50 protein-coding genes, 2 tRNA genes and 1 pseudogene (1 of these 53 cut by a window edge) are annotated in these 57671 nt (G+C 53.0%); 33 read left to right on the top strand and 20 right to left on the bottom strand.

Annotated elements, in window-relative coordinates:
- Window positions 1–2: 2 nt before the first annotated feature.
- The 6 genes from AXF13_RS15400 (at window position 3) to AXF13_RS15385 (ending at window position 6250) form a co-directional block, all read left to right on the top strand.
- Complete coding sequence (locus AXF13_RS15400; protein ID WP_223299941.1) at window positions 3–1169, top strand: tyrosine-type recombinase/integrase; 1167 nt, start codon at window positions 3–5, stop codon at window positions 1167–1169.
- A gap of 1 nt (window position 1170) precedes the next feature.
- Window positions 1171–2187, top strand: coding sequence for a hypothetical protein (locus tag AXF13_RS16950; RefSeq protein ID WP_150116205.1), 1017 nt, complete (start codon window positions 1171–1173; stop codon window positions 2185–2187).
- 362 nt (window positions 2188–2549) lie between these two features.
- Window positions 2550–2756, top strand: coding sequence for a helix-turn-helix transcriptional regulator (locus tag AXF13_RS16295; RefSeq protein WP_083522136.1), 207 nt, complete (start codon window positions 2550–2552; stop codon window positions 2754–2756).
- A 92-nt stretch (window positions 2757–2848) separates the two neighbouring features.
- Window positions 2849–3304, top strand: a complete 456-nt coding sequence (locus tag AXF13_RS15395; protein ID WP_150116204.1) for a hypothetical protein — start codon at window positions 2849–2851, stop codon at window positions 3302–3304.
- Window positions 3305–3368: 64 nt separating this feature from the next.
- Window positions 3369–5294: a DUF3987 domain-containing protein gene (locus AXF13_RS15390; RefSeq protein WP_083522135.1), complete on the top strand. Its 1926-nt coding sequence runs from the start codon at window positions 3369–3371 to the stop codon at window positions 5292–5294.
- Window positions 5295–5656: 362 nt separating this feature from the next.
- Entirely contained in the window at window positions 5657–6250 is a 594-nt protein-coding gene (locus tag AXF13_RS15385; protein ID WP_062254551.1) for a YagK/YfjJ domain-containing protein, read from the top strand.
- Window positions 6251–6861: 611 nt separating this feature from the next.
- On the opposite strand, the gene AXF13_RS15380 is transcribed toward AXF13_RS15385, so the two are convergent.
- Together AXF13_RS15380 and AXF13_RS15375 are read right to left on the bottom strand one after the other, a co-directional pair.
- Window positions 6862–8100 carry a type II toxin-antitoxin system HipA family toxin gene (locus AXF13_RS15380; RefSeq protein WP_062254549.1) on the bottom strand — a complete coding sequence of 413 codons (1239 nt, stop codon included), beginning with the start codon at window positions 8098–8100 and terminating at the stop codon, window positions 6862–6864.
- A 10-nt stretch (window positions 8101–8110) separates the two neighbouring features.
- Window positions 8111–8440 carry a helix-turn-helix domain-containing protein gene (locus AXF13_RS15375; RefSeq protein WP_150116203.1) on the bottom strand — a complete coding sequence of 110 codons (330 nt, stop codon included), beginning with the start codon at window positions 8438–8440 and terminating at the stop codon, window positions 8111–8113.
- A gap of 280 nt (window positions 8441–8720) precedes the next feature.
- On the opposite strand from AXF13_RS15375, the gene AXF13_RS15370 reads away from it, so the two are divergent.
- From AXF13_RS15370 to AXF13_RS15355, 4 genes are read left to right on the top strand one after another with little or no spacing between them, the layout of a single operon-like run.
- Window positions 8721–11180: a type I restriction-modification system subunit M gene (locus AXF13_RS15370; RefSeq protein WP_062254546.1), complete on the top strand. Its 2460-nt coding sequence runs from the start codon at window positions 8721–8723 to the stop codon at window positions 11178–11180.
- Window positions 11174–12433: a restriction endonuclease subunit S gene (locus AXF13_RS17310; RefSeq protein ID WP_083522134.1), complete on the top strand. Its 1260-nt coding sequence runs from the start codon at window positions 11174–11176 to the stop codon at window positions 12431–12433. Before AXF13_RS15370 ends, AXF13_RS17310 begins: the two co-directional genes overlap by 7 nt.
- Window positions 12430–15498, top strand: coding sequence for a type I restriction endonuclease subunit R (locus tag AXF13_RS15360; protein ID WP_062254542.1), 3069 nt, complete (start codon window positions 12430–12432; stop codon window positions 15496–15498). The genes AXF13_RS17310 and AXF13_RS15360 overlap by 4 nt, the downstream gene beginning before the upstream one ends.
- On the top strand, window positions 15498–16241 hold the full coding sequence (locus AXF13_RS15355) for a M48 family metallopeptidase (RefSeq protein ID WP_062254540.1): 744 nt from the start codon (window positions 15498–15500) through the stop codon (window positions 16239–16241). Before AXF13_RS15360 ends, AXF13_RS15355 begins: the two co-directional genes overlap by 1 nt.
- Window positions 16242–16265: 24 nt before the next feature.
- Here the strand turns inward: AXF13_RS15355 and AXF13_RS15350 are convergent, their stop codons facing one another.
- The 7 genes from AXF13_RS15350 to AXF13_RS16945 form a co-directional block, all read right to left on the bottom strand.
- Window positions 16266–17312: a glycosyltransferase family 2 protein gene (locus tag AXF13_RS15350; protein ID WP_150116202.1), complete on the bottom strand. Its 1047-nt coding sequence runs from the start codon at window positions 17310–17312 to the stop codon at window positions 16266–16268.
- Window positions 17313–17720: 408 nt separating this feature from the next.
- Window positions 17721–19322, bottom strand: a complete 1602-nt coding sequence (locus tag AXF13_RS15345; protein ID WP_062254538.1) for a hypothetical protein — start codon at window positions 19320–19322, stop codon at window positions 17721–17723.
- 17 nt (window positions 19323–19339) lie between these two features.
- The gene (locus tag AXF13_RS15340) at window positions 19340–20353 is read right to left on the bottom strand and encodes a hypothetical protein (RefSeq protein WP_062254536.1); all 1014 of its coding nucleotides are present in this window, start codon (window positions 20351–20353) and stop codon (window positions 19340–19342) included.
- A 3-nt stretch (window positions 20354–20356) separates the two neighbouring features.
- A complete protein-coding gene (locus tag AXF13_RS15335) occupies window positions 20357–20743 on the bottom strand; it encodes a tellurite resistance TerB family protein (protein WP_062254534.1) in 387 nt (128 codons plus the stop codon).
- 284 nt (window positions 20744–21027) lie between these two features.
- Window positions 21028–21201: a hypothetical protein gene (locus tag AXF13_RS17180; protein ID WP_190276361.1), complete on the bottom strand. Its 174-nt coding sequence runs from the start codon at window positions 21199–21201 to the stop codon at window positions 21028–21030.
- Window positions 21202–21398: 197 nt separating this feature from the next.
- On the bottom strand, window positions 21399–22349 hold the full coding sequence (locus AXF13_RS15330; protein ID WP_062254533.1) for a helix-turn-helix transcriptional regulator: 951 nt from the start codon (window positions 22347–22349) through the stop codon (window positions 21399–21401).
- Window positions 22350–22407: 58 nt separating this feature from the next.
- Window positions 22408–22602, bottom strand: a complete 195-nt coding sequence (locus AXF13_RS16945) for a hypothetical protein (protein WP_150116201.1) — start codon at window positions 22600–22602, stop codon at window positions 22408–22410.
- Between the two features lie 292 nt (window positions 22603–22894).
- Here AXF13_RS16945 and AXF13_RS15320 point away from each other — a divergent pair, with 292 nt between their 5' ends.
- The 20 genes and pseudogenes from AXF13_RS15320 (at window position 22895) to AXF13_RS15235 (ending at window position 45033) form a co-directional block, all read left to right on the top strand.
- Window positions 22895–23239: a helix-turn-helix domain-containing protein gene (locus AXF13_RS15320; RefSeq protein ID WP_062254529.1), complete on the top strand. Its 345-nt coding sequence runs from the start codon at window positions 22895–22897 to the stop codon at window positions 23237–23239.
- A gap of 562 nt (window positions 23240–23801) precedes the next feature.
- Window positions 23802–23951 (top strand): hypothetical protein, encoded by a 150-nt coding sequence (locus tag AXF13_RS17480; protein WP_223299940.1) that lies wholly within the window; start codon window positions 23802–23804, stop codon window positions 23949–23951.
- Window positions 23952–24009: 58 nt separating this feature from the next.
- Window positions 24010–24330: a hypothetical protein gene (locus AXF13_RS17300; RefSeq protein ID WP_150116200.1), complete on the top strand. Its 321-nt coding sequence runs from the start codon at window positions 24010–24012 to the stop codon at window positions 24328–24330.
- A gap of 370 nt (window positions 24331–24700) precedes the next feature.
- Entirely contained in the window at window positions 24701–25708 is a 1008-nt protein-coding gene (locus AXF13_RS15315; protein WP_062254527.1) for a FecCD family ABC transporter permease, read from the top strand.
- Window positions 25708–26505 (top strand): ABC transporter ATP-binding protein, encoded by a 798-nt coding sequence (locus AXF13_RS15310; protein ID WP_083522133.1) that lies wholly within the window; start codon window positions 25708–25710, stop codon window positions 26503–26505. Before AXF13_RS15315 ends, AXF13_RS15310 begins: the two co-directional genes overlap by 1 nt.
- Window positions 26506–26621: 116 nt before the next feature.
- Entirely contained in the window at window positions 26622–28595 is a 1974-nt protein-coding gene (locus AXF13_RS15305) for a TonB-dependent receptor plug domain-containing protein (RefSeq protein ID WP_062252366.1), read from the top strand.
- A gap of 41 nt (window positions 28596–28636) precedes the next feature.
- Entirely contained in the window at window positions 28637–32542 is a 3906-nt protein-coding gene (gene cobN, locus AXF13_RS15300) for a cobaltochelatase subunit CobN (protein ID WP_062252368.1), read from the top strand.
- Window positions 32539–33546 (top strand): magnesium chelatase ATPase subunit I, encoded by a 1008-nt coding sequence (locus AXF13_RS15295; RefSeq protein ID WP_062252369.1) that lies wholly within the window; start codon window positions 32539–32541, stop codon window positions 33544–33546. Before cobN ends, AXF13_RS15295 begins: the two co-directional genes overlap by 4 nt.
- Window positions 33543–35567 carry a magnesium chelatase subunit D family protein gene (locus tag AXF13_RS15290; protein WP_062254525.1) on the top strand — a complete coding sequence of 675 codons (2025 nt, stop codon included), beginning with the start codon at window positions 33543–33545 and terminating at the stop codon, window positions 35565–35567. Before AXF13_RS15295 ends, AXF13_RS15290 begins: the two co-directional genes overlap by 4 nt.
- Window positions 35564–36526, top strand: coding sequence for an ABC transporter substrate-binding protein (locus AXF13_RS15285; protein WP_062254523.1), 963 nt, complete (start codon window positions 35564–35566; stop codon window positions 36524–36526). The genes AXF13_RS15290 and AXF13_RS15285 overlap by 4 nt, the downstream gene beginning before the upstream one ends.
- Before the next feature lie 145 nt (window positions 36527–36671).
- Window positions 36672–37349 carry an energy transducer TonB gene (locus tag AXF13_RS15280; protein ID WP_190276360.1) on the top strand — a complete coding sequence of 226 codons (678 nt, stop codon included), beginning with the start codon at window positions 36672–36674 and terminating at the stop codon, window positions 37347–37349.
- A 146-nt stretch (window positions 37350–37495) separates the two neighbouring features.
- Window positions 37496–38200, top strand: a complete 705-nt coding sequence (locus AXF13_RS15275; protein WP_062254518.1) for an ERF family protein — start codon at window positions 37496–37498, stop codon at window positions 38198–38200.
- A gap of 85 nt (window positions 38201–38285) precedes the next feature.
- Window positions 38286–38528 (top strand): hypothetical protein, encoded by a 243-nt coding sequence (locus AXF13_RS15270; protein WP_062254516.1) that lies wholly within the window; start codon window positions 38286–38288, stop codon window positions 38526–38528.
- Window positions 38529–38537: 9 nt separating this feature from the next.
- Window positions 38538–39701, top strand: coding sequence for a hypothetical protein (locus tag AXF13_RS15265; protein WP_062254514.1), 1164 nt, complete (start codon window positions 38538–38540; stop codon window positions 39699–39701).
- 13 nt (window positions 39702–39714) lie between these two features.
- Entirely contained in the window at window positions 39715–40086 is a 372-nt protein-coding gene (locus AXF13_RS15260; protein ID WP_062254513.1) for a hypothetical protein, read from the top strand.
- 72 nt (window positions 40087–40158) lie between these two features.
- On the top strand, window positions 40159–40341 hold the full coding sequence (locus AXF13_RS15255; RefSeq protein WP_062254511.1) for a hypothetical protein: 183 nt from the start codon (window positions 40159–40161) through the stop codon (window positions 40339–40341).
- Between the two features lie 3 nt (window positions 40342–40344).
- Window positions 40345–40818 carry an ATPase gene (locus AXF13_RS15250; RefSeq protein ID WP_083522131.1) on the top strand — a complete coding sequence of 158 codons (474 nt, stop codon included), beginning with the start codon at window positions 40345–40347 and terminating at the stop codon, window positions 40816–40818.
- Window positions 40819–40889: 71 nt separating this feature from the next.
- Window positions 40890–41861: pseudogene (locus AXF13_RS15245) on the top strand (AAA family ATPase); the annotation flags it as partial.
- A 362-nt stretch (window positions 41862–42223) separates the two neighbouring features.
- Window positions 42224–43267 carry a DUF3150 domain-containing protein gene (locus AXF13_RS15240; RefSeq protein WP_150116199.1) on the top strand — a complete coding sequence of 348 codons (1044 nt, stop codon included), beginning with the start codon at window positions 42224–42226 and terminating at the stop codon, window positions 43265–43267.
- Between the two features lie 5 nt (window positions 43268–43272).
- Window positions 43273–45033 carry a cobaltochelatase CobT-related protein gene (locus tag AXF13_RS15235; RefSeq protein ID WP_150116198.1) on the top strand — a complete coding sequence of 587 codons (1761 nt, stop codon included), beginning with the start codon at window positions 43273–43275 and terminating at the stop codon, window positions 45031–45033.
- A 681-nt stretch (window positions 45034–45714) separates the two neighbouring features.
- Here AXF13_RS15235 and AXF13_RS15230 read toward each other — a convergent pair.
- The 3 genes from AXF13_RS15230 to AXF13_RS15220 all read right to left on the bottom strand — a co-directional run bounded on the left by AXF13_RS15230 (window position 45715) and on the right by AXF13_RS15220 (window position 48885).
- Window positions 45715–45790 (bottom strand) — tRNA-Lys (locus AXF13_RS15230).
- 103 nt (window positions 45791–45893) lie between these two features.
- Window positions 45894–47600 carry a glutamine--tRNA ligase/YqeY domain fusion protein gene (locus AXF13_RS15225; RefSeq protein WP_062254953.1) on the bottom strand — a complete coding sequence of 569 codons (1707 nt, stop codon included), beginning with the start codon at window positions 47598–47600 and terminating at the stop codon, window positions 45894–45896.
- 187 nt (window positions 47601–47787) lie between these two features.
- Window positions 47788–48885 (bottom strand): ISAs1 family transposase, encoded by a 1098-nt coding sequence (locus AXF13_RS15220; protein ID WP_083521988.1) that lies wholly within the window; start codon window positions 48883–48885, stop codon window positions 47788–47790.
- A 127-nt stretch (window positions 48886–49012) separates the two neighbouring features.
- On the opposite strand from AXF13_RS15220, the gene AXF13_RS15215 reads away from it, so the two are divergent.
- Window positions 49013–49107, top strand: a tRNA-Ser gene (locus AXF13_RS15215).
- Between the two features lie 172 nt (window positions 49108–49279).
- On the opposite strand, the gene AXF13_RS16290 is transcribed toward AXF13_RS15215, so the two are convergent.
- The 6 genes from AXF13_RS16290 to AXF13_RS15190 form a co-directional block, all read right to left on the bottom strand.
- Window positions 49280–50809: an FtsK/SpoIIIE domain-containing protein gene (locus AXF13_RS16290; RefSeq protein WP_190276359.1), complete on the bottom strand. Its 1530-nt coding sequence runs from the start codon at window positions 50807–50809 to the stop codon at window positions 49280–49282.
- A 12-nt stretch (window positions 50810–50821) separates the two neighbouring features.
- Window positions 50822–52879 carry a DNA sulfur modification protein DndD gene (gene dndD, locus AXF13_RS15210; protein ID WP_062254505.1) on the bottom strand — a complete coding sequence of 686 codons (2058 nt, stop codon included), beginning with the start codon at window positions 52877–52879 and terminating at the stop codon, window positions 50822–50824.
- 17 nt (window positions 52880–52896) lie between these two features.
- Complete coding sequence (locus AXF13_RS15205) at window positions 52897–53097, bottom strand: DNA modification system-associated small protein (protein WP_062254503.1); 201 nt, start codon at window positions 53095–53097, stop codon at window positions 52897–52899.
- Window positions 53090–54223 (bottom strand): DNA phosphorothioation system sulfurtransferase DndC, encoded by a 1134-nt coding sequence (gene dndC / locus AXF13_RS15200; protein ID WP_062254501.1) that lies wholly within the window; start codon window positions 54221–54223, stop codon window positions 53090–53092. The genes AXF13_RS15205 and dndC overlap by 8 nt, the downstream gene beginning before the upstream one ends.
- A 628-nt stretch (window positions 54224–54851) precedes the next feature.
- Window positions 54852–55736: a GIY-YIG nuclease family protein gene (locus AXF13_RS15195; RefSeq protein WP_062254499.1), complete on the bottom strand. Its 885-nt coding sequence runs from the start codon at window positions 55734–55736 to the stop codon at window positions 54852–54854.
- Window positions 55737–55919: 183 nt separating this feature from the next.
- A complete protein-coding gene (locus AXF13_RS15190) occupies window positions 55920–56216 on the bottom strand; it encodes a helix-turn-helix domain-containing protein (protein WP_062254497.1) in 297 nt (98 codons plus the stop codon).
- Window positions 56217–56349: 133 nt separating this feature from the next.
- Between AXF13_RS15190 and AXF13_RS15185 the strand changes: the two genes are divergently transcribed.
- Window positions 56350–56583 carry a helix-turn-helix domain-containing protein gene (locus AXF13_RS15185; RefSeq protein ID WP_236887150.1) on the top strand — a complete coding sequence of 78 codons (234 nt, stop codon included), beginning with the start codon at window positions 56350–56352 and terminating at the stop codon, window positions 56581–56583.
- A 98-nt stretch (window positions 56584–56681) separates the two neighbouring features.
- On the opposite strand, the gene AXF13_RS15180 is transcribed toward AXF13_RS15185, so the two are convergent.
- Entirely contained in the window at window positions 56682–56978 is a 297-nt protein-coding gene (locus AXF13_RS15180; RefSeq protein WP_062254492.1) for a helix-turn-helix domain-containing protein, read from the bottom strand.
- A 97-nt stretch (window positions 56979–57075) separates the two neighbouring features.
- Here AXF13_RS15180 and AXF13_RS15175 point away from each other — a divergent pair, with 97 nt between their 5' ends.
- Window positions 57076–57339, top strand: coding sequence for a helix-turn-helix domain-containing protein (locus AXF13_RS15175; RefSeq protein WP_062254490.1), 264 nt, complete (start codon window positions 57076–57078; stop codon window positions 57337–57339).
- 23 nt (window positions 57340–57362) lie between these two features.
- Here the strand turns inward: AXF13_RS15175 and AXF13_RS15170 are convergent, their stop codons facing one another.
- A protein-coding gene (locus AXF13_RS15170) for a helix-turn-helix domain-containing protein (RefSeq protein ID WP_062254489.1) crosses the window boundary here: on the bottom strand, window positions 57363–57671 show its 3' portion. Its footprint extends 39 nt past the window's final position; only the last 309 of its 348 coding nucleotides appear in the window; its start codon lies beyond the right edge, outside the window; its stop codon occupies window positions 57363–57365.

Below are 57671 nucleotides of genomic sequence, written 5' to 3'. Positions count from 1 at the left end.
AGTTGGAAAAATTTGGAGGTCGGAAAGTGGGGACACCTCAACGAATTAAGACGAAATACCCTGGAGTCTTTTATCGCCTTGTCAAAAGGCTTGGCAAGGCCAATGCCGACGAACAGGTTTTTTATATAGTTTTCAAAAAAGATGGCAAGGTTATTGAGGAAAAGGTCGGCAGACAATACGCAGACGCAATGACTGCGGCGAAAGCTTCCGGCATTCGAGCCGAAAGGATTGAAGGCAAACGATTGTCACGGAAGGAACTCAGGCAGCAGCAAGAAACGGAAAAGAAGGCGAAAGCTGCCTGTATGCCAATTGAACAGCTATGGAGGCTTTATCAAGAGGCCTTACCGAACAGAAATTGGCAAACTGACATTTCGCTCTACAAGCTATACCTTGAGAAGGATTTTGCCCAAAAACTGCCGAAAGAAATTTTCACTCTTGAGGTCGATGCCGTTAGCCAACGAATGAACAAAGCTAACAAATCTCCGCAGACAATCAAACATGCCATTGGGCTGTTGCGAAGAATTATACGGTTTGGAGTCAAAAAAGGACTTTGCCCTACTATTGATTCTTCCAAACTATACTTTGAAATGCCGGTTGTTGATAATGAAAAAACAGAATGTCTCACACAGGACCAGCTTAAAAAATATCTAGAAGCTCTTGATAAGGAAGCTGACCAGAACGCCGCAGCCTTCCTTCGGTTAGCACTGGCAACAGGGATGAGAAAGGGCGCATTGATGGCTCTCCGGTGGGATGATATTGATTTTGAAAGAGGTTTTATCACGTTACGCGGTGATGCCGCCAAGAAGGGCAAAACAGAGCGAATACCTCTGACGCCAGCAACAAAAATAATTTTTGAGCGGATACAGAGGACGGTCAGTCCCTATGTATTTCCAGGAAGGGATGGAGGACAACGAAAATTTTTTTCTCGCACTGCGCGAAGAGTTCGTGACGCTGCGGGCCTTCCTCCCAATTTTCGCCCTCTCCACGGATTGCGCCATGCCTATGCGTCGTTTCTTGCTTCCAGCGGTAAGGTCGATTTATACACGTTGCAGAAGCTGTTGACACATTCCAGCCCGCAAATGACCCAGCGCTACGCGCACTTGGCCGATGAAGCGATGCAGCGAGCAGCCAGCATTGCAGATGAAATCTTTGACATGGAGAAAAAGTGAGATGGCAGACTCCGCTCTTGACCAGACGACTTTGGAAGAATCTTTCTTTTTTTGTGAATATGCAAAACGTAGATTTGAAATGTCATGCTATAATAATGGAGATATAGAAAAAGGAATTGAAACTATTGGGTGTATACTAAATGACCATTTTCAAATGCGTTATAACATTCCATACGCAATGCAATTAGATTTTTTTTCTGATGTCATGACGTTATGTGAGCTTATAGTTATTGATGAATTAAATAAACAATTTAATTGTGATATTTTTGAAACTAGACGTTTCACGTTTAAAAATTTTAAAGAACAAATTATAAAAGCATTTAATGAAATTAAAAATATTAAAAATATTTTAGATATACAATCTAAATTTATGATTCCAGCATCCTTTCTTCCATTCCCATATAACATTGAAGAGATAATATTAAATTTTAGATCAGGAATAGAGCTCCCTAAAGCATTTCCAATTGTTAAACTTGCAGAAAGAAAATGCCTCGTCCGAGATTGTAATAATTATATTCTGTTTCTTATAAATAAAAATCTTACAGTTAAAGAAACAATAAAAGAGCTTACAAAACAAGCAACACTTTTTAAATCTGATGGAGATTATGAACATAGCAGCGTTCAAGAAATATTGGGAGATATTCATAAGGAATTAAAATCAGGAAAGCATAGGCAATCGTTAAATAACGTATTTTATAAGTCTACCGGGCTTCTGCTTTATGATATATATATTTCCAGTAATTGTAATCTAGATTTTGTTATTGATAAATACAAAAAATATGATGCAAAAATAAAGTGTGATCCAAGTAAAAAGTCTACAGCAGAAAATTGTAACGACTGCAAACAATTTTCAGTATGTACAAATTCATGGAGAAAACAATTCAACTCTGCTGTTAAAAAAATCAGCGGGGAACAATCTTCCGAAGATTGGTTGCGCCATGTGAAAGAAACATCCACGGCTAAGCAAATGCTTACGAGACGATCTGTAAAATTTTTTGAATATAACTTTGCATTGTAAAACAATACATTCCAGGCATAAGTAGCAAGGCAGTGGCGGCTCTTGTTTTGTGCCGATCATCGCGACCATTCAAGTTCATTTATATCCTTCTGCTCTCCGCTCGACCATATCCGTATGGCTGTCATTCTCAATTGAGTACAGGCATCCATAACTCAATAATTCGCGACTAACCGCGCGAAGGCTTCTACGGATTTTTTAAAGTTCCGTCAGAAACGTCCTACTCACTCGTCTCAGTGCACTTATCACTATCTATTCCTATTAGTAGATTTAAGCGAATCCTCTCCCCAAAATTCTCGCTCAAAGATTCCCCTCCCCTGTAAGAGGAGAGCCGGAGCTCCAAAAAAAAAAACGGGAGGCAGCTAATGCCTACTGCAGAGACCTCGTGTCGTTGCCTGTCTGAGCAGGAGGTGGCGGATCGGACTGGTCTAAGCCTTTCCACCCTCCGTGCGAACCGTTTCAAGCGAAGGGGGATACCATATGTCAAGCTGGGACGTTCCGTCCGCTACCGCCTTTGTGACCTAGAGGCATACTTGGCAGAGCATCGTATTGATCCGTCTGAGGCTCGTTAGGCATTTTGGCCTCAGGATTCTGAATTTGTTGATATAGAAAAATTTTGCTCTTCCAGCAGCTGATGCTGCTGGAAGAGCAAAAGGAGGACATCATGAGCGACGCCTCTCAGTCCACACCTCTCTTGGCGAGCGCCGAAACAGGCATGACTCACGGAGTGGACGACGCAAAAACATTTTCGTCAACCATTCGAAAATCCCGTAAGCGCCTTTCTGCCTCCGGCAGAAGTGCTAAACGGAAAGCCGTAGCGCAGGACTACATAGATGGACATCCACCGTTCGCCATCGCTCTGCGGCAGAGTTTGAACAAAAACCAAGTCACGGCCATGCTCGCAGAGATGTTGACGGTAAAAGAAATTCAACCCACAGCCCCCAAGTACAAACTCGTTCCTGCGTCTGCCGCGATTAAAGCTCTTCTCTCTGAAGAAAATCGCAATTGCGAATATGTCCGGGTAAGATATACGGATGATGGGACCATTTTGACGCCGTACCACATCGGTGGAAACAGTGATGTTCCTCAACAAAGAGATGATGGCGATTATAACAGCTAATCAAAAGTGTTACCATAAAAGCCCTTTCTCACCCGACATCATCCCCAAATGCTAGGAGCCATATATGAACCAGAAGAACTCTGATAAGAGAATACAGCGTAAAAGGTTCGGAGACACCGTAGCTATCCGTGCTGATGTGGAAAGGCAAATGGCCGAATCTGATGCTCATGGCGATAACTCCGACCAGAACGACTGGAATAGTCAAGCTGTTTCTTTCGCCGATTCCACTACCTCGTATTCAGAACAGGTAAAAACGCAGACGTCGTCCTCTGTTAGTTGTGAAATCATAAATCCTCTTTTGAAGAACGTCCACGCGCCTCGGCGTCGTTACTCGCGCGAAGGCCTTGATTTTAGAGGTGTCCGTCTCGCTGATCCGCTTCACGAATTAGAACGGGCCAATCGTTTTTATAGAGAGGCCAAAGAATACAAAAAAAATTGCGATGAAGAATGCCGCAAACATCGCATTGTCCGAGAGCAACGGAGGCTGTCACGACACTCTATCATGCCACTGGAACTGCCAATATTTAGAACATGTTCCTTCCAATCTATCCCACAATCAATTTGTGACACGGCAGATTATATTTCAAATATTACCGGCTTGGACCGGATTGGCATAGCGCTTTCCATACTTGGAGCTGTGTCCATTGCCACATGGGGGCGCGTTTCCATCTTTCTCAACGATGATTGGTCAGAGCCTGCCGTCGATATGCTGATCCAGATAGCGAACTCAGGAACAAGGAAATCGTCGCTTGCGTCATATCTGCGCTCCCCCTTTGGCCAGTTTTGCTCCCAAGCGAACGACGGCTATGAACACCGCGCGCAGTCCATCAAGGAAAAAGCCCGGTTATCGAAAAAGATCACAGAGCGGCGTGCGGAAAAAAAATTTGCCGCTGCTTTTGACGCAATTGGACACATCGGGCAGCAGGAAGAAATTGAGGTTTTGACGAGAGCCATTGCCGACGCTGCGGAATTTAATCGAAATCTGTTGCAGAAAGTTGGAGAAGTCCATGCTCCGATCCAGCTCTTGGTAGACAAGGCAACATCCTTTCAGTTGGCTTCCGTTCTTTATGAGCAGGGCGAGTGTCAAGGGTGCATAACGGCCGAAGGCAGCATGATCAACAGCAAGCTGATCAGCGACTCTAAAGCCGCCACTCTGTTCTTGCAGGGACATACACAGGAGCCATACGTCTATGAAAACGCCAAGAAACGGGTCAAGTTAGAACATCCGGCTTTGCCGATGGTGAACTTGGTGCAGCCAGTAGTGGCCAGTAGGTTTTATGGCAATGAAGCCCTGAATGAAATTGGTGTAACTGCACGCATGGTTCCATATTTTCATTCAAACTCAGCGCCTGATTTTCTGTATACTAGCAATGGGGAACCGTTCGCCGCGTATAATAAAAAGATCCTTCAGCTACTTGAAATATTTTACACACAAGACAGAAATGCTCCCCATTATCAAGTCAGAGTAACATCGGAGGCATTGAAGCTCATTTATAACTTCGCTGAAGAAATTTGCGACGGCGTAATTCCTGATATGCCTAACGTTGCCAAGCCATGCTTGTTTAAGGCGCACGGTCAAGCGATACGCTTTGCCTGGGATATTCATGCATGGAATCACGAACTCCCCCACACTGTGCCTGTTACTGGTCAGGAAATGGAGCAAGCCATTGAGCTGGTTTCCGCCACGATTGAACATATACGTTACGCATATGATCCATGTGGTCTACAAGCATATTTGCATGCGCAAAAGATTCTTGAAAGCCTCTATCGTATCACTAATCGCTGGGAACAAGACAAGCTTCTTAACGAAGGCATTGATTCCTCCACGATACAGCGAAGGACCAAGATCAACGCTGAGAATACCAACAATGCTTTACACCTTCTCGATAGGCATAAATACTTGGCAGTCTACGATGACGCCACAGCAAACCTTAAGGTTGTGCTTCATCCTGATTTTTTTGAGGTAAATAGGTACCGACAACGCACATGAGGACATGGGAAAAACATCTATCCCCTTACCATAGATGCTTTTTGCTCGCTCCTGCTTGTCAAAAATGATTTTTTGAAGGCTAACGCCTTAGCCTAAAGGCATATGCTGAGGCGTTAGCCATACATCCGAGATTATGCTATGGCGTAATAACTCGGACACAATCATATTTCTGAACATAGCGGCATGCCGAAAGAATTCTCATTGAGATCAAGGAGTTTCCATAAATATAGGATTAGGAGGTATGTAATACTTAATATAAAAATTAATAAACAAAATAGTTGTATCAATCTCAATTAAATAACACAGCGTCATTAACTAATGATTAAAAATAATACATACAGCACTCAAACAAGGAAACAACAATGAGAAATATGTCAATAGGCATCATGAATAACATGCAAAGAGCGTATCCATATGGTTATATCAACAATATCAACAACAAGATACTCCTTCTGCTTGAGTATTACACGATGAAACATTCTAAGGTTCTCGTAGTACGCTTTGACATACGCTATCCCGTTGCCTACGTTAAGGCTGGCAACAACAGGGACATATCTACCTGTCTCGCCTATGTGGTCAAGAAGTACAAGCGATGGGGGCTTGACCCATGTTACATCTGGGTCAGGGAACAGTGCCTAAGTAAGCATCCGCACTTCCACTGTGCTTTGCTGCTCGATGGACAAAAGGTCAGAGCCTACAGCCACGTTTTCCGCAACGTGGAAGATGCTTGGGGGCGCACATTAGGCTGCCCTGTCACGGGCTGTATCGACCATTGCACGGTCGCTGGCGCACCCGATTACAACGGCAAGATGCTGCGCAGGGATGCTGGGCATGAGGTCTACAGGGCTCGTTACCATGACGTCCTGCGCCAGATCTCCTACCTCGCCAAAACCTATACCAAGGAGCTTGGCTACGACGGCCAACGTAACTTCGGGTGTACCCAATTTCCTCACTGAATGAGTATCGTCATCTCTCAAAACTTTTCTCGGCAATCATCATTCGAGAACGTGCCGGAGATGCGGCAGCGGATCGCCAGCTTGGGGTGGCTGCCATGAAGAACTATATCCGCCTCTTTTCTTCCGAGAACAGCTTATAGGCCAGATGATTTTATGCATAACCTCAATGAGCCGTCGGACGCCATCAATAAAGGCCCAAACTGCAAACTGTGCATCGACAGGAAGGTCACCTACGCCGGGGATGATTTGCTGAACTGGCTGTACCACATGCTCAGTCCGGATGATGCGCCGTTCCCCTCCAAAACGGGACGATCAGGCTGGCAGCGGACATTATGACTTCTTGTTAGGCTGTGGCAGCCAGTCACTACTCAGTGACAGGAGGCGTCCCCCATGCTTATCCCCGTAGACGCCATCAACTATACCGTTGAGGAGGCTCACTATTATCTTGCCTCTTTGCCTTTACAAGATAACAGGCCCTTGATGGATCAGGCTAATTTTCACTTTACGAAGTAGAAATCTGGAGGAAGATAGCAGAGGAACATCTGGAGGAGGCGTTTTAATGGGCAATTTCCTCCCTCCTTACAAACAAAGCAGGTTGAAATCAGTTGAAATTACTTTTCCCATTCTTGCAAAAGAAATGTAGTCCGCAGTTTGATGGTTTTTACAATCTCTGTAATTTCTGGGATAAAACCGTACTGAGCAATGAAGTCCCCTGCAAGCCCGTCAATGCTGTCTCGCAGGCAACTGACCAAGCCATTCCCCACATTTGTCAATGCGCCATATTCCATTGAAATATCAGCGGCAAAGCGCCTCCACTCACCGTGGTAAAGACGATCTCCATCGTTTTTACCGCCTATTTTTAAGGCCAGCTTTTGGCTGACGTTGTAGGGGGCCGTGCTCACAAGGTCATAGAAGGGGGCAAGGCGAGGTTTTTTTCCGTCATAGAGCAAGGAAATATTCTTTGCGTGGGCGTCGGAATTGCCGATGCACACGTTGAAAATCACCCATTGCAAAAGCTTATGCACGTCACCAGCGGGATTTTGACAATGTGAAAGCAGAGCAAAGCATTGGGGGAGCGTAGCCGAACCCGCGCCCCTCTGGTACTTTCTCCTGCTCGCAAGCCCAAGGGCTTGGCAAAAGTCCTCCTGATGCAGCCGTTCAATACTACCGCCAACTATTCTTCGATCATAACGCTCTACCACAAAGGCCTGAGGCAAAGTCGACGTCAGGAAAAAAGGCGGCACCTCAAGCCCCATGTGTGCCGCCAGCCCCATGCAAAATACTTCGTTTCCCGGCAGATTTGGAAAGCGAATGGAGGCGGGCTTGATGATGTGCGTACTTGGAGCGCCATTTTGTGGAAGGGAAAATCCCATGTGGGCATCTATTCGCACCACGCCCTTGCTCTGAGCGCCCGCCAGCGACAAGCGCATCTCTTCCTGTCCGCCAAGCAACGGCTGCGTTGGAAGCTGGGCAATATAGCGGGTCAATGCCTCCTGGCTGAGCGGCGTATAACTATAGGGGGCCTCTACAGGCGTCTCATGGGCGGGGAGAATGACAAAAGCCCCGGCGCACTCCGCACCGAGGACTTCCAGCAATGCATATGTTGCGCTTGACTCCAGGCCGCGTTCACGGGCTACTGCCTCTCTGAGGCATTCCTCGGGCAGAAGATTGTCAAAAAAAGCTGTAGACAGGTCAGTGGAAAAGGCTTCGTCCACCAGTGGAAGGCTCAATGAAATCGGTATACTGCCAGCATTCGCCAGCCACGAGGCGGCATATTGAAACACTATGTTTCCCCGTTCTACCGGGTACAATTTTCCCACCAGTTCCTTGTTGTACCAGACGGTAAGCACTGGCAGTCACCTAAAAAGGGAACATGTTCAGCTCCAGACGAAGAGCTGCCGTGATACGAAAAAGCTTTTCAATGGACGTAGAGTTACTATTGCCAAATTCAATCTGCATGATTTCAAATCCTGAAACTCCTGACAACTCCGAGAGCTGTTCATGCGAAAGTCCCATGCTGTTACGTCGCATGGAAATAAGTCGGCCGATTTCATACATCGTGTTTTGGGCTTTGGATCCAGCCTGTTGCTGGGCCATGCTCCTTTGCTGCTGCCGCAGCAACAAATCCTGCATGGACGCGCCCATGTCTGAAGGCTGGTTCTGCCAAGGATTAAATGGGTTATATGCCATGATGTGAGTCCGATATATTTTCGTTCTGAAACACTATTTTATAAATTGCGGTGCATTGTCATTTTTGTCAAGGATTCGCATGCTCATGGTCATGTGAGCCTTTCGAAACTCGCTCAAAGCACATGATGCGAGCTTGGCAGGAAAAACTACCCTAGTAATACAGAAGGCTGACCCGCCACTTTTGAAAAGATTTTTTTGACGAATTTCGATATATCAATCTACCTGGAACAATGGCAAAAGCCGCCGTCCCACAGTACGTCAGAATTTGGAGAACTCCCCAATGGCCCTGAAAAAATCCGCAATCTACGCCCGCCTCTGGCAGTCCTGCGACGCGCTTCGCGGCGGCATGGACGCCAGCCAGTACAAGGACTATGTGCTGGCTCTGCTTTTCGTCAAATATATCAGCGACAAATATACAGGGGAATATGCTGAAATCACCATTCCGCCCGGCGCCAGTTTTGCCGACATGGTGGCCCTTAAAGGCAGTTCTGACCTTGGGGATCAGCTCAACAAGAAAATTTTTGAACCCATCGCTTCCGAAAACGGCCTGCCGAAATTCGCCAATTTCAACGATACCGCCAAGCTCGGCAGCGGTGCGGAGATGGTGCATCGTCTGGACAAGCTTATCGGCATTTTTGAGAACCTGAATTTTTCCCGCAACCGCGCCGATGGGGACGACATTCTGGGCGATGCCTATGAGTACCTCATGCGCCATTTTGCCACCGAGAGCGGCAAAAGCAAGGGGCAGTTCTACACCCCCGCCGAAGTCAGCCGCATCATGGCCAGCATCATCGGCATTGCCCAAGCCGAGACTACGGCCCGCACTACAGTTTACGACCCAACATGCGGCTCCGGCTCCCTTTTGCTCAAGGTGGGGGAAGCGGCTCCCACCAAGGTGGCCCTCTACGGACAAGAAAAGGACGTAGCCACCCAGGGCCTTGCGCGCATGAACATGGTGCTGCACGGCTATGCCACGGCGGAAATCGAGGGCGGCAACACGCTCACCACTCCCCTGTTTAAAAATGGTGAGGCGCTGCAAACCTTTGACTATGTGGTGGCCAATCCACCTTTTTCCGACAAGGACTGGAGCACAGGCCTCATACCCGACAATGACGCCTATGGCCGTTTCACACTGGGTATTCCACCGGAGAAGAACGGCGATTACGCCTACTTGCTGCATATTCTGGCTTCGCTCAAGCCCACGGGCAAAGGGGCGTGCATTCTTCCGCATGGGGTGCTCTTTCGCGGCAATGCCGAGGCCGACATCCGCCGAGCCCTGTTACAGCGCGGCTATATTAAGGGTATCATAGGCCTGCCCGCCAACCTGTTTTACGGTACGGGCATTCCCGCCTGCATTGTGGTGCTGGACAAGGAGCAGGCCGCCTCGCGCAGGGGCATCTTCATGGTGGACGCCAGTAAGGGCTTCATAAAGGACGGCTCCAAGAACCGTCTGCGCGCCCGCGACATCCACAAAATCGTGGATGTGTTTTTGAAGCAGAGGGACGTGCCGGGCTTTGCCCGCATGGTCAGTCATGCGGATATTGAAGCCAACGGCTGCAATCTGAATCTTCCCCGCTACATCGACAGTCAGGAAGCCGAAGACAGGCAGGACATCGAAGGCCATTTGCGTGGCGGCATTCCTGTGGCGGACGTGGACGCTCTTGCCGAGTACTGGAGGGTCTGCCCCGGCCTGCGGGACACGCTTTTCGCCCCCATGACGGAAGACAGGCCCGGCTACGTGCGGCTGGCCGTGGACAGCGCTCAGATTCGCACAACGGTGCGTGAGCATAAAGAATTTGCGGGCTTCATGCGGCGTATGGCCCGACACTTTGTCGCTTGGCGTGAAAAACAACGCCCAAGGTTTGCGGCCTTTGCCCAGGGGCATTCGCCCAAGGAGTTGGGAACGCGCACCGCCAATGATCTGCTGGCCCATTACGCGGGCCAACCCCTTATGGACAACTACACGGCCTATCAGTGCTTCATGGATTTGTGGGATGCCGCCATGCAGGACGATTGCTACAGTATCAGTCAAAGCGGCTGGCAGGCGGAAATTGTGCGCGTGGTGGAAGTCGTCAAGTCCGGCAAAAAGAAAGGGCAAGAGGTCGACAAGGGATGGGCTTGCGATCTCACTCCCAAGGAATTGGTGGTGGCCCGTTTTTTTGCCGCGGAACAGGCCGAGCTGGAAGCCTTGCGCGAGGAACTGAACGTTAAGCTGGCCGAGCGCGAGGCACTGGAAGCGGAAGACAACGAGGCTGAAAACACCCTCCTTCCACTGAAGGAGGGCAAGGACGCCGACGAAGAGGCCACCGACACGAGCGACAGCAAGAGGATTGTGGACAAGGCCGCCGTCAAGCGGCTCATCAAGGAATATAAGCACAACAGAAAGCATTATGCCGAAGAATTGGCAATACTGGAGGGCTGGCTTGGTCTTCAGGAACGTATCGACAGCCTGAAAAAAGACATCAAAACACGGGACAAGGCTTTGGACGCTGCCGTGTACGCCCGCATCCCCACCTTGACAGAGGAGGAGGTCAAAACGCTGGTCATTGACGATAAATGGCTGGCACAGCTTGAAAGCGCGCTTGCCTCCGTACTGGACAGCGTGGGCCAGCGGCTTACCGGCCGGGTGAAAGAACTGGCCGAACGCTATGCCACCCCTATGCCCGAACTGGACAAGAGGGTGGAAGAGTTGGAGACCAAGGTGCAGGCCCATCTGCAAAGGATGGGATTCTCGTGGTAGCGCGAAAGGGGTACAAGCTTACGGAAGTGGGGGAGATTCCAGAGGATTGGGAGGTGAAGCTACTAAGAGAGCTTGGAGATGCACTCATTGGATTGACGTATAGCCCTAATGATGTTTGTGAATATGGTACATTAGTCTTGCGTGCTTCGAATATACAAAATAATTCTCTTTCTTTTGAGGATAATGTATATGTTAAGAAGAACATACCAGAGAGAATAAAAGCGCGAAATGGTGATTTGCTTATTTGCGTAAGAAATGGCAGCCGTAGTCTAATAGGAAAATCTGCCCTGCTTGATGAGCGAGTAGATGGCATGACCTTCGGCGCATTCATGACTGTATTTAGAAGCTCAATAGGATCCATGCTCAGTTATTTATTTCAATCTGAAATAATAAAGAGGCAAATTTCTGAGTATCTCGGTGCTACCATCAATCAAATTACAAACGCTAGTCTCAAGTCATTCTGTATTCCATTATCGCCACATAGTTCGGAACAAATAGCCATCGCCACTGCTCTCTCCGATGCCGACGCCCTCATTGAGGCCCTTGAGCAAAGTATCGCCAAAAAGCGGCAGATCAAGCAGGGGGCCATGCAGGAACTGCTTACGGGCAAGAGAAGACTGCCTGGATTTGGAGGGGAATGGAAAGAGATCACTTTGGCTCATGTCGGCAAATGTCTTCGTGGAGTGGGATATAACCCTGATTCTGACCTTTACAGCAATGCTACTGAAGACAGCATTAGGCTACTGCGTGCGAATAACATCAAGGATGATTGTATTCTTTTTTCAACTATACAGCATGTTGATAAGCGGTGTGTTTCTGAAAAACAAATCTTAAGAGACGGAGATCTTTTAATTTGTATGGCCAATGGGAGCAAGGCTCTTGTTGGAAAGTCAGCAGTTTTTTATTGTAAAGATGAATATAAGTATACATTTGGCGCATTCATGGCGTGTTTTAGAGCATATGGCAATATCGAGTCAAAAAAAATATTTCGTTATTTATTCCAAACAATTGAGTATAAACAGCATTTGGATATTTTGTTGGCGGGAACGAGTATCAAGAATCTTGCTCCCAGCAGCATTGAATGCTTCGCAATTACTATACCTGCTAATCCAAAAGAACAAACCGCCATCTCCAACATCCTTTCCGACATGGACGATGAAATTGCCGCCCTGGAAGCCAAACTGGCCAAGGCCCGGCAGATAAAAATAGGAATGATGCAGGAACTGCTTACCGGAAGGATTCGCCTCGTATGAATAATCCCTACGCCGAACGCGTCACGCAACAGCGCGTCATTGCCCTGTTCCGTGACGAACTGGGTTACAGTTATTTGGGTGACTGGCAGCACCGTGAGGGCAATGCCTCAGTGGAGGAGTCCCTGCTCTTGCCTTTTCTGGTGGAGCAAGGCTACAGCCCGGCCCACGCCAAAGCCGCCGTGGACGTGCTGCGGCAAGAAACCCTGCTGGCCGGACGGAGTCTCTATGCCGCCAGCGAAGCCGTGTATTCCCTGATGCGCTACGGCATTCCCGTGCAGGTGGAGGCGGGTGAAAACCACCAGACCGTGTTCTGCATCAACTGGAAGCAGCCGGAAAAGAACCACTTCGTCATTGCCGAAGAGGTGACTCTGCGCGAAGGTTTGGAGCGTCGCCCGGATCTGGTGCTTTACATCAACGGCATTGCCGTGGCGGTCATTGAACTGAAAAGAGCTTCGGTCTCTGTGAACCAGGGCATCGGACAGCTTATTTCCAACCAGGGGTCGGAATACAATCCCGGCTTTTTCACCACAGTACAGTGGCTCATGGCGGGCAACAACAGCGAAGGCCTGCGTTACGGCGCCATCGGCACCCCGGCCAAGCACTATCAGCGCTGGAAGGAAGATGAGGGCGACGCCAGCCTGTCCCTGCTGGACAAATATCTGTGCAAAATCTGCAATAAGGAGCGGTTCATTGAATTGTTGCATGATTTTGTAGTCTTTGACGGCGGGCGCAAAAAACTGCCCCGCCCTCACCAGTACTTTGCCGTCAAATACGCCCAGGAGCATGTGCGCGCCTACAGGGGCGGCATTATCTGGCACTCGCAGGGCAGCGGCAAATCGCTGGTCATGGTCATGCTGGCCCGTTGGATACTGGAAAATATGCCCAAGGCCCGCGTATTGGTGGTGACCGACCGCATTGAACTGGACCAACAGATTGAGGGCGTATTTCACAACGCCGGGCAAAAGCATGTCCAGCGCATCGACAGAGGCAGGGATTTGTTACCCGCCCTGCAACGGCACGACTTACGCCTCATGTGCGCCCTTATCCATAAATTCGGCACCCGCAGCCAGCGGGGCGAGCAGGACCTCAAAGCCTATATTGCCGCCCTTGCTTCCCAGCCCGGCTTGACTGTGGGGGAACTTTTCGTCTTTGTGGATGAGTGCCACCGCACCCAGAGCGGTAATCTGTATAAGGCCATGCGGGCCACCATGCCTGCGGCGGTGTTCATAGGCTTCACGGGCACACCTCTACTCAAGACCGACAAACAGACCACCATGGAACTTTTCGGCGGCTATATCCATACGTACAAATTTGACGAGGCCGTACGCGACAAGGTTGTGCTGGATCTCCTGTACGAGGCGCGGGATATTGACCAACGCCTCAGCTCCGAGGCCAAAATAGACGCGCTATTCGAGTCCAGAACTGCGCCCCTCAACGAATGGCAGAAAGCGGAGCTGAAAAAGCGTTGGGGCACGATGCAGAATCTGCTCAGTTCCCGCTCACGCATGGAAAAGATTGTGGGGGAAATCTGTTTTGACTTTGAAACCAAACCCGTCCTGAGCGGCGGACGGGGAAATGCCATACTGGTGGCCGCCAGTATCCGGGATGCCTGCAAGTACTATGAACTTTTCCAACAGACGCCGCTCCGGGGCAAATGCGGCCTGGTCACTTCCTATAATCTCCAAACGCGCGATGCGGCCGAAGATATGGGAGAAAACACCGAAACCGCCCGCCAGTTCATTTACAAGACATATGTCGCTCTGCTGGAGCATGTGAAAGCCCGTGCGGGCAAGACTCCGGCGGAAGTCTACGAGGAGCGGACCAAAAAGCTCTTTGTCAAAGAACCGGCCAACATGCGCTTGGTTATTGTGGTGGATAAACTGCTGACAGGCTTTGACGCCGTACCCTGCTCCTATCTCTATATCGACAAGCACATGCAGGATCACGGCCTTTTCCAGGCTATCTGCCGTACCAATCGCGTGGCTGGCGACGAGGAAGACTGGAAAGATTTTGGGCGTATTGTGGATTTCAAGGATTTATTCCGCAAGGTAGAACATTCCATAGCCGTGTATACCTCGGAGCTGGACATGCCGCCCGATGCCGCAAATCCGCAGATTCTGCTCAAAAACCGCTTGGCCGCCTGCCGGGAAAAACTGGACGCGGCGGTGGAAGCTTTTCAGCTTGCCTGTGAGCCTGTGCCGCCGCCCAAGGGAGATCTGGAATATATTCATTATTTTTGCGGCAATACCGAACTGCCGGATGATCTGGCTGCCCATGAGCCGCGTCGCACGGGCCTGTATCACAGCGTCATCAAACTGCTGCGGGCCTATGCCAATATGGCCGACGAGATGCTGGCGGCAGGCTATACTCCAGACGAAGCGGCGCATATCAAGGGGCTGGTGAGTCAAGCCGTCCATCTGCGTGATGCCGTGCGCATGGCCAGCGGAGAAGTACTGGACTTCAAGCCCTTTGAGGCCGACATGCGTGATCTGCTGGACCGCTATGTAGAGGCCTCTGAACCGCGCATCATTTCGGCCTTCGATGATATGTCGCTGCTGGAAATTGTGGAGCAGAGCGGCATACAGGAGGCCATTGAAAAGCGTTTCGCCAAGTTGAGGCACAACCAGGAGGCTGTGGCTGAAGCTATTGAAAACAATGTACGCCGCGTCATTCATGACGAGCAGGCCAGCAATCCCGAGTTTTACGAGCGCATGTCCACGGTGCTGGCGGAGCTGATCGCCCTTCGCCGGGCCAAGGCGTTGGAATACGAGGCTTATTTGCAACGATTGGCCGAAGAGGTACTGCATCCCATGCAGCAGGGGCACGGCGGTGCCATCCCCAAAAGTTGCGACACCAAAGGCAAGCGAGCCCTTTACGACAATCTGGGTAAGGACGAAGCTCTGGCCTTGCGCGTGCATGATGCCCTGCTCAAGGAGTGTCCGCACGGCTGGCGCCGAAACCACGCCAAAAGAAATGCGGTTAAAGCCTTACTCGCACGGCAGTTACCACCCCATGAAGATGTGGAGCGGATCTTCAAAATCGTGGATGCCCAAGGGGAATACTGATGCCCGGCACGCTCATGCTCAACGGACTTGCGGTGGATGTGCAGCGCAAGGCCATCAAGAATATCCACCTTGCCGTATATCCTCCGGCGGGTAGCGTGCGCATCTCCGCGCCATTGTGGATGAGCGATGAGCGTATCCGCCTTTTTGCCCTTGCCAAGCTGGAGTGGATCAGGAAGCAACGCCGGGTCATTCAGGCGCAGGAGCGGGAAACGCCCCGCGAATTTTTGAACCAGGAAACCCACTTCGTCTGGGGTCACCCCTATTTGCTGCGCCTTGAAGAGCGCCTCACCACACCCGGCGTGAACCTGGAGCACAGTACCCTGACCCTGTATGTGCGCCCCGGCAGTGATGCCGGGAAGATGCAGGAAACGCTGGAGGGCTGGTATCGCCAGATTCTGCGCAAAGCCGCCTTGCCGCGACTGGCCCAGTGGCAGAAAGCACTGGGGCTGCCGTCGGTGACGCTTCGTATCCGTCGTATGAAAACGCGTTGGGGCACCTGTACCCCGGCACGCTACAGTATTCTTCTCAATACGGAGTTAGCAAAAAAACCGCGAGAATGCCTTGAGTATATTGTTGTTCACGAACTCATGCACTTTCTGGAACCCAATCACGGCCAAAACTTTACAGCGCTCATGGATAAGCATTTGCCCCGCTGGCGGGCGCTGAAAAAAAAGCTTAACAGGCTGCCTGTGGCTCATGAAGAGTGGGAAGACGAAACATTATTAGGTGGGAATAGGCAATAGAAAAACGGTATAAGTTGCTGTGGGCTATTGTTCGGTTCCGGCAAAAACCTGTATTCCTTTCCGTTCAGCGGCCAGAGCAGCGCGTTCCATGTCGTCGCTGCTCTGACCGAAGCGGGCCAGACTTTCTTTCATCCTCAGAACAAGCTCCGGATCAAATCTCTGGTTAAGCGTTCTCTTGTTTATCAGCTCAGTGAAGAGTTGCGCTATACCTTCCAGAACCGGTCGGAACTGTTTATATTCTTCACGTTCGATCACATGGACGTAATAGTCATTTGTAATGTCGACTACAGCATAGCGCGGCATGATCTTAAAAGAGCGGATACATTCGTCATAAAGAGTTGCGTTGGTCACAAACAGACCCAGTTTACCGTCAGCAGTCTCCCATGCCTCCTGAGCTTCTTTCCCCTTGTCTACGTTGCGGGCGAAGTAGGTTTCCGCACTGTCTGATTTACCCAAATCATGAAAAAAATCCGGACCATGATAGTAGTATTGCGGAAAACCGGCGGCGATCATGCGCGCGCCATAATCGCCGTCCTCCGTGCCGTAAAGGCCGTAGTCTTCATTCCACCGGCCCAAGATGTCTGAAACCTCTTTGGGAATCAGAATGGCCTGACCAGCCAGATTCGTACGGCAGATGCCGAGGATTCCGTCTCTGGTCCGCAGAGTTCCAGGATGTTTCAGAAGCATTTTTCGGTTAAACGCGCCGCCCAGCGTGGAGAGGGGTTGCCCATGTCTCCAGAGGCAGAAAAGCTTTTTCAGCCAGTGTGGTTCTGTGATGACAATGTCATTGTCCAGCTTCATGTAAATAGGGGCATCCACCAGTTGCCAACCGATGTTGGCAGCGCAGGCCACGCCCATATTTGTGGGTAGGAGAAAAAGATAGTCAATAATACTGCGTTCTTTAAAGTCAATAAGCTTGCGCACCAACGGCGCATCGCTGCCGTTATCCACCACTGTTAGACAAAAGGGAACTTCCTGCGACGTTTTGCGTAGTGCCAGAATAGCAGCCTGCGTAACCTCGTATCGGTTAAAGACCGGCATGGTAATATTCACAACCGGCATTGCAGACATTATGCTTCCCCATCAGGTAAAAACGACCAAAATCTACAAAATAGCTCCCTTTGCGGAAGGAAAAGTGCTCTTAAACGGCATTTGCCGTTTAAGAGATTTTTCAAGAGAGCGAATTCACCATAATCCAATCTTCCTGCATGTCCCTTTCATAAATATTCTTTTAGTTGCCTGCATTTTCATTCAATGTGGACGAAATGTATGTGGGCACGCGGCATTCCATCTGTTTGCGCCTGCTTGAAGAACATCGAGAGTTCACCAGACTGAAGAAAAACTTCACTCTGATGGATCAGTTTGACCAGAGCTATTTTTTCTCCTTAACCGAATAGCAATGACACGGAAAGTTCATCCGCTATACTGTTGATTTTCCTTGTCCATCCATATCCACAATTCCCTTAATTTTATAAAAAACTACAGAACAAAGACTGCGTCTCTTTCCATCATTTCATCGAACTCTTCCTCTGTCTTCCAGCCAAGGGTACATCCAAAATCCTGGTTAAGTGTTTCCAGAGCCATGAATGTCTTTACAGTGTCCCTGGAGGACAGAGCTGATTTGAAATCGTGGAACACAGCGTTGAAAAGGGTTTTCCTTTCCTGGTAGTAGCTTTGTATGGTGCGTTCAAGGTTTTCCCGTTCAGCGCTCAGGCGGGGGATGGCTTCCCTGCACAGTTCTTCAATGCGTTCCAGCCGAATTTTGGAGGCTTCCGCGCCGGAAAAAAGGTTCACCAGTACGTAAATGGAGGCGTCAATGGTTCTGTTGGCGAAGACAATGGCTACGGCCGCCAAGGCCGTCGCTAAAAGCTCTCCGAGAATGTTGGGTATGCCCAGCGCAGTAAGTTGTTGTTCCAACATATAGGCTAGAGTACCGATACCAACCGTGGTCAAACTTTTGAGAATAATTGACACTAACTGGGAAAAGGACGAAATTTTTCCGGTCAAATAGCCGTACACGGACTCCCACACTGTGTTGAGCCCCTGACCTATGGTGGACAGTAGCACCCCTGCAGACTTGAAGATGCTGCGTAGCGCGCCCATCAGCAACTTCAAGGCTTCCAGTCCGAACTCCTTGCCCGCACGTACCACAGCGCTGGAGGTCAGTTTTCCCCAGATCACGCCCCAAAAACGCTCAAAGCGCTGCCCGATGCTCAGCGAATGGGGATTTTCCGCCGCTTCCCGTAATTCCCAGACAGCTCCGCCTACCACCAGCATACCCACTTCGGCCAACAAGCCTTTGAGTGTTCTTTCTCCTGCCCGACAGCCCGCATCCGTGACGGTTTGACGGACAACATATCGGTATGCCGCCCCGTTCTCCGTCTGGGCGCGGGTGGTAGTGCTGGGCCGCAGCTTTTGCAAGGCGGCTCGGGCTTTGGCGCTCAGTTCTGGATTGGGGCTTTGGGCATATCGCTCCAGGTTCGTTTTATGGCGCTCATAGTCGTCCGCCGGTACCACTATTTCATCCGGGGCCTGCGGGTCCTCGGAAAGGGTGTAGCGCTCCTCAAGCAATACTTCCGTATTTTTTACCACCTTGAGTTGCTGCTTGACGCAAATGCCGTTTTCGGAATAGCCCACCACATCCGTATATTCGTTATTGTAGCAGGCGACGCTTTCCAAGTCCTTGTGCGGTAGAGGACTTCCGTCCCGGTGTTTATCAAGATATAAGTCGTCCGTGCGGGCATAGGTTTTACCCGTGTTGTGGATGACAGCGCTTCTGTTCTGCTCGCCCGTAACCTGCGATTCAAAGACAAAACCGAACTTGACCGGGCTGTTGTTGGGCGAGCCATCTTTGTTGTGGGTAACGGCGTAGATGGAGCGGCCGGTATTGATCTGCCCGGCGTACAGGGCTACGCCGTCGGCCAAGGCCAGATTGCTGCCGAAAGAAGCCATAAATTTTCTGAGCAGTTGATTGCCCACTTCGGTGGAGACGTCTTCCATAAGGCTCCGGGGAAGCATGGCGTCTTGAGGCTCGGGCTTGGCAAAGAAATCCGGTGCGGCGAACAGAGTTGCGGTAGTCATGGTACATTTCTCCATAGTCACATGGCCGCCAGCTTTTCCAAAAACTGACGGCTGTTTTGAGTCAACTCTTTGGTGGCCTGCGTGACCACACCGTTATCATCGAACACGGGCGTCTCGAGGATGTTGGTGACGGTGCGCGCCAAGCCGCAGGATTTTTGCACAATATACCTGTCGCGAGCGTTAGTTTTGATGACCTGATAGTCGGTTTCTCGGTCCACCAAGGCTTTCAGTTCACCGTTGGCCTCAAGAAAATGAATGAGCAGGGTCTGGAGCACGTCGCCGATTTCCTCAGTGCACCTCAGAATAGCCTTGGCGGCGGTGCGGGCGATCTCCATTCCTTGCGCAGCGCCCTTGGCTTTTTCCAGGTTGGAGCGAGCGTCGTTGACCGCCTCTTCCGCCTTGGAGGCCAGCAAAAGACCTCCCACAGCCAGCACCGGAGCGGCCACAATACCGCCCAGCACCAGCGTGCCACCGGCCATGCCTAACCCTCCGGCTGCCAGCGCGCCGCCGCCGAACCACGCTAGAGTGGCGTTCGTGGCGGCCACACCACTGAGAGCGCTGATAGCTGTACCCGTGGAGGCTGTGGCCAGCATGCCCGCCGCGCCGAACGCGCCAAAACCCGCCAATGCGCCACCGGAAACAGCGGCAACGCCTCCCTTGAGCACGTCCGAAATCTCAAGAACTATTTTTTGAATGTTCGCCAACTCGGTAGTGATGGACAGTTCGGGGTTAAGTTCAATGTCCTCATCCAACTCAACATTCTTAATTCTTTCAAAGGCGGCAGCAAAAGGTTTCAGACCCTCATCAACGGCCTTCAGTTTTATTTTCCCCAATTCTTCCAAGGCATCCTGCGCGTCCTCCCTAGTTCGTTCCAAGGATCTGCTGGCCTTGTCATATATGCTCCGGGCGTTAGCGGTAATGGACTCCGCCCTGTCAAAATCTTCCTTGGCGTCCAGGCCTTTTTTCACGCCATACCCACCGGTGATAAGAGCAGCAGCACCGAGCAGAATTGGAATAAACGGTAATGGCATAGTTTAATCCTCCATAAACTTGTTAGCTTGCTTAATGAGAAAAATCATATTCTCTACCCATGACTGCATCCAGCCCAGATCTCTTTGAGAAAGGCCGAGCATAATGCAAAGTTTTTCCAAAAATTGTTCATCATCCTTATTCAGAGATCTTTCAGCTAAAGCGACGGAAAGAAGTTCAAGCAGTACAGCGACTTTGTCCCTGCGAGCTGTAAAAACAGTTCTCAGTATATCATCTGGTATGTCTTCGGCGATGACGTCTGGAAAAGCTGCTTGGAATTCCCGCATCTTGACGTCCTCATGGACGGTTATTACGCCGTCGGCCATAATAAGCCGGTCAAGTAGCCCTAAGAATACTGCCTGCTGTTTTGGATTAAAATTTTCTGAAAACATAATTGCTCCTCAGATTAAAGTTTGCAGATAGGCGCAGCCTTGTTTTGTCTTGAAGATATATTCTTCAAAAGACATGTACTGCTTGAAAAATTCATATCCTTCAATAATACGGCATCGTAAAGGCCGTGTTTCGTATTGTAGGCAAGCATGCATGATGCTATCGTAAAAAATACAGATGCCATTCCCGTCATCTAAATCTGAATATATATCGCCAAACGCTCTTAGATGACTACAGCATGCTCCGCAGCGTGAACAAGAAAACGAAGTTAGGGATATGATCGCAATTAATTTTTCCATTTTTCCCCATGGTCATAGCCAAGCTTGTCAGCGTATCCGCAAAGCACTTTTATATTCTTTTTAATGCGTTCATCATTGGAAAAGAAGAAGCAAAATATCACTGCTGCTATCTCTATTTTCCAAGGCAGCGGCATGGGGTACGGCAGAGGAGGAACAATCATGCGGCCTCTCTAACGAATTGTGAAAATTTTTTCGGTTCCAAGTAAGAGTTCTGTTTATTTTCATTATCTCGAAGCCCTTTTTGAAAACCTTTCAGATAAGATACGCCAATAGTTCCGAGCGCTATGCCTACTCCCACGACTAAAATTATCCGCAACATAGATTTTCCTTTTATGCCGAGAATAAGTCAGCAATTTCATTATGCTGAAACAGATTTTATAATATTATTGGAGTACATTACCGCATCTTCACCAAAACTGCGCACCCAAGCATCTAACTCAGGTTTGCTACGGGTAGTAAGAGTAAGCAATAGTCCCCCATCACTTATATCTTCTATATGCTGTTCATCAGCCCAGACCCGCTCACGTACATATTCAGCCACCTTGGAGCTGAAGCGAATAGTGAAAGTACATGGCTCATGCCACGGTAGGCCAAAACTGTTCCCTTCTTCCGGCAGGCTAAAGCTAAGATGCTTATCTGTCATAATGACATCGTGCACACGGTGTATCGCCAGATTACAGGGTCGCTCCACAACGTCGCATTGTGTGCCGACCTGCCCGCCAAGTGCATAGAGAGCGTTATTCATGGCCGCTATGCGCACAGGAAGAAAGCGATGCTCGCGCGCGGTTTCACGACCTGGAGCTTTATAGCGGACAAGGCAGACACGCCTTTCTTGGGCAGCCCCTATCAGTTTTTCAATGTGTGCTGCATGAGGCGTGTAGTCGATGCGCCCCTTGGCATAAAAGGTGAACTGCTTGCCAAGATTCGTATGGGACGGGTCCGCCAGATGTAGGGCTAGATGCTCAAGACTCGCATCCAAGCACTCCAGCACGGGCTTGGGCAGTATCTCTGACGCCATTTCCCGGCAGATGTCGAGGAAGCGCAATTCCTCGAAGTTCAACCCCAGAGTACGGCACCCACTAGCGGCAACGTATTGGTACCAGCGGCGGCGGTTGTCGTAGCCGGAATGCAGTGCAACGCCCACTACGCTTTCAATCTCACTGATCATGCGGATGATTGTTTGCGCCGAGCAATGCAATTCTTCAGCCAAATCCTGCTGGTAATGGCGGCGTCCATCCAGGAACAGCCTACGGAAAAGACGTAAGAGCTTGATGCCCGGCGTGGCGTCTGGGTCGATTTTTTGCGGCATGGCCTACCTTCAATCGTACGTTGCCGTGGGCATTGTCTTCCACGGCGCGGACCAACTGCTAATGGGCGGTTACTTCCTTTCCTTCGACCGGCGCTACAGGCTCTTCGTTCCCATCTGCATTCCTCTCATCTGCTTCTTCAGCGGCACACTTGTCCCAGGCATTCTGAAGCCGATCAAGGCTCCGGCCAATTTCTTCTCGGAACAAATAGCCAGCCATTACGCCACCGACAAAAATCAAAATGCGTCCAAACATGTCGTCATCTCCTTGTTGGAAGTGGTATGTTTGGATAGATAACTCCAGGTTATTCCAGATTTCGGAAATGTCGTTATGCTCACAAATTTTTCAATGGATAAATTGATTCATGACATTCACACCTCATCACTGTTCTCGTTAAAGAGCGAAAACAAAAGTAAGCGGAGCCTTCCAGCAAGTTATGATTTTTTGCTACTCGTTATTGAATAAAATGTCTATATTTGTTTTTTATGCTGTTTAAGAGCCTAATTTTTCCCCGTAACGTTTTTCACTCAAAAAAGGAGCGGAAAACGTGGCGGAACGGAAAAAGCAGCGGCTAGCTACGATTGTGGGTGCTAATATCACCGCACGGCGAAGGCTCAAGGGCTGGAACCAAGCCGCTTTTGCCGAGCGGCTTGGAATTGGCGCAGACTCGCTCTCAAGGATTGAACGCGGACTTGTCGCCCCCCGCTTTCCTCGCCTGGAGCAAATGGCGGAACTCCTTGAATGCCCGGTTGCAGAGTTGTTTCAAACTCAGGAAGAGCGAGAACGGACAAGCCCTGTCGGCCCTTCAGTTGCCTTTAATACCATTGACCTTTGCACCAAACGCGAGGTCGTACTGATGGCCGAAAAGATCATTCAACTCATGCGTTCATGATTTTTTGCGTCAGTCAACGCTGGCCACAAAAATTATCCTTTTGAACAGATATGATAATTCTGCCAAAGCCTCCGCCTTATACGCGGAGGCTTTTGGTTTACGGTGATAAATTCAGGAGGATATATGAATTCTGCCTATCAATCACAGAACATCACGGAATTGGCCAAGGCCCTGCTCATGTGCAGTGGCAACTGCAACCCACTCTCAAAGATGCCGAAGAATTTTTACAACATCCAGGTATGTCAGTTTGAAGATCGTCATATTTGCATACCGTGACGCTCTTCTGGACGGCGGCATCTAGCTTTGTCAGTATCTAGTGTGTGGATGTGTCCTCCATCGAAAATATAAGCAAGGCCGGTTCGTGGCATTCAGGAAAAAGCGGCAAGAGTACGCGGAACAGGCCGGAAGACCTGAAAGCTGATATACCGATTATCCGAGTCTCGGCCTGCGACGGCCCCAACTCAACGAGGTGCGCGGTTCTGGGGCATCTTGCACTAGATCGTGTTCTGCGCCAGCCGCCCCTGCTCAATGATCTACTGCCGAAAAAGGGCTTGCTGGTGATGTGTGCCTACTGATACAGGCGCGCCCAAAGGACATTCTGCCGCAGGCTCAGGCTATCCGTGACAGTTTGGACGGTCGCAAACTTTGCATGATGGTGACGGAAGGAGAGCTGTCCGCTGCACTGGACCGTTTCAGAGAAGTACCGACCTAGTGATTTGCGACTCCCAGGTGGTGCACATGATTGACCGGGACATACCGCCAGCATCCCCATGGCCACCTTTTCCGTGCTCATGGCCCGCTTCAAGGAAGATTTACCCATACTGGCCCGTGGTGCCGCAGCACTCACGCGACTAAAGCCAGACGATGCGGTGCTGATTCAGGAAGTCTGCTTCCATCATCCGCAAAAGGATGATATCGCCCGTGTTAACCTACTGCGCCTGTTGCAAAAGCTGGCCAGAGGTGAATTGAGGATCTCATGGAGCGCAGGTAAGGAATTTTCGAAATATGACAGAGATTATAAAGCAGTACTGCGCTGCGGAGAGACGGTTTTCCTGAAAATTTGCGCTACCAAGTGTCGATCATTACATTAGGATATCACCAGTCCTGAATAGCTGGCAGACACAAGACAACAAGTATTACACTTCCGATATATTCCCAACCATAAAGCGATAGTACAAGGAGATCCGACGGCTCACCGTCGGATCTCCTTTATGATATATCAGTTGTCGGGCAAGTTCTCCTGCCGCTATGGCTGGAAGCCAGTATCAACAGGCCATCTAGGCATTTTTCCTCAAGATGATGCATGGTTCTGATTCCAGTGATCCGAAAAGCCAGCGGTTATGGTTTGGGTAGCATAAAAAATTTTTTAGTGTTATCCCTGTTCAATAATAACACGTTTTTAAAAAAAGTAACTTTTAGCGTCGGCGGCATGATCTTCCCGGCAATTTAAGACACGTTCCTATGCAAAGTACCGCAGATTTTCTTGCCCAACGCCGCCGCAAATATATTGCCCTGGCGGCCTTGCTCGGATTTGCCTGCGCAGCCCTTTTGCTGAGCCTCGGCCTTGGTCCCCATGGTTGGTCTCTGCCCCTTGCCGAAGTCCCGACCTCTGAATCGCGTATTTTCTGGCAGTTACGGCTGCCGCGCGTGATCATGGGCGCTCTTGCGGGCGGCGGACTCGCCATGGGGGGCATTCTTACCCAAGCGGTATTGCGCAATCCTCTGGCGTCTCCCTTTACTTTGGGCATTTCCTCCGGGGCCGCTTTCGGTGCGGCCCTGGTCATCGTGGGCGGTTCCTTCGGCATCTGGCACATGGCGGCCAGCGCCTTTCTTTTCGCAGCGCTGACCGCGCTGACGATCCTGGGCATAGCCAGCCTCCGGGGCAGCCGCCCCGAAACATTGATTCTGGGCGGCGTCGCCGTCATGTTTCTTTTTTCCGCCGCAACGTCGTTTCTGCAATATTTGGGCACGGAACAGCAGGTGCAGGCCATCGTCTTCTGGAGTTTCGGCAACCTCGGCCGCGTAGGCTGGCCGGAAATAGTCATGGCGGCAGGCATGATCCTACTGCCGCTGCCGCTGGCCCTGCGTCTGGCATGGGATTTCAATGCACTGGCAGCCGGGGAAGAGAGTGCGGCTTCCCTTGGGGTATCCGTATTACGCCTGCGGACCCTGGGCATCCTGGCCGCCTCCTTCATGACCGCCGGAGCCATCTGCTTCACCGGAGTGATCGGTTTCATCGGCCTGGTCGCGCCGCATGTGGCCAGATTTTGCCTCGGCGGCGACCACCGTCTGTTGCTTCCCGGCGCGGCCTTTTTCGGTGCCGGTCTGGTGATCCTTTCCGACACCGTGGCCAGAACACTTCTCACGCCGCAGATCATCCCCGTGGGCATTGTCACGGCATTTCTCGGCGTACCGTTCTTTTTCTGGCTTTTGCTGCGTCGCAGCCAATTACGGGAGGGGGACTTATAATGCCGTCCCTGTTGGAAGCGCGCACCCTCAGTTTTGGCTATTCCGGCCACGCGCCCGTACTTGACGCAGTGAGTCTGGCGCTGCGGCGCGGCGAGGTTTGCGCCCTGCTCGGCCCCAACGGTGCGGGAAAAACCACGTTTCTGCGTCTTCTGTTGGGCCTGCTGCGCCCCACTGGCGGCGAAGTTCTGTTGGAGGGCGTCCCCCTGCACAGCCTGACCGGCAGGAAGCGCGCCAAGCGCATGGCCTATGTGCCGCAAGAGGCTCTCCCCCGTTTTTCCATGACAGTATTCGACGCTGTGCTGCTGGGCCGCAAACCCCACATGCGCTGGGGTCCCGACAAAAACGACATTGCCCGCACAGGCGAAACGCTGGCCCGGCTGGGACTGGAATCCCTGGCACAACGCCCTCTGGAGGCGCTTTCCGGCGGACAGCGGCAAAAGACGGCTTTGGCGCGAGCCCTGGTGCAGGATACGGATTGGCTGTTGCTGGATGAACCGGTCAGCAGTCTGGATCTGCGGCATCAGATTGAAGTGCTGGATATGGCGCGCCGCGTGGCGGAAACGCGCAATCTCGGCGTGCTGCTTTCACTGCACGATGTGAATCTGGCCATACGTTTCGCACACACCATAGCGCTCCTTGCACCGTCGCCGCAAGGAGCGCGCCTCGAAGCGCACGGCGACCCGGCGGCGGTGCTTACGCCCGGACGCATGCGCGCTGTGTATGGCATAGCCATGCAGGCCTACCACGGAGAGGACGGGCAAGTTCCCCTGTGGTTTCCTTCTTCAACGCAATCGTAACTTGGGAGTGTTTCGTGAACTTTTGTCGCTCACTGTCAGCAGCCTGTTTTGCCGTCTGTTGCCTTGCCCCGTGGTCCACTGTCCAGGCAGAACCGGAGGATCCGGCGCAAGCGGAAATGAATCCCGTTGTCGTCACCGCTACCAGAACCAAACACAGCCTTGGTGACGTCTCCGCAGCGGTATCGGTCGTTACCCGCAAGGAACTTGACCGGATCCCGGCCCAGAACGTACTGGACGTCCTGCGGACCATGTCGGGCGTCACTGTGGACAGCGACCGCAGCGTTTTCGGCAGCAGCACCTATAATAAGGTCATCATTCGCGGCATGGGCGGCAACACCCAGGGACGGGTGCTGGTACTGGTGGACGGCATGCCTGCCATGCCTGCGGGAACAAACATTTTCGAGTGGAACAGCATCAACCTGGATGCCGTGGAGCGCATTGAAGTGGTGCGCGGGCCGTCGTCTGCGCTTTACGGCTCCAGCGCCATGGGCGGCGTTATCAACATCATCACCCGCACCCCGCCCAAGGAGGGCTTCACCGCCACCCTGGACACCAAGTACGGCAGTTATAACACTTGGGATTCCAGCCTGTATCATGCCGGAGCGGTGGGGAAATTCAATTATTCCCTTTCCGGCAGCTATCTGACCTCCTACGGCTTCAACGGCATCCCGGAGCACAGCTCCAAGGCCGCCAGCAATCAGAAGCCCGGCTATAATGACGACGGCACCGGCGTGCGCAACGTCACGGGCGCGGCGCGTGTGGGTTATCGCTTTGACGACACGGCCGACATCACGGTCAATGCCGATCTGGCCTCCAATCTGCGCACCGGGCAATACAATTTCGACGATGACTACCGCCTGTACGAGTACCACAAAACAGGTTTCGGCCTGCGCCTGCACAAGGACTTCGGCGTAGTGGACAGTTCCCTGGCTCTCCGCGCGGACTTTCTGCACACGGATTACGACAGTATAGTAGGCACACGTGTGGACTATACTTCGCCTACCAGGCAGGAACAGTACAATCTTGACCAGCAGAATACCTTCGCCTGGGGAGAACACCAGCAGATCACCATGGGCGTTGCCGCCTCATACGGACGCTCGGATCAGGATCTGGATTATTCCCATCTCTCCACCTACAAAGACCGCATCCGTGAAAAAGGAGGCAGCCAGTATACCCTGGCCGGTTACATTCAGGATGAAATCAGTCTGTTCGGCAACACTGTGCAGATCATTCCCGGCCTGCGCTACGACATCATCGGCACGGACGGCTATGACAAGGATTCCACCAGCAAGGTACGCAATTGGCGCAAAGAGTACGGCGTTGAAGTGGACAACCGTCTCACTCCCAAACTGGGCCTCCGCGTGAATCCCTGGGACGGCCTGCTTGTTTTCCGCGCCAATTACGGCGAGGCCTTCCGCTCCGCCAGCCTGGACGAACGCTTCGGCGAATATGTTTACGGCAGCACCTTGTATAAAGGCAGCCCCGACCTCAAGCCCGAACTCTCGCGCACCCTGGATGCGGGTTTTGATTTTTCGCCGCTCAAGGAACTGACCTTTGGCGTCACAGGCTACATCACCTGGGCCGAGGATTATATCGCCTCCATCAAGGACGACACAAAGACAGGTGATTACTTCATTTCACAAAAGCAAAACATCGACAGCGTACAGATCACCGGTCTGGAAGGCGAGGCCAGTTGGAAGGCCACGGAGTATTTCACCCTGTTTGCCAACGGCACCATTCTGAACCCGCAGATCACTTCCGGACAATACAAGGGCAACCAGATTCCCTTCACCCCCACTTCCAAGGCCACCGTGGGATTTACTTTCGCTCACCCGGACTGGTTCACCCTGCGTGTGGGCGCCACCTGGACCGGTCCCATCTGGACGGATCAGGCCAATATGGAGGCCAATCAGGAAGGCAATTTCTGGCTGGGCGAAGTGCGCATTTCAAAACGCTTTGACCTCCAGGACTGGTGGGTGGAACCCTACGCGGAACTGCTAGCCGCTACCACCAAGGAAGAGGTGCGTTATACAAATACGTCCCGCATTCCCACCAACATGGCCTTTGTGGGTATAAAAGCAGGATTTTAATGCTTGAGATCCGGGAGGGGCATGTCCGGAGGCGCAATATAATGGAAATACCAACGATTCTGACCTGCATTGTCTGGTCAAGCCATGCCGCCATGCTGCGGGAGGCGGCGAAATCCCTGGGGGAAGGCGTTGCCGTTCGCGTGTTCTGTTCGCGCGACCTTGAGGAACGCCCGGAAGACTGCATTCAGGCCGTTGAGGATGCCGGGGCCGTCTTTGTATTCCGGGGATCTGACACAGTCTGGAACACACTGGACGATCCCCTGCGCGGGGCCGGAGAACATCTGCCGGTGATCTGCGTCGCTTCGGACCCCGCAGCCTGGGCATTGTCCTCGGTGTCGCCGCAGGAGGCAGAAAGGGCCTACCGCTATCTGTCCTACGGCGGCGCGGACAATACGGAAACCCTGTTGCGCTTTATGAAAGCACTCGCTCGCGGCGACGATATCGCCACGCTGCCAGAACCGCGCGCCATGCTCTGGGAAGGACTCTGGCACCCGGACGCGCCAGTGCCCGCTTTTGACGGTGTCAGCGCCTACCTTGACTGGTATGCGGGACATGCGGAACAGAAAGGGCTGTGCGGGGACACGGTGGGCCTGCTTTTCGGACGGCACTACTGGGTCAACGCCATGACCCAAGCGGAAGAATCCCTGGTACGCGCTCTGGAAAATAAAGGGCTGCGCGTTCTGCCCGCCTTCGCCAATGCTTTGCGCGATGCGGCGCTGGGCAACAGGGGAGGGACCAGATGGGCCAAGGAAGTCTTCCTTGATCCACAGGGGCAAAGCCGGGTGGATGCCCTGATCAAACTTCTGCCCTACTTCTCCCGCGAAAAGGGCATGGAAGAGGAAGCCCCTGCCTTTGTGGGCGACGATTCCCCGGCCAGGGACAATGTACGCCTTTTCCGTCGGCTGGGTGTGCCGGTTTTCCAACCGGTATTTTCATCCTCAAAAACAGTGGAAGCTTGGCAGGCCGACCCACAGGGGCTCGGTTCTGAAGTGGCTTGGGCTGTGGCCTTGCCGGAATTTGAAGGGGTTGTGGAGCCATTTTTTCTGGGCGGCACAGTCCCGGAAAAAAGTCTGGGCGATGTGGCCTACCGCATGCCCCTGCCGGAACGTGTGCAGCGTCTGGCGGCCCGTGTGGAACGCTGGCTGCGCCTGCGCGATAAACCCGTGGCACAGCGGCGCGTGGCTTTCATTCTACATAATGATCCCTGTTCCTCGGCCGAGGGCACCGTGGGCGGCGCGGCCGGACTGGACACGCCGGCTTCGTTGCATGCCCTGCTGCGCGACATGCGCGACGCCGGCTATGCCGTTGCAGTGCCGGAAAGCGGCGAGGCCCTGATGCGCATGATTCTGGACCGCAAGGCCGTCAGCGAGTTTCGCTGGACCACGGCGCGGGAAATAGAGGGCAAGGGTGGCATACTGGCGCGCGTGCCTCTGGCGCAATATCAGGAATGGGCCGCCGCCTGGCCCGAAGAAGTACGCCGCCGCGTGGACGAGGCATGGGGGCCTCCCGGACAGGGCAAGGACGGTCAGCCTCCGGCCATGACCCTTGACGGACATCTGCTGGTGACGGGCATCTCTCTGGGCAATGCCGTGGTTTGCGTGCAACCCAAACGCGGTTGCGCGGGTTCCCGCTGTGACGGCCAGGTCTGCCGCATCCTGCACGATCCGGATATTCCTCCCCCGCACCAGTATCTGGCCACCTACCGCTGGTTGCAGGACGGTTTCGGCGCGGATGCCGTCGTACATGTGGGTACCCACGGCACGCTGGAATTTCTGCCGGGAAAGGCCGTCGGACTTTCCGCCGCCTGTCTGCCCGACACGACACTTCACGAAGTGCCGCACCTCTACATCTATAACGCCGACAATCCAGCCGAGGCCGTGATCGCCAAGCGTCGCGCCTATGCCACGCTGGTCAATCACATGCGCCCGCCGCAGGTAACCGGCGGGCTTGATGAAAAGCTGGAGGCCCTGGACAATCATCTGGGACAGTGGGCGGAAGTCCGCAGGCGCGATCCGTCTCGTGCGCATCAGTTGGAGCATCTGGTGCGCGAGGCCGCGCGGTCCGCCGGACTGGCCGATGTGGAAAAAGATCTGCTGCAAAAGAATCCACAGACGGATTTCGCTATCCTGGCGGCCCGGTTGCATGAGACGTTGGACCTATTGCGTACGACCAGGGTGGACGTCGGCCTGCACGTGTTGGGAGAACTCCCGACGGACAAAACGCGGGCGGACTTCATCTATACCCTCCTGCGGCACGATACCGGTAATCCGTCGAGTCTGCGCCGCCTGCTCTGCGCCTTCAACGGGTTGGATTTTGACGCTCTGTCGGCCCCTTCCGCAGAACTGGAATCAGCCTCTGAACCGGATCGTGGAACCTTGTTGCAGCGTCTGGATGAGGAAGGGGCCGCTTTTACCGCAGTCTTGCTGGAACTGTTGCCCCTGCCTGCCGGGGAAGCCGATGCGCGGCTGGCGGCACTGATGCCGGACCTTCCCGCGTCCTTGCGCGGCGCATTGCGCGGGTTGCTCACACGCGTCCGCGACCTGGCGGCCCGTCTGGACGCCTCAGAGGAACGCGCTTCCTTTCTGCACGCTCTGGCCGGGGGATACGTGACGCCCGGTCCGTCCGGTCTGCTGGCGCGCGGACGTGACGACATTCTGCCCACGGGCCGCAATTCCTATACCCTGGATCCCCGCCGCCTTCCCACGGAAGCGGCTTGGCGCGTGGGGTGCAACCTGGCGAACGGCATTTTGGACAAGCATCTGAAGGAAGAAGGCCGCTATCCTGAAAACGTGGCCATGTTCTGGATGTGCAACGACCTGATGTGGAGCGACGGCGAAGGCCTGGGCCAGTTGCTGGCCCTGCTGGGAGTTCGGCCAGTCTGGCGCGGCGGAGTGGTCGACGGACATGAGGTCATCCCCCTGAAGGAACTTGGCAGACCGCGCATCGACGTTACCGTGCGGGTCTCCGGCCTGTTGCGCGACTCCTTTCCCGAGGCCGTGCGCTTTCTGGACAATGCTGTACAGGCGGTGGCGACGCTGGATGAGGATGATGAGGGAAATTCCGTGCGCAAGCACTGCCGTGAACGCCTGAAGCAGTGGCAACAGCCGGAAGAAGATCAGAGCGCCTGGCGTAAGGCTACATTGCGCGTGTTTTCTTCCCGTCCCGGCGTCTACCAGGGCGGTGTTGATTTGGCGGTTCACGCGTCGGCCTGGCGTACGGAAGCGGATCTGGCCGACGTCTTTTTACGCTGGAACGGCTATGCCTATGGCAACGGCGTTTGGGGAGAGGAGGAGGTTCCCGCACTGACGGCCAGCCTTTCCAATGTGGACATCACCTACAACAAGGTGGTCAGCGACGAACACGACCTGCTCAACTGCTGCGCCATTTACGGCATTCACGGAGGCATGACGGCGGCCGCCTCGCATCTGAGCGGGCATCCCGTGCGGGTTTACTATGGCGATACGCGCGAACCCCGGCACGTGCGGGTGCGGGACATGGCCGATGAAATCCGCCGGGTGGTACGCGGTAAACTGCTCAATCCGCGCTGGATAGCGGGCATGAAACGCCACGGCTACAAGGGCGCGGGCGATATGGCCAAACGCGCCGGGCGCGTCTACGGCTGGGACGCTACCACCGGCTTAGTGGATGACGGAATTTTTGACGACATGGCGCGCACCTTTGTGCTGGATGCGGAAAACCGCGCCTTTTTTGAAGAGCACAATCCCTGGGCTCTGGAAGAAATCGCCCGCCGCTTGCTGGAGGCCCAGGCTAGGGGCGTATGGCAGGCCGACCCGGAAGTGCTGGACGCCCTGCGCCAGAACTATCTGGACATGGAGGGTTGGCTGGAGGAACGCACGGAAGCCTTCGGCAGCAGTTTTCAAGGCGGCGGCATAGACGTCATCGTGGCTCCAAACACAGATATGCAGGACAGTGAGGACAAGATATGAGCATGATCCGGCCGCATTCCTACCCGTTTTCCGCCATTGTGGGACAGGAGGCTTTAAAGGAGGCGCTGCTGCTCAATGTGGTCAATCCCGGCATCGGCGGCGTATTAGTGCGCGGAGAAAAGGGCACGGCCAAATCTACCGCGGTGCGGGCTCTGGCGGCCATTCTGCCCGAGATGGACGTGGTGCGGGGCTGTCCCTGCGCCTGCGACCCTGACGACGCGGACACGCTGTGCCCGCTGTGCCGTGAAATGCTTTCCTCTACCGGCGAATTGCCCAGGGAACAACGGCGGGTGCGCGTGACCGAACTGCCCGTGGGAGCCGGCGAAGACCGCGTGGTAGGCTCGCTGGATATGGAAGCGGCCTTGGCCGACGGCCGCCGCCGTTTCGAGCACGGCCTGCTGGCCGCCGCAAACAGGGGCATCCTCTATGTGGACGAGGTGAACCTGCTGGACGACCATCTGGTGGACGTGCTTCTGGACGCTGCGGCCATGGGCGTAAATACCGTGGAACGTGAAGGGCTTTCATGGTCGCATCCGGCGCGTTTCACCCTGGTGGGCACAATGAATCCGGAAGAAGGCGAACTGCGGCCGCAATTACTGGACCGTTTCGGTCTTTGCGTGGAAGTGCGCGGCATGGCTGAGCCGGAACAGCGCATGGCTGTCATGACCCGTCGTATGGACTTTGAACGCGATCCGGTGGAATTTTGCGAACGCTGGCAGGAAAAGGACAGGACTCTAGCTGAAAGCGTCATGACGGCCCGCCGCCTGCTATCGGATGTACAAGCCGACGAGGCCTGCATGCGCGCCGTGGTGGAACAAGCCATTGCCGCCCAGGTGGATGGTCATCGCGCCGACATCGTTATGCTCAAAACCGCTAAAACCCTCGTGGCCCTGGATGGGCGCAGGGAAGTCCGGCTGGAGGACGTGCACAAAGCGGCCTCTTTGGTCCTTCCGCACCGGATGCGCCGCAAACCTTTTGAGGCGGTGGGCGGGACTCGCCCATGAACGCGGCAGCGCCCTCACGGCATCTGTTTCCCTTTACTGCGCTGACGGGCCAGCCCCTCATGCGCCGCGCGTTGCTGGCAAACGCACTGTGCCCGGATATCGGCGGCGTCTTGCTGCGTGGTCAGAAAGGCACGGCGAAATCCACGGCGGTGCGTGCACTGGCGAAACTTTTGCCGTCTGTTTCCGTGGTGGCGAACTGCCCGTGGCGCTGCTCTCCGCAGGGTCCGCTCTGCCCGGACTGCGCGCGGGCGGCGGCAAGAGGTCCCTTGCCTGTGGATGTCGTATGCGCTCCCCTTATAACGCTGCCGCTTTCCGCCACGGAGGACAGGCTGACAGGCGGCCTGGATACCGAAGCGGCTTTGCGTGGCGGTCGGCGCGTGGTTCAGCCGGGCCTGCTGGCAGCCGCCCATCAGGGCATGCTGTATGTGGATGAAATCAATCTACTCCCCGACCAGCTTGTTGATTTGCTGCTGGATGTCTGCTCCAGCGGCGTCAACAAGCTGGAACGCGACGGCTGTACTGTTGGACATGCCGCCTGTTTTGCCCTGATCGGGAGCATGAATCCCGAAGAAGGCCCCCTGCGTCCGCAACTACTGGACCGTTTCGGGCTGTGCGTGGATGTGCTGGCCCCGGAAGATCCGTTCCTGAGACTGGAAATCCTGCGGCGGAGAGAAGCCTTTGACGCCGCCCCCGTACTGTTCAAGGCACAATGGGAGACGGCTCAAAAGGCTCTGGCCGACCAACTGCGAGAGGGGCGTAATCTGCTGCCCGGACTGCGTGTGCCGGAAGCGCTTCTGAGAGATATTGTCCTGTTGGTCGCGGAAGCGCGTTGCGCCGGGCACAGGGGTGAGCTGGCACTGTTGCGCACAGCGCGGGCTCTGGCCGCGCTGGACGGCTGTACTACCGTACGCGGCGAGCATGTGCAGGAAGCCGCTGTCATGGCTCTGACTCACCGGCGGCGTATGAGCGCTCCTTCCGCCCATGAGTCGAAAGAACGCAAGGAAGCGCCAAAGCCGGGACAGGAGAAGCAGCGAAAGGCAGATGGACAAACCCTCCACGGGCAAGCTCAGCCTCCCGACATAGCGGGCGGGGATATCGTTGGCCGTGATGGGATATCCCACGAGCCTGACCTTCCGGCAGGCACGGAGCGCGAACAAATTTTCGCTGCGGGCAGTCCCTATCAGGTGAGGCCGCTGCGACCGCCCATGGACAAACGTCTGCGTAACGGCTCCGGCCGCCACAGCCGGACGCGTACCGCGCAGAAAAGTGGACGTTGCGTCGGTTATTCAGCGCGTCCGCTCCTGCAAGGCATGCCGCCGGACATAGCTCTGGAACCCACAATCCGGGCCGCAGCCCTGCGAATAGCCGTGCATGAAGAAAACATCAGGCCGCCTCTGCGTGTGCGTGTACGACCTGATGATTGGCGCTATAAACGTCGAGAACGTCATATGGGCAATCTCATTGTCTTCGCCGTGGACGCCTCCAGCTCCATGGGCGCAGCCAGCCGCATGCGTGAGGTCAAAAGCGCCGTCCTGTCTCTCCTGCTGCATGCCTATCAAAAACGGGATCAGGTTTCGCTGGTGGCCTTTCGCGGCCAACGGGGCCAAACGCTGCTGCAGCCCACAGGCAGCGTAGAACTTGCTTCAAAGGAACTGCAGGATCTGCCTACCGGAGGGCGCACGCCTCTTGCCGACGGCCTGAGGGAAGCCAGACGCGTTATTGGCAACGCCTTGCGGAAAAATCCGGACACCCGGCCGATTCTGGTCGTTATTTCAGACGGCAGAGCTAATGTTACGCCTTCCCTGGAGACAGGTTCGGCTCTGGACGCAGCTTTGGACGAAGCCCGCCGTATCGCACGGGATGCGCGCGTGTATTCTCTGGTCGTTGACGTGGAGCAGGGAGGACTGCTGCAGTTCGGCCAAGCCCGGCAACTGGCGGAAGTCATGGGAGCTGGATATCTGCCGGTGGAGGCTCTGCGCGCCTCCACACTGATGGGCCTTGTACGGAGCATCGCTGAATGATGCTGCAGAAAACACTCTTATACTGCTGTCTGTGGCTGTTGTTTTGTGCCTCACAGATCCAAGCTGCGACGCGCCTTGTTGTTCTTCCCGTAGACGCGCTAGAGGTGGTCCGGCTGCTGGGCGGCATGGCTCAGGTGGTGGGCGTTTCCCAGCATGCCGCCGAACGAAGCGCACTTTTGCCGGAAGCAGCAAAAATCCCCGGCGTCGGCAAAGGATTCTCACCAAATCTTGAGGCCATCGCGGCTCTGGGGCCGGATGTGGTGGTGACTTGGAAAGGCTATCCTGGCCCGGAACTGGAGCGCCGTCTTGAACCCTTTGGCATCCGCGTTCTACGTCTGGATATGCATTTGCCGGAAAACCTGACGTGGGGCGTGCATGCTCTGGCCGAGCTGCTGGGAGAGAAAGCCGTTGCCAGAGGAAAAGACTACCTGAACTGGGTCCGGCAAGCGGAAGCGCGCCTGCATGCAAGTATCCCCGCAGGCGTGGCACAGCCAGCCGTGCTGGCCGAGCATTTTGCGCCGGATCGGTTGGCGGGTCCCGGTTCTGCCCTTTTTGAGCTGACATTGAAAGCGGGAGGGCGCAACCCGGCAAGTCGATTGCACACGGCCTCATCGCCGGTCAGCATGGAATGGGTCGTGGAGCAACACCCCGATGTGGTGATTAAAAGCGTTTCTCTTTCCTCACTGGATACCCAAAAAGGACTTGAGCAATTGAAAAAAGCGCGTGCGGAGCTGTCGGCTCGTATCGGCTGGCAGGATGTGCCCGCCGCCCGAGACGGTCGGGTATATGCCATTTCAGCCGACATTCTGGGCGGCCCACGCTGGGTAGTGGGCATGGCGGCGCTGGTGGAGGCATTTTACCCCGAAGCGGCATGCAAAACCAATGCGCAAGCTTTGCACAAAGAGTATCTGCATCTGTTCCAAGAAGACAGCGCGGGAGGCGCTCTTGCTGTCCCTTAATCCGCTTCCTCCGGCAAAGCGGAAAGAAATCCCGGCAGTGCTGGCAATGGGACTTTCATTTCTGCTGCATGGGGTTCTGGTCGTCAGTCTGTTGGCGGCGGCTTTGGCTCTGCCGGACTATCTGCCGGTGCAGTCCGGCGGCGTATTGACGGTCAGCTGGGCTCCTGCGGGAACCGGGACCGCCGGTAATACGGATATGGCGAATTTGCCGGACCGGACCAGTCCGCAGTTGCCGGAACAGGCCGCAAAGGCAACGGCTACCGCTGAGGAATCTTCTGCCGTTGAGGAACAGAAGCCGGAACAGGCTGTGCCAGTCCGGCAGACCGTGCAGCGCCGGGAACATGTCAGAAAAAACAAAACCGCCGCAAAGCCCCGTCATAAAAAATTTGAAAAAGAACCAATTGTGCCGCCTGTGAAAACCTCCGGGCACCGTTCTATAGAAAACGCGGCGAAACAGCAGCCAACGGAGAAACAAGGCGGCCTAGGAACAGACATACCCGGCATGGTCCCGATAGAGGGTACACCACAGCCGCAGGTTATGGCCTGGAATGCTGGCGGCGGCCCCCGCTTCCTGCGGCAGGCTCCATTGCGCTACCCGCGCGCGGCGCAACGACGCAACCTGGAAGGCAAGGCCGTGGTGGAAGCTTATCTGGATGGGGAAGGCAAGCTGCTGCGCGCCCGTGTAATACGGACCGACCATGCGGACTTCGGCGCGGCCGCGCTGAACTGCATACAGGCATCCACCTTTGCGCCTGCCCGTATCGAAGGCAAACCTGTTCCCTGCGTGGTGCTTATTCCCATGCTCTTTGTTTTGAAAGAATAGCCGGTAAAGCGCAGAATAGCGGCTTCTGTCATTCTACAAATTCTGTCGATATATTATTTCTCTGAAAGAGGAAGGTGATGTCTTCTAAGCTCTTGCCCGCCATGGCAGGAGCTTTGACTTTCTGTGGCAGTAATCAGGAGGAAAATATGAATGTCACATGCCACTCATTAGAGATTACGGAATTGGCCAAGGCCCTGCTCAATGTACAGCGACAACTTCAACCAATCCCAAAGGATTCGGAAAACCCTTTCACCAAATCCTGGTATGCCAGTCTGAAGAGCGTCATGGCCGCGTGCCGTGCCGCTCTTCTCGATAACGGCATCTGGCTTTGTCAGTACCCGGTGCCGGTAGATGAGCCCGGTTGCCTCGGCCTCGTCACCAAGCTCACACATGCAGAGTCCGGTCAGTGGCAGAGTTCGTTGGCGGTGGTTCCGCTGCCCAAGGCCGATCCGCAAGGTATGGGATCGGCCATGACATATCTTCGCCGCTATTCCCTGACCGCCATGCTGGGCATGGTGACCGAGGATGATGACGGAGAGGGGGCTAAAACGGGACAAAAATCGGGCGCTCGCGCGAAACGGGCCACAAATTGCCCCCAGTCGCAAAAAGTACAAAATTACTGCCTGTCACAAGGGAAGGAAGATTCGAAGGCCGCAAACGGCCCGTCAGCGCGACTTGAAAATCTGCCCCAACTGGAGGGAATCGCATACCAGGTCGTAACGGCTCAGGACGGGCGGGACTGCATCATTGCCACGGGCAATACCCAGTCCCGAAAGGAAATTCTCTCCGGCGCGGGCTTTCGTTGGAACGCGCAACGCAAGGTCTGGTGGAAATATGCCGATACCGCGTAAGTACAATCACACAGCACCACAATGAGAGGGCTGCCTTCGGGTAGCCCTCTTACTGTTTTATAACCAACAAAAATGGAGAACGAAAATGGAAGACACAAACAGAATCAGCATCAAATTCGCCGGTATGGATGGCTGGGCCAGAGCTGTTTTCGTCACACAGAAGGAGTGCGTCTATTACAAGTCTGTGGAATTAATGCCACACCCCAATTTCAATGAACTGCCGACCGAAGATAAAGAAATATTGCTGCGCAGCCTACACACGACAGACGAGTTCGACGGGGAGCCGGGTTGGCCTGTCCCCCATGAATATTTTGAGTTGGTGGAATAAGGAGGCGCTATGGATTCCTCGGACCGTGGCAAGGCCCTGCTGGAGTTGTTCCGGCAGGGCCTTGCCAATTATGGGCAACGGCAAACACAAGCCATGCTGGGCGACCGCACGGCTTACATCGGTATGAGCGACATCGCCCGCTATACCGAATGTCCTCGCGCGGCCGTGGCTGGTAAACTTTTGCCGCCAGGAACATCGCTGGGCCGCCTGCTCACATTAGCACGGGGACACTGGTTTGAGGACGGCGTGGGCCAATGCCTTGCGGCTCTGGGCCTGCATGTCCTGCCGCAACTGGAAATCCGGCATACATATCGGGGCGTGCCCATCCGGGCTCATCTGGACTTCACTCTGGTCTGGGAACTCCCTCGACCAGCAGTACGGATTTTGGAAGTGAAAAGCATGGAACAGCTTCCGGCAGATCCCTATGCCGCGCATGAACTACAAATCAGCGGGCAGACGGGTCTGCTGCGCCGGCTCTGGAACAAGCCGACCTTCAGCCTGCGGGATAAGAACGGCAGAATTTTGCATGACAATCTGACCTTCCCGCAGATCTGCCGTGAACATCTGGGCCTGGCGTTCCCGGATTCCGTGCGTGACGTATCGCTGGAAGGCTGGCTGCTCTGCCTCTCCATGAAAGAGGCCAGGGCGTTCGGTCCTTACGGCTATGATGCCGAATCACTGGCGAATATATTCACGCAGGCGCGGGCGTTCTGGGCACAGCTACAAGACATCCGTACGGGGTCGCTCACGTTGGATGCTGTGCCCCATGCCCAGGGATTTCATCCCTTGTGTGCCTGCTGCCGGTTCAATGCGGATTGCCCCAAGTTCCCGCAGGGCGACTACCAACCTCAATGGCAACCAGCCCTCACCCGGCTGGACGCCCTCAAGCAAAGCCGCTCCACTCTGGATGCCGCGATCAAGGAAATGGAGGCCGCCCTCAAATTGGCTTGCCAACTTTCCGGCACACAGAACTGGATCAACACCGGACAGCACCGCTTCCGCTGCACAACCGCAGCCGGGCGACGCAGCCTGAATCGCGAAGCTCTGCATGACGAGCTGGCCGACATTTTCCGTTTTGAACATCTGGACGACATCGACGTGGATGCGCTCCTCTCCCGTTGTGAGCGGGAGGGAGCGGCTGCATCACGTCTGATCATCAATGCTATCAGCTGAAAAGGAGGAAATTATGGGCTATCGTTCTGAGGTGGGTCTGGTTCTGACCAGGGCGGGCGTGGATGTCCTGAACAAAAAACTGGCTGACCCGGAGGTATCCGAGGAAACACGCAAGGAAGTGGAAAGCCTGCTGGCCTATGCCGCGTATCATTATACCGACTCTGAAAGCGGCGCGGAAGTCTGGCTTTGGGATTGGATAAAATGGTACCCCGACTATCAGGACATCGCTTTGCTGGGGGCGCTGATGAATGAATTGGAGGATGAAGATTACCGCTTCATCCGCATCGGCGAGGAATACGACGATACCGAGGTTCGTGGCGGTTTCTGGGAGAATCCTTTCGGCCTGGAACTGAACAGAAGTATTGAACTGGGAGAGGCGGGATAAACAGGCACTTCCCTCAGCCTGTTGACCATCCGGCGTACGCTTCGTATCCTTGCTTTCATAAAGGAGATCGCCATGCCGCTGACCTTGGAAGAGATCGTCAAAATTGCCATAGAGAATCAGCACTTCATTCTTGAGCAGGAGCTGAAAAAAGGCGTGCCGCTGAACTACCTTGACGACAAGGGACAATATATCCTGCGTTATCCCAACGGATATATGGAAACAGCCACATTGCCGGAGACCCGACAAGCGGGATAATTCATGCCCAAGCTACTGTGCATCTGCGGCCCCAACGGCGCAGGCAAAAGTACATTTTCCCGCGCCATTTCCATGCAGGGAAATGTATTGGTCATTGACCCGGACAAGCTTGCTGCGGAAGGGCTTTCTCCCATCGCCGCCGGTAAAGCCGCCGCCCGTATGGCCCGCCTGTTTCTTCAGGAGGGCGTTTCATTTGCGCGTGAATCCACGTTGACCTCGCAATTTGATTTTACCCTGATGGAAGAGGCCAAACGACGCGGATATGAAGTGGAGCTTGTTTATATACGCCTGGCATCCGTTGCCCTGGCGCTGGAACGCGTTGCCGCGCGTGTGGCTCGTGGCGGACACGATGTTCCACCGCAGGATGTCGTGCGACGTTTTTCCCGGAGCCTGAAAAATCTGCCGAAGGCTGTGAGCTTGGCCGATAAGGTAACGATTCTGGATAATTCCTCCGGAAACTATACTAAATCCGAATGACTTGCGAACATACCGCGTAAAGAGCCCGGTTCCCTTTGAGGAGCCGGGCTCTTTACATTTGGGAGATCATTATGACCACACTGATTGATGAACTAAGCACTCTTCAACCCGCCGATCTGGACGCGGGCAACGTCTTCAGCGGCAAGGCTTCCGGTAAACTGGTCAAAGGTTACGCTCAGCCTTCGGCCTACACTCCGGCCATTGACCCGGCCTATATCTTCCATGAAGCCAGCCGGGACGTGATCGTCTGGTTCCTTGATCCGCAGGAACCGCTCTATGTCTTCGGTCCCACAGGCTGCGGCAAGACCTCCTGCATCAGGCAACTGGCTGCACGGCTCAACTATCCCGTTTTCGAGGTGACAGGCCACGGCAGGCTGGAATTCGCCGACCTGGTGGGCCATCTGACCGTCAAGAACGGCAATATGTCCTTTGAGTACGGCCCGCTGGCCCTTGCCATGCGCTATGGCGGATTGGCGCTCCTCAATGAGATAGACCTGACTTCCCCGGAGGTAGCCGCCGGTCTGAACGGAGTCCTGGACGGCTCACCTCTCTGCATTGCGGAGAACGGCGGTGAACTGATCACACCGCATCCGCTGTTCCGTTTCGCGGCCACGGCCAACACTAACGGCGGCGGTGATGAAACAGGCCTGTACCAGGGCGCCCAGCGCCAGAATCTGGCCTTTGCCGACCGCTTCATTCTCTGTGAAGTCGGCTATCCCGACCCTGCGGTGGAAGAAAAGCTGCTCCGCCAGCGCTTCCCGGCTCTGCCTGAGAATCTGTGCAAAACGATGGTGGATTACGCCAATGAGGTGCGCAAGCTCTTCATGGGCGAGTCTTCCCAGTCCAATCTGAGCAACAGTATTGAAGTCACCTTTTCCACACGCAGCCTGCTGCGTTGGGCGGATCTGACCGTACGTTTCCAGCCTCTGGCCAAACAGGGCATCCAGCCCGTGACCTACGCCCTGGACCGGGCGCTGGCCTACCGGGCCAGCCGCGAGAGTCGGGCCATGCTGCACGAGCTGGCACAACGGATCTTTCCTCGTCAGGAAGACCTTCCGGCCAGCCACGCCGCACCGGCATCAGAAATTGACGGCATCGCCTATGTCCAGCAGGGGCTGCATTCCTTGCTGAGAGCCGACCTCGCCCAACTCCCCACACAGCCATTCCTCCATCTGGACAAAGGCACTCCCTCCGGCGGCAAATTCTGGGGAGCCACTGCGACGCCGCAGGGACTCAGCCTGACTTGGGGGCGTTCCGGGACTACCGGGCAACGTATCAGCGTTGCGGTGGACCAATGCGCCGACCATAACCCCGTGCAAGAATTGCTCAACCGCGCCCTCAAGAAGCTGCGCGGGGGTTACATCCTCAATCCCAATGCAACCTTCATTCCCAAGGAGAACGCATAATGAACACGTCCCTGCCTTCCGACATCCGCATTCTGGACAATCTGCTGGCCCTGAATCTGGACATCAGCCTCTGGTCCGCCCGGCGGAAGATGAGTGCCGAGGATCTGGGCGGCGCGGAACTGCCGCCGGAAGATCTCGCCTCGCTGGGGTCCAAACGCATTGCCGACCCGGAAAGCCTGCGCATCTTTGGCACGCTCAAGGCGCGAGCTTTCAACTTCCTGGACCGGCACGGCGTCCGTTTCATGTCCGGTTGGGCCATCCCCGAAGACAAGGCCGGGGACATTGTGGAAGAGCTGATCCACATCCGGGAGGAATTCCTCAAGGCCAAAGCGGATTTTCTGGCCGATTACGATCAGTCCCTGGAAACTTGGCTCGCCAAACACAAGCAGTGGGCGGGCATCATCCGCAATTCCGTGGTGGGCTCGGACTATGTGCGCGCCCGCATGGATTTCCGCTGGCAATTGTACAGGGTGGCTCCTCTGGATGCGCATGAGAATCAGACCGCCGTTACCGAGGCCGGGTTGGCTGAAGAAGTGACCGGCCTGGGCGGCACGCTGTTCAGTGAAGTGGCCCGTTCCGCCGAGGAAATCTGGCGCAGGGTCTATGAGGGCAAGACCGAAGTGACCCACAAGGCGCTTTCTCCGTTGCGGACCCTGCACGGTAAGTTGACCGGGCTGTCCTTTGTGGAACCGCATGTGGCCCCGGTGGCGGAGATTATTGAAGCCGCGCTGAAGCGCATTCCGGTCAAGGGCACTATCACCGGCCCGGACCTGCTCATGCTGCAAGGTCTGGTTTGTATGCTCAAGGACAGCGGCACTCTGGTGCTGCACGCTCAGAAACTCATTGAAGGCTACGGCCCGGCCACGGTGCTGGACGCTTTGCTGTCCGGGGCCGGATCATCCACGTCCGGCGAACCGTCTGGTGTGGACAACATCGTGGATGGACAAGCGGATGAGGAGAACAGTTCGGATGACGCTCCGGTTTTGCCGGAGATTCCGGCCACTACGCCCAGTCCTGAGATCCCCAGCATGGGCTTGTGGTGATCACCATGAGCATCCGTCAAAAAGATATACTCAACTGCCTGCCGCTGCTGGCCTCCGTCCTGGGCGACCGGTACGGCGTGCAGGTGCGCATCGGCGGCAGCGGGGCTTACACGGACGGCAAGGTCATCCATATCCCGGCCCTGCCGCTGGATTGTGACACTACGGCATTGGCTCTGGCCAAAGGTTTCGTGGATCACGAAGCGGGCCACATCCGACATACGGACTTCCTTGCCATGAAGGCGGCGAATATGGATGCCGTCACCTTCAACCTGTTCAACAGCCTTGAGGACTGGCGGGTGGAAAAACGGCTATCAGCCATCTTTCCGGGCTGCCGACAAAACCTGAACCGGCTGATACGAAAATTCTTTGTGGACGGGGCGGAAGCACGGGCCGGGGCGCATACCCCGGCCCGTGCTGTTCTGGACTATGTGCTGCTGACCGTGCGGGCATGGGACGTACAGGAAGTGACACCGAGGCGGATGGTCGCGCGGGATTCCTTGCGCCGGGAATATCCCGGTCTGGCGGAAACGTTGGATGCGGTGCTGGTCAAGGTCCGTATCCATTGCCCGGACACAGGAACTGCCATCATGTACGCTCGGCAGCTGGCGGCCTGTATCCGGCAATGGGAACCCCGGCAAGAAGGAAGAGGTTCGAAGAGGGAGAACGTAAAATCATCGCCAAATGAGGATGAAAATCAGGCGCAATCCAACGAATCCCTCACGCAAACCACAGGAACCTCCGGGCTGGATTCCGCTGCCGTGTCCTCAGGTTGCGATGTGAATGTGAGCCGGACCGATTCGCCATGCCAAAAAGAACAAGATAATCGCTTAAATTCACAGGCAAAAACGAAACACAACAGAAGCGGAGGAAAAGCGCATGACAGAAAACAGGAATTGGAGGATTTGTTTACGGCTGATATGCGCAACATGCCCCGGAATCTGGGTGAGTTGCTGGCTGAAGGGCTCATGGAGCCCCCAACGCCAAACGCTGATAACAGCATGGAAGTAGCTGTTCTTGGTACGCGTTTTGTCCAGCCATTGCCTCCGGAAGAAAAAGTCGAAGCCCTATGGAACTGCAACGCCTTGCGCCAGCGTCTGCACGGACTTTTGCAGGCCCAGTCCTTACAGTATTGTGCCATCGGACGGCGAGGGAGATTACATCCCGCGAGCCTGCACCGCCTGAGCGTGGGCAACCCTCGAATCTTCCGGCGTGAATCCGTCCAGCTCGGCCTGAACACCGCCGTGCACATCCTCTTGGATTGCAGCGGAAGCATGAGCGGCCCGCCCATCAGGCTGGCCTGCCAAAGCTGCTATGCCGTTGCCAAAGCATTGGAGGGCATCAAGGGCGTCAATCCGGCGGTGACGGTCTTTCCCGCCATCAGCCGGGTGTCGGCCGTCTTTCCTCTGGTCCGCCACGGAGAGAACGTCTCGGAGAACTTCGGCATAACCGCTTCCGGCGGCACGCCCCTAGCCCCGGCCCTCTGGTGGGTGCTGCAAACCCTGCATGCGCAAGCAGAGGATCGGAAGATCACCCTCATCCTGACCGATGGCGTGCCAGATGTCGTTCCGCCCTGCAACTACGCTCTCCGCCAAGCGGAACGTCTGGGCGTGGAAATCTACGGCATCGGCATCAAGTCCAATGCCGTCAGCCAGCTTCTGCCGCAGCACAGTCGGGTCATTACCACGTTACAGGAACTGGCCCCAGCTATGTTTGAGATGTTACAGACGGCATTGTTCAGGGGAGGCAGTCATGATCGTACCCGTTGAGTTCTGTATTTTCTGCTGGAGGCGCTGGTTAAATTCTCATTCACAGGCGTACTGTCTGACACATTGCCCCAAACGGCGGCGCATCCCGCGTTGCTGAAACATAAGGAGGAACCATGAATCCCACGACCTGGATACCTGTGGCTATTGCTGTTCTGGAGGCCATCAGGGAAAACTGGAAAGAATAACCTGTCCCCCAATCACTATGGGAAGTGGGCTGGTCTAGTTTCCCATGGTTAATCGCTCGCAAAGGAGGCAGTATGAGTAATATGTGAGTTTTCATCGGCGGTGTCGCTGTCGACATTGCCGGACTGGTCACGACCGTCCCGGTCTGGGACAAACTGGAAAACGGTGCCGATTCCCCTGACGAGGAAATGGAAGAGACGGTACGGCTAGAGCTGACGGAAAGAGGTGATAAGAGGTAGGCTGATTGCAGGGCGAGACCCCAAAAGGGGGCCCCGCCCTGACGCCCTTACCTCCTTATTTTTTCGACGAAAGCATGACTTCACCGCGCTTGATACGGGGGCAATAGAGGGGGATTCTTTGCCATGATCTGTCCACCTCTGTCGCGAATGTGCTGCTGAGTGGTATCTATTTTCAACAAAAAGGTTGGAAATAGGGTTGGAAAAATTTTTGAACAAAATAAAAGCCCTTACGATTTTTATCGTAAGGGCTTAGTATTCCTGGTGGGTCGTGCGGGGATCGAACCTGCGACTCTCTGCTTAAAAGGCAGATACTCTACCTACTGAGTTAACGACCCATTGAGGGGGCCACCATAGCCGCTTGCCCCCGGAGTGTCAAGCCCGCCGCGCGGATTATGGCCGGGATGCGGCACAGCGCGCCTTGCCTCCGGGCAACGAGACTTACTCGCCCTTCTTTTCCAGTTTGGCCCAGGTATCGCGCAAGGTGGCCGTGCGGTTGAACACGGGCAGTTCCGGCGTGCTGTCCCTATCCTTGCAGAAATAGCCCAGGCGCTCGAACTGCATGGTCCGGCCCACCTCGGCGTCGGCCAGGGCCGGTTCCAGCAGGGCGCGCACCATGCGCAGCGAATCCGGATTGAGGTTGTCCAGAAAGGTCTTGCCCTCAGGCGCGGCATTGGGGTTTTCCACCGCGAAGAGCTGCTCGTAGAGGCGCACTTCCGCGGGCAGGGCGTGGGCCGCCGAAACCCAGTGAATAGTGCCCTTGACCTTGCGGCCGTCCGGGCTCTGCCCGCCCCGGCTCTGGGGGTCGTACACGCAGCGCAGCTCCTTCACATTGCCCGCCTCGTCCAGCACGGCCTCGCGGCAGGTGATGAAATAGGCGTAGCGCAGGCGTACTTCCGCACCGGGCGAAAGGCGGTGGAATTTCTTGGGCGGGTCCTGGCGGAAGTCGTCGCGCTCGATATACAGCTCGCGCGAGAACGGCACCTTGCGGCTGCCGTAGCCGGGGTCTTCCGGATGGTAGGGCATCTCGAATTCCTCCACCTGCCCTTCCGGATAATTCTCGATAACCACCTTGATGGGGTCCAGCACGGCCATGGCGCGCGGGGCTCCGGCATTGAGGTGCTCCCGGATGCAGAATTCCAGCATGGAATAATCCACAATGGAGTCGGCGCGGGCCAGGCCGATGCGGGCACAGAACTCGCGCAGGGCCGAGGGGGGCACGCCCCGGCGGCGCAGGCCGCTGAGGGTGGGCATGCGCGGGTCGTCCCAGCCCCGGACGTGCCCTTCCCTGACCAGCTGGATCAGCTTGCGCTTGGAGAGCACGGTATAGGTCAGGTTCAGGCGGGCGAATTCGATCTGCTGCGGGTGGTACACGCCCAGAGTGTCCAGCACCCAGTCGTAGAGCTCGCGGTTGTTCACGAATTCCAGGGTGCAGAGCGAATGCGTGATGCCCTCAAGCGAGTCGGACAGGCAGTGCGTGAAATCATACATGGGATAGATGCACCAGGCATTGCCCGTGCGGTGGTGCTCGGCGTGGCGGATGCGGTAGAGCGTGGGGTCGCGCATGACCAGGTTGGGCGAGGCCATGTCGATCCTGGCCCGCAGCACGCGCACGCCGTCCGGAAACTCCCCGGCGCGCATGCGGCGGAAGAGATCCAGGTTTTCCTCCACGCCGCGGTTGCGGTACGGGCTCTCGCGGCCGGGCTCGGTGAGCGTGCCGCGATATTCGCGGATCTCCTCGGCGGAGAGGTCGTCCACATAGGCCTTACCCATTTTGATGAGCTGTTCGGCGTATTCGTAGAGCTTTTCAAAATAGTTGGAGGCGTAGAATTCGCGGTCCTGCCAGTCCCCGCCCAGCCAGCGCACGTCCTCGCGGATGGACTCCACGTATTCGGTCTCTTCCTTGGTGGGATTGGTGTCGTCAAAGCGCAGATTGCAGAGGCCGCCGAACTCCTTGGCCACGCCGAAATTGAGACAGATGGACTTGGCGTGCCCGAGGTGCAGATAGCCGTTGGGCTCCGGCGGGAAGCGCGTGTGCACCTGGCCGCCGAAACGGCCGGAGGCGTTGTCTTCCTGAATCCGGGCGCGGATGAAGTCCACGCCGGGCTTGGCCGCTTCGTGGGCCGTGGCGTCATTGCCGGTCTGCATCGTGTCGGGCTTGCTGGTGGGGGCCATAGTGCGCTCCATGCGGAAGTGATAAACGGGAATTTGTAAAAATACGCCAAGCCGCGCCGAGGGTCAATGCGCGCCGGACCGCGACACCGGAAGCGACAGCCCTCAAAAACGCACGAGATCAGAACCGCGCCGCGCCGGAAAGACGGCAGGGCAGACGCATCTAAATTTTGAGAGCTTCAAGGAGGAAGTCGTCATTCAAGGATATTTTGAAGCGTTTACCCTTCAGACTTGACTTCCCGGGGATACGTCGCAGTAAATTCAGACAGATACTTCGCAGTGTTCCTAAATTCTTGGCTGCGTTACGGGTTCGTGCCCGACTTTGATCCTCGTTAAAAACGACATCCAGGCACCAGTGCAGTGAGTTTTCTATCTGCCAATGTGCACGAGCGCTTTGGGCGGCGTAAGATTCGCCCTGGGGCAGACTGCTTATGTAATAACGGCGGCTTGTTTCGACAGTATCTCCGTGCTCCCGTATGGATTCGATAAGCACAAAGCTCCGTAAGCCTGGCCATTCCGCCTTACCCGCGTGCCAATCAACGGAGGCTGACTGCCAGCACCGCCGAGTTTCAATTCGCCCATGGTCTTTCTCTACTTGTTCAAAACCTGGAGGCGATTGCCCGGAAAGATCATCCATATAGGCGCTTACCTCGTCAAATAATACTTGGTGGTTAGCCTTAAGCGCCAAAAGATAATCGGCTTTCTTTTCTATGGCCTTGGCTGCTACGGCTTTCTGGCAGTTAAGCGCATCTGCTGTAACGACACATCCCTTAAGATCCAGCATATCCATCAGTTGAGGAACAGCCGTTATTTCATTGCTTTTCTCCTCAACCGCCATTTGTCCGAGTACCAGACGATTTTCCACCGACCAGGCATTAAGCATGTGTAAGGCGTTGTTGGCCTTAGTCCCCGTGCGACGGTGCGTTTTGCCATCAAAGGCAACTATGTCGCCACACACCTGCTCACGCAGTCGCCGTGATAACTCCATAAGGCACTCCCCGAAACAGGAGGGGGAAATCGCCTGAAATACTCGGTTGAAGGTATCGTGACTTGGAACACTTTGCATGCCTATGTGCTTGCGTAGCCACTCTTGCTTGGCATGTGCATAATCTTCCATGTCATAGAAGCCCTCTGCGCCTGACAGGTACGAGCATAAGGAAATAAACAAAATAACTTCAAGACTATGTATCTTCGTCCGCTCTACCCGAGGATCAGGCAGTCCCCTAAAAATCGTCAGAATGAGTTCATGAGTTTCTTGCATGCCTCCTTTTTATAGACTTTTTTTAGATGCGTCTGCCCTGGGAAAGACGGCCCCCGCCCTTGACAGTAACGCCGGACTGGGCTAGCTTCCAACCTCACGGTTTGCCATTGTACATGCTGAACCATGCGGAGAGGTGTCCGAGCCGGCCGAAGGAGCTCGCCTGCTAAGCGAGTATACGGGCTTAAACCTGTATCGAGGGTTCAAATCCCTCCCTCTCCGCCACATACAGTCATAAAAACGGTGAGTTACTTTTCGAAGTAGCTCACCGTTTTTGTGTCCACGCTGAGTATGTTCTTGAGGAAAATTCTAACGAAGAAGCAAAATCTAACTTGTGCCTTTTAAACAGTGCATCTAAATGGTGTTCAAAATTTACTTGCCGAACAAAAACATCTAGTTATTTTAAAAAACGTTTTATATCAGCTTGTGAAATATATGCACCATGTACACGAGTAACTTTTTTTCCTGCTGTCTTTATTAACATATCGCCATTTCCCAACAAATGCTCAGCTCCAGTCTCATCAAGAATAATCTTTGATTCTGTGCTTTTTTGAACAGCTAAGGCAATTCTAGCGGTAATATTGCCACGAATTAGTCCACTGAATGTTTTTGAATCGGGGCGTTGTGTTGCAACGACAAGATGTATTCCTGCAGCCCTGGCTAATTGGGCAAGCCTAGCGATACTGTCTTCTAATCCTCCATCTTGCAGCAGTATATCAGCTAATTCTTCAATAATAACAACAATTTTTTTAAATTTTAGGCCTGTAGAATTGGCCTCGTCAATATTTTTTACTCCATATTTTTTAAACAGAGCATAACGATGATCCATTTCATCCACGAGCTCAAAAAAAGTACTTTTAATATCTTCCATTGAAATAGAAATTTTATCTTTATACAGAAAAGATGAGCCAGAGTAAAATGAAAATTCAACTTGCTTTGGGTCTATTAATGCTATGCTGAGAGATGAAGGAGAGTGCATGAGCATCAAAGAAGCGATTATTGCGTGCAAGCATACACTTTTTCCCTGACCAGTCGCACCAGCCACCATAAGATGCGGCGCTTGGGCAAGATCAAAGATAAAGGGATTTCCAAGAACGTCTACACCTGGAAAAAGTAGTAACTCTGAAGGCAAAGCATGCTGTTCATGCGCCCACGCTTCAATGTCAGCATAGGTACATCTTTTCCACATTCTTTGATGCCTTGGGATATCTAAATTTACAGTTTTTGATTTTTCCCCTCTTGTTAAAATTGGCAATCCATCTTGCAATCCAAGCGCAAGACTTAGGCGTTCTAATCCCTTTCTTAACTTATCCACCATGTTCACGTCAGGTAAATATACAATATACCTAGACAGACGAGGTCCATGGATTATACCTTTAACTTTTCCAACAACAGAAATATCTGATAAGGCAGAAACAAGTTGGTCAGTAATTTCAGGAAGTGACTTAAGCTCCACATCCGCGCCTCCAGTATCGTCGTTCTTATGAAGAACTCCCTTCTCTAGCAAATTAGCACGACGATTGGTGAGCGTTTCAAGAAAACGATCATAATCACAATCCATGGATTTCCAGTCTTCTTCAAGAAGCAGCACACCTCTATGCCAGTGGCGCCGAATCGCTTCACGGAAGGCTTCCATTGAACTAATTACAGATTCAGAATATTTTATACTATGAGTAATGCATAGGCCCAACCAGATGGCAACGTCTTGCTGACTGAAGAGGGATGTTGCTGGAATTTCCAGCCCTTTAGCATCTATCTTTTCATCAGGGAGACAACCCATCGCTAAAGATCGACTAATAGCTAGTCGGGCAACTCCAGCCTTCGTTGAAAGCCCGAGGTTTTCCATCATTTTAATAGTAGTATCATCAGCGATACTGCTCGTCCTGAATCGTGAATTTAAAATTTGCTGCGTTGAAATCTCAATCATAAAATTTTCCATCTAAAAATATTTATTTTCTCGGCCAACAGTTCGACCAATGCCATCGCCAACATCCGTGTGCTCGAGTAAATAAGTTTTAAGAACGCTAGGTTCAATCTTTCGCAGCAATGCTCGATCAATTTCTTTATCTTGAGAGAGTAAAATCACCTGCCGCGATTTATCATGCGCCCAAAAATCTAAGATATGTTCCCTGTGAAGACTATCAAGCCGACCCAGCGGAGTATCGACTACCATTGGTGCCCGGACACCTGACACTTGCGCTAATCCTGCAATCAATGCAGTCGCAAAAATTTGATTTTCACCCGCTGACCGATCAAATAAAATAGGTTGACCAGAGTTACCGAGAATGCGCGTATTCCCGTCATCAGAAATTTCTATTTTATTGACTTGCTTTTTATGAGCAAGCTTTTTGTACACACTAGTCATAGAATTAGCCAGTTCTTGCACCTTTAGAGGGAAGAGCTCTGGGATAATTTTTTCGATTGCAGTTCTAACACGTTCTGACTTTTCTAACAGAGCCCGTGCTGGACTTGAATCATCTAATTTCTTTTTTTCACGCTCATACTCAGCTTTTTGTGATTTCACACGGCCAGAAGTAGCTTGGAGTTTTCGCTCTTCAGCTCGAGCCTCCTCATCAAGAGCATCTAGCTCATTTTGCACACTATTTAGGTCAGCTTTTAATTGAGCAAGTGTCCCGTCACGATCAATCCCTTCGATTTTTGAAATTTTTCTACTCAACTCATCAATTCTTTGAGTCAACAGAAACTGATCGTTCACATTGTTTTGAATTTCTTGCTGTCCTAATGCTATTGAACTTAAAAATATTAAGGCCTCACGGCGCTGGCTTTCATGCAAATATGAGTGAATAATTTCCTTGGCACAATCGACTGGGGGAGGATAAAATAAACTGGCCCAGGCGGATTCTATCCGTTTCTCTATCGCAGTCTTCTGTTTATCAGTAAGTTTTGGAACGATAGATGGACCTTTTTCACTATAAAAGACAGATTCAAATTCCTTCTTTCGCGGCTCTAATGCAAGCTTCTCCGCTTCCCAAGCGAAAAATTTTGATTCTGCTTGTAACTGGCCTTGAAGTTCTTTCAAAATGGCAGGTGAAACTAAATAAAACGGCAGTGTCCCAACAAGCATATCTTCAAGAGACTTTCTTTTACTTTTTAGTTCATTGCGCAGCTGTTCTCGCTCTTCAACGAAATCCTTTACTGTTGCAATATCCCCACAGGCTCCCCCAGCACTTGTCAACCTCTCAATTAGTGCAGAGCGTTTCCCCTTCAAAATTTGAGCCCTAGAAGAGAGGTCATTCATTTTTTTTTCAGTCTCAGCCAATTGGTGCTCATTATTTTTCAATAATTCAAAAAGATTAACAAGCTGAGCTTCATTAACATTGTCAATCCCAGAACGTTTTTGCACTTCAAAATTGCGCAATCTCTCTGACAGTGCCCGCAGCAAGACAACCCCTAGAAGACCTTCAAGGCCTTGCTTTACCTGCTCGACACGATTTTGATCTGCTAATTTTTTTACCTCTTCACCATCAAAAAAGAAAAAAGGAGCTATATGAGCTGGCACTAAAAAATTATCAAGGAGTTCTTCTAAGTGAAAATTATTTTTCCCGTCGATTTTGGGTAACCCTGGTACCCCCTTATCTATATTACGGATGATAGCCTCTTCTTCGGCTGCCCATGCTCCTGACGTCCTAAAGTACCACTTCCGCGCGATATCGATTGCCTTAGAAGAGGACTTATTAATAATAACGCGCACCATCATGGTATCGCGCGCTTCTCTCTTCGCTTCTCCATTAAAAGCTCGCTCTAAAAATGTCGGGTATCCTCTTATATCATCAAGATTCAAGCCAGCTCTTGCAAGATGAGTCATTGAATCTTTGCCATAAAGGCAAAGATATAACGCTTCAAGAATTGAAGTCTTCCCATAGCCGTTCATCCCACCAATGAGTATGATATTTTTCCCTAATTTAGGTTCTGGGAAAAAAAATTCTTGGTGCTGATAAGATTTGAAGTTTGTTAACTCGATGCACGAAATCCACATAAAACTTCCCCCGGCTATTAGTCCATTCTGCCCAAGATTTCCTCAAAGCGAGGGTATATTCCAGCAGCTCTTTCTTGGTGCTGCCTCTCTCGCTGCAAAACCACCAGCTCAGTCAGAACATCAATGGGTACATTCATCTCAGCGCAGATTTTTTCAAGGATTGCGCGTGCTGAATCGTTTGTCCAAAGTGGAAGATCTCTTAGATAAATCTCACTCATTGGCAACTCCTTTCACAATTTGAAGTTCTTTTGCCCACTGCTTATGAATGATTTCAATTTCATCTTCCGAAATCAACTTTTGGCCAATCGAAGATTGAAGATTTAACAAGCGCTGCAGAATATGCTTCCGAGCTTTAATGGTAAATGGGCCGGGAACATGATTACCAGCCGCACCGAAGGTCAGCTTTCCATTGCGGCGCAAAGCCTGCCTCATTGCTGGTTGATTTCTAATATCTTTTAGCCAATCGCGAAATTCGATCAACATTCTATACTCGGTCCTTCCAGAATCAACGAACCCTTGTAAACTCTTATCCTTTTCAATAACAGTGCACGTCCAACATCCAAATCGGCTTCCACACGCAGGAGCATCCTCAGCACTTAACATTATGGGGCACTCTCCCCCCTCAGCATCTTTATAGAGCTTAATGAGAGAACTATGATTCCCGCCCCACGGGGCATCGTACATCAATAAAAGCTCCCAGACATCACAAGTTGTCAGATTAACAATAGGACGATAGATATACGCTCCCCTTAAAGAATCATGAGGAGACAGCCTCCCCCCCCGTATATTCTGATGTTTTTGAATTGACCGCGCACGTGATTGGCTCTCATCTCTACGCACACCAAGTAACACAATAGCTGCCCCTGACGAGGAAATGTTCTTTTTAATATAAGTGCTCGTAGGCTGTACTTTTAGTCTATCCGTACACCACCGCATTGTTTGATTTGGACTCGGATATCCTTTTCCAATGAGAAGTGTCCAAAAAGTATTGCCAATATCTGGTTTAGTTTTTGCCACCCCAAATGGCAGGCCAATGGACAGAATTGCCTCATTAATTTTTTGCATACAGATCTCAAGGTGCTCCAATACCAATGGACTTTCTACCAATGTATCATTTGAAACTATATGTACAGGCCGTGTTCTCTTACTTGGTGTAATACTGAGGACAGCTTCAAAAACAGCTTGAACTAATAGGGTACTGTCTTTTCCTCCAGAAAATCCAATAATCCATGGATATTTTTGCAATGGATTAAGATATTCTTCCTTAACTTCCGCAATAATTTTTTTCCATTTGTCATCTGGTGACAAATCTCTATCTTGCCCATCGATCTCACAGACAGTCATAAATTAATTCTTCTCCGTTAAATGTATTTTTAACGTAAAAAATATGGATTTACTCTATTTACAATAATTATTGTAACATATTTAAAAGCAAAACATAACCATAATATAAAAATATTAAAAAAATCCATATTTGCTATCTTGCTAATACCATTATTATCAATTTTTTTAACAAAAATTTTTTATATAATATATAAAATACACTTAATTATGTACAATGTAGTAATATGCAATGTATATAAAAATTATTTATCCAGGATAGCACTCTCTAACAACAATACAATTGCCAAGCTATTGTCTATGATATCGGCAAAAATATAAGACAAGTCAGTATTGTGCTTATAAAGTCTAAATTTTACATTGCCTTATATAACCTAGTTATATATCTATTAAAACGCAAGTACGACACTAGCGAGCCAAACTTCACACCCAAATAATCTTTATGAGTATACAAAAAATAATTAACGCATCGTATCATAAATTGGGGTACAACAACTTGTTACCATTTGATAATATTATCATATTTTATGCGATTATTCATCTTGGTGGCAACGGTTTTTTCTAGATTCATATAAGTTTATATATTAATAAAACTATATTAGAAATCAAATCACAGCAGCGATGCCGCCCGTTATGCGCTCTTTTCATCCTGCGGGTCGCAATCCGTGGATTCCGCCGCCAGGTCGTTCAGGGATTTGCCGCTCTTGTCTTTCCAGATGGAACGCCCGTTGGTATTGCGGCCAAGTGTGACCGATGACGCCATGCTGGGAGATGAGAAGGTATAATCCTGCGTAAAGGTATAAAGCTCGCCGTTTTTGAGCAGGACGCCCTGGCGGATCAAGTCTTCACGGAATGCTTTAATGCTCTTTGAGATGCTTGGCGTTGTTCCCGGCGCGGCCGTGGAATCTTTCAGCACAATAAATCCGCTGGGGTTCTGCACCGCTTTGGCAAAAATACCGTCACGGCCCTTCAAGGAGAACATATCCTTGGATTTGGCTTTCCCGGCACTTTTTGCACTTTCAAATATATCAATCCCTATCAGAGGGAACACGCCGAGCATATAGCCGAGAAAGCTTTCCATGTCGGCGAGTTCGGACTCGATGAGCGTCGGCGGCTGCGGCTGATTGCCGTTTTCAAGGTTGCAGCGCTTGCGGTCTTTGGCAAGTTCCACAAGTCTGCTTTCAAGATGCTGGATATGCGCCTTGTTCAGGCTGTTGTCCGTCGTAGTGAAAACGACGGCCCAATTCCAGAAGTCCTTGTTGAGGTTATGGCTTTTCAGACGTCCGAGGACAGGATCTCCTTCGCCGATATAGATTGTCGGCAAGGTGCTGTCCTCACTGTTGCCCACAAGCACGTAAACACCGGCCTGCGACAACTCTTTACGCTTTGTAGCCTCCTGAAAGCCTGTGCGGGCAAAGGTGACTCCGGTTCCCGTCCAGTTCGGACGGCTTAAAATCCGCAGCCCATTGGGCTCGCCGTTCGGCAGAAAGATTCGTATTGAGTAGGCTCCCGGCATATCCTCCCCCTTCTCTGCGAATCTACAGCCCCCAACTTGCGCGAGTCAATAAACCATAGGCTGAAAAGTCCTGGTCTGCCGCTTTTCGTGTAGATTTCCCTGCTCCGCATCTCTATGGCTCGTCGCTTTCCGCTCCGCCGGCGCCCGGCGCGCGAGTTCGTCAATCAATGCCCAAGCCGAAGATTATTCCGGCGAACTGATGTCCGTTACGCTCACAGTCTGAAAAGCGGCTTTCTCCGTTTCCGCCGGGCGCAAGCAATGTGCGCCCTTTCCCGTCAGTACCCAGTCCGGATTTATCCCTTTGCCGCGCAGGAGCGTGAGCAGCCATTCCGCCGGAATAGTCCCGCGCCGTTTCGCGTCCGAAATGGCTGACTGGTTGATGCCTAAAAACCTGCCCAACTCTCGCTGGGTTCCGCACCCGGTCACGGCCTGGATGCGCTCCATTGCCGATGAATAGTCCCTAATCCGCTTATCATCCATATCGCCTCTATACCCCTTTCGACTTATGGATATTTGGCGCACGTACTAGCTACTATAGTGCCATTTACGTGTCGGCCAATCAATCCGGTGCTATCCGGGCTTAATGAATGATACTCCAAACTTTGACTTGGCCTTGGGACAGATTATCCGCGAATACAGAGAACGCCTCGGATTATCCCGCAAACAATTAGCCGCTATTATTGGTGGTTCCGAATCTCACATCAAAGCTATCGAATCCAGGGTGCGCAATCCGACAATCACGGTTTTTACCCTGATTGCCGCAGCCTTGGGCATCGACGCGGACAAGTTGTTGCTGGAGGTCATGCAACGGCAGGCATATCTGAACGATAAAAATCTGGTGGAATAACAAGCAGATCATTCAACAAAGCATCACAACGTTTCAAATCTCTTCCACTCCTTCAGCACACGGCGCACCAGATCATTGATCAGTTCCAGCGCCGAAGATTATTCCGGCGGACTGATGTCCGTTACGCTCACAGTCTGAAAAGCGGCTTCCTCCGTTTCCGCCGGGCGCAAGCAGCGCGCGCCCTTTCCCGTCAATATCCAGTCCGGGTTTATCCCTTTGCCGCGCAGGAGCGTGAGCAGCCATTCCGCCGGGATAGTCCCGCGCCGTTTCGCGTCCGAAATGGCTGACTGGTTGATGCCTAAAAACCTGCCCAGCTCTCGCTGGGTTCCGCACCCGGTCACGGCTCGGATGCGCTCCATTGCCGCCGCGAAGTCAGAAAGTAAACTAACGCTCATCCCACATTCTCCTTTTCGACATAAAAAACGACACACCCGAGTGATAATATATTATCACTCGGGTGTGGGTTAAGCAATCCAATGCTATTTGGTAGCAATGAAGGACAGCTCAAACTTTTGTCTCGCCTTGGGGCAAATTATCCGCGAGCACAGAGAAAAGCGCAACTGGACGCGTAAAATTCTGGCCGCCAAAACCGGTATTTCCATATCGCATGTAAGGGTTATTGAAATGCGCCAAGGAAATCCTTCTGTCATGGTTTTTGTTGCAATAGCGGTGGCATTCGGCATCGACGCGGACAAGTTGTTGCTGGAGGCCATGCAAAGACAGGCATACCTGAACGATAAAAACCGGCTGGAATAACGAGCAGATCATTCAGTAACACATCACGATGTTTCGCATCCCATCCGTTCCCCCAACGCCCGACGCACCAGCTCGTTGACCAGTTCCTGCGCCGAACACTGTTCCGGCGGGCGGATTTCGATCACGCGCTCAGCCGGAAAAACGGGCTCTTCCGATTCCGCCGACCGCAGATAGTGCACGCCCTCCCCTGTCAGAATCCAGTCGGGATTCACGCCTTGCATTCGCAGCAGTTTCAGAAGCCAGTCCGCAGGGATAGCCCCTCTCCTTTTGGCGTCAGTAATTGCTGACTGTCTGATGCCCAAAAATTCAGCCAATTGCTGTTGCGTGCGGCA

It is taken from the genome of Desulfovibrio fairfieldensis (genome assembly GCF_001553605.1).
Taxonomy (GTDB): domain Bacteria; phylum Desulfobacterota; class Desulfovibrionia; order Desulfovibrionales; family Desulfovibrionaceae; genus Desulfovibrio; species Desulfovibrio fairfieldensis.
The sequence above is the reverse complement of the archived record's forward strand: the minus strand, read 5'-3'. Positions and strand labels throughout refer to the sequence as shown.

Coding starts and splice junctions, on each gene's coding strand:
- AXF13_RS16950 (WP_150116205.1), top strand. CDS start 1,171: ATGGCAGACTCCGCTCTTGACCAGACGACTTTGGAAGAATCTTTCTTT.
- AXF13_RS16295 (WP_083522136.1), top strand. CDS start 2,550: ATGCCTACTGCAGAGACCTCGTGTCGTTGCCTGTCTGAGCAGGAGGTG.
- AXF13_RS15395 (WP_150116204.1), top strand. CDS start 2,849: ATGAGCGACGCCTCTCAGTCCACACCTCTCTTGGCGAGCGCCGAAACA.
- AXF13_RS15390 (WP_083522135.1), top strand. CDS start 3,369: ATGAACCAGAAGAACTCTGATAAGAGAATACAGCGTAAAAGGTTCGGA.
- AXF13_RS15385 (WP_062254551.1), top strand. CDS start 5,657: ATGAGAAATATGTCAATAGGCATCATGAATAACATGCAAAGAGCGTAT.
- AXF13_RS15375 (WP_150116203.1), bottom strand. CDS start 8,440: ATGGCATATAACCCATTTAATCCTTGGCAGAACCAGCCTTCAGACATG.
- AXF13_RS15370 (WP_062254546.1), top strand. CDS start 8,721: ATGGCCCTGAAAAAATCCGCAATCTACGCCCGCCTCTGGCAGTCCTGC.
- AXF13_RS15360 (WP_062254542.1), top strand. CDS start 12,430: ATGAATAATCCCTACGCCGAACGCGTCACGCAACAGCGCGTCATTGCC.
- AXF13_RS15355 (WP_062254540.1), top strand. CDS start 15,498: ATGCCCGGCACGCTCATGCTCAACGGACTTGCGGTGGATGTGCAGCGC.
- AXF13_RS15350 (WP_150116202.1), bottom strand. CDS start 17,312: ATGTCTGCAATGCCGGTTGTGAATATTACCATGCCGGTCTTTAACCGA.
- AXF13_RS15345 (WP_062254538.1), bottom strand. CDS start 19,322: ATGACTACCGCAACTCTGTTCGCCGCACCGGATTTCTTTGCCAAGCCC.
- AXF13_RS15340 (WP_062254536.1), bottom strand. CDS start 20,353: ATGCCATTACCGTTTATTCCAATTCTGCTCGGTGCTGCTGCTCTTATC.
- AXF13_RS15335 (WP_062254534.1), bottom strand. CDS start 20,743: ATGTTTTCAGAAAATTTTAATCCAAAACAGCAGGCAGTATTCTTAGGG.
- AXF13_RS17180 (WP_190276361.1), bottom strand. CDS start 21,201: ATGATTGTTCCTCCTCTGCCGTACCCCATGCCGCTGCCTTGGAAAATA.
- AXF13_RS15330 (WP_062254533.1), bottom strand. CDS start 22,349: ATGCCGCAAAAAATCGACCCAGACGCCACGCCGGGCATCAAGCTCTTA.
- AXF13_RS16945 (WP_150116201.1), bottom strand. CDS start 22,602: ATGTTTGGACGCATTTTGATTTTTGTCGGTGGCGTAATGGCTGGCTAT.
- AXF13_RS17300 (WP_150116200.1), top strand. CDS start 24,010: ATGGCCACCTTTTCCGTGCTCATGGCCCGCTTCAAGGAAGATTTACCC.
- AXF13_RS15315 (WP_062254527.1), top strand. CDS start 24,701: ATGCAAAGTACCGCAGATTTTCTTGCCCAACGCCGCCGCAAATATATT.
- AXF13_RS15310 (WP_083522133.1), top strand. CDS start 25,708: ATGCCGTCCCTGTTGGAAGCGCGCACCCTCAGTTTTGGCTATTCCGGC.
- AXF13_RS15305 (WP_062252366.1), top strand. CDS start 26,622: ATGAATCCCGTTGTCGTCACCGCTACCAGAACCAAACACAGCCTTGGT.
- cobN (WP_062252368.1), top strand. CDS start 28,637: ATGGAAATACCAACGATTCTGACCTGCATTGTCTGGTCAAGCCATGCC.
- AXF13_RS15295 (WP_062252369.1), top strand. CDS start 32,539: ATGAGCATGATCCGGCCGCATTCCTACCCGTTTTCCGCCATTGTGGGA.
- AXF13_RS15290 (WP_062254525.1), top strand. CDS start 33,543: ATGAACGCGGCAGCGCCCTCACGGCATCTGTTTCCCTTTACTGCGCTG.
- AXF13_RS15285 (WP_062254523.1), top strand. CDS start 35,564: ATGATGCTGCAGAAAACACTCTTATACTGCTGTCTGTGGCTGTTGTTT.
- AXF13_RS15275 (WP_062254518.1), top strand. CDS start 37,496: ATGAATGTCACATGCCACTCATTAGAGATTACGGAATTGGCCAAGGCC.
- AXF13_RS15270 (WP_062254516.1), top strand. CDS start 38,286: ATGGAAGACACAAACAGAATCAGCATCAAATTCGCCGGTATGGATGGC.
- AXF13_RS15265 (WP_062254514.1), top strand. CDS start 38,538: ATGGATTCCTCGGACCGTGGCAAGGCCCTGCTGGAGTTGTTCCGGCAG.
- AXF13_RS15260 (WP_062254513.1), top strand. CDS start 39,715: ATGGGCTATCGTTCTGAGGTGGGTCTGGTTCTGACCAGGGCGGGCGTG.
- AXF13_RS15255 (WP_062254511.1), top strand. CDS start 40,159: ATGCCGCTGACCTTGGAAGAGATCGTCAAAATTGCCATAGAGAATCAG.
- AXF13_RS15250 (WP_083522131.1), top strand. CDS start 40,345: ATGCCCAAGCTACTGTGCATCTGCGGCCCCAACGGCGCAGGCAAAAGT.
- AXF13_RS15240 (WP_150116199.1), top strand. CDS start 42,224: ATGAACACGTCCCTGCCTTCCGACATCCGCATTCTGGACAATCTGCTG.
- AXF13_RS15235 (WP_150116198.1), top strand. CDS start 43,273: ATGAGCATCCGTCAAAAAGATATACTCAACTGCCTGCCGCTGCTGGCC.
- AXF13_RS15225 (WP_062254953.1), bottom strand. CDS start 47,600: ATGCAGACCGGCAATGACGCCACGGCCCACGAAGCGGCCAAGCCCGGC.
- AXF13_RS15220 (WP_083521988.1), bottom strand. CDS start 48,885: ATGCAAGAAACTCATGAACTCATTCTGACGATTTTTAGGGGACTGCCT.
- AXF13_RS16290 (WP_190276359.1), bottom strand. CDS start 50,809: ATGATTGAGATTTCAACGCAGCAAATTTTAAATTCACGATTCAGGACG.
- dndD (WP_062254505.1), bottom strand. CDS start 52,879: ATGTGGATTTCGTGCATCGAGTTAACAAACTTCAAATCTTATCAGCAC.
- AXF13_RS15205 (WP_062254503.1), bottom strand. CDS start 53,097: ATGAGTGAGATTTATCTAAGAGATCTTCCACTTTGGACAAACGATTCA.
- dndC (WP_062254501.1), bottom strand. CDS start 54,223: ATGACTGTCTGTGAGATCGATGGGCAAGATAGAGATTTGTCACCAGAT.
- AXF13_RS15195 (WP_062254499.1), bottom strand. CDS start 55,736: ATGCCGGGAGCCTACTCAATACGAATCTTTCTGCCGAACGGCGAGCCC.
- AXF13_RS15190 (WP_062254497.1), bottom strand. CDS start 56,216: ATGGATGATAAGCGGATTAGGGACTATTCATCGGCAATGGAGCGCATC.
- AXF13_RS15180 (WP_062254492.1), bottom strand. CDS start 56,978: ATGAGCGTTAGTTTACTTTCTGACTTCGCGGCGGCAATGGAGCGCATC.
- AXF13_RS15175 (WP_062254490.1), top strand. CDS start 57,076: ATGAAGGACAGCTCAAACTTTTGTCTCGCCTTGGGGCAAATTATCCGC.